The following is a 57671-nucleotide window of genomic DNA, read 5'->3' as shown; positions in this document are numbered from 1 at the left end:
GAACTGTGCAGGCGTATTTCCCCAAGCCTGAAACACAGCGTAAGCAAGCAAAGCATTCTGCACCACCCGCCGGCCCAGTGGCTTTCCCAGCACCCGGTAACACCACTCTCGATTCAAATAAAAATCGTCGCTAACATCATGGTCATCGCAAATCATATAAGTAGGAATATTCGCTAGCGCCCTCCTCACTCTCCACAAATTGCGAGCAAAACCGTCAAGTTCAACAACTTCTCTATCCCAGACTTTTGCCTGCTTAGAATTTGGGCAAATATCCTTACCCTTCGGAAAACTCGTACACCAGAGTACCGGCGACCAAACTAACAAATACATCGCATAATATTCGCCCAAGCTAAATAAGTGACTTTTAGCATTGGCGGGTTTATTTACCAACATCGCCGTAAAGCCGCCAAAATCTCTGGCAATATCGCTGCGAGTCCCCGGTTTTAACTCAATTGGTTTTTTGGACTCATATTCAGCATCAGATGGTTTCTGAATAGGGGACTCTCTAAAAATTTCCCTCTCTTGGCCACCTGCATTTTCGTTTGCCGAATTTTTAGGTATACTGATACACAAATTCTTTTTAATTTGGGCATCATCCATCAGGGGTAGACTCTCTTCCCAGCCCAACAGGGTATCGCCAGCATCCGTCAAAGCCCACAGCATCGCATCGGCCACGTCGTCGCCGTAAATTTGGTCGCCGGTTAAAAACAGTTGGTGGGGCCTGCTATTTGCCGTACCTGCAAACTGTTCGATCGAATTATCCAAGATTGGCAGCGCATCTCTGCCGTCTCCGTGGGGCTTGCGACAAGAACCGTGAACGATACGCAAATAGTTTAAATCCTGTGGCGGCAGGGCAAAAGTGGGCAACTGGTGAGCGAAATAACTAATCGTCTCCGGCCCCAAAGCCGATAAATCAGGAGTGGCAGGCCACAGGCAAGAAATGAGATTTTCTTTCTCATTTTCTGGGACTGCACCCGCCGACGGCGACTCGCTACTCCCCGCAAACTTGATGTCATAAGCATAAATTTCCCCAGATGTCAAGACATTGCTATTAATTGGTTTAGCAGTCACCGCGACTACGTGCAGGTATTTGCCGAGCTGTACGGTAGAGTTCGCACCTTGCAGCAATGGCCGATCGACAATTTCGCCGGTTCCGCCCTCCGTCGAATAAACCTTGAGTTCGACTTGGCGGGGTGCTTTCAGAGCCAGCCAAACTGTCACGGCCCGACTTTCAGTCCGGCGCAAAATCGGGCCCGCAAGGATCAGCGGCAAGTGATGAATTCGATGACTTAAGGGAGTCCACGACATAGGATTTAAAAAATAAAAATTAAATAAGAGTGTTCTAGCAATCAGATTTTAGGCGATCAAGCATCTGTCACTCGCTTAATTAATGCTAAGTCTGCCAACCCAAGTCTCCAAAATTGTAACAACTCATTAAGTAAAATTAATAATCATGCTACAAGAAGAACAATTACAACATTTCCGAGATTCAGCCCCGCACTTGTCGGTAATTACATCATCAGAACCCGCTGGACGGCCCAACAGCCGGCCAATCTACTCCTCGCCCTTAGATAGGGCGATCGACCGCCACCCCCTCACCGTGGCTCCAGAAACCCCGATCGCCCAGGTGTTGGCTCTCATGAACCCGATGCGCGTCTCCTGTCACCTTTGTGGCGAAAAACAAAACGCTGTTGCTAGCGCAGCCAAGCGCAGTTGCGTATTAGTCGTCGAAGATAATCGCCCGATCGGCATTTTTACAGAACGGGATATCGTCAAGCTAACTACCGTCGCAGCTTGTACAGTCGGACTGACAATTGCTGACGTAATGACTCGATCGCCCATTACCCTCAAACAATCCGAGTCTCAAGATATTTTCACAGCTATGTTCACGTTGCGCCAGCACTCCATCCGGCATTTGCCCGTAGTGGACGACGACTCGCGACTTGTCGGCATCATCACCCGCGAAGCCATTCACGAAGCTCTGCAACCGATTAACTTGCTAACCAATTTGCGCTGTGCAGCAGATGTGATGACGAAAGAAGTCATTTGGGCCCCAACAACTGCCTCAGCCCTCGATTTAGCCCAGCTCATGGTCAAGCATCGAGTTAGTTCCGTCGTCATTGTCCAAGAGCCAACTCAGCATCCTGATCGGGCGATCGCACCAACACAAAATTATCAAATTCCGATCGGCATTGTCACCGAGCGCGACATCGTGCAGTTTCACGCCCTCGAATTAAACCTCTCCGAAATCCCAGCAGCAAGGGCCATGAGTGCGCCTTTATTTTGCATATCTCCCGCCGATTCCCTCTGGAGTGTCCACCAGTCCATGCAGCGCCACTGCGTCCGTCGTTTGGTAGTAGTTGGCAACCAGGGAGAACTTTTGGGCGTTGTGTCTCAGACAAGTTTGCCGCAAGTTTTTAACCAATCTGAAATGTATGGGACGATCGAGCTGTTGCAACAAGCAGTGGACGATCGAGCCACCCAATTGCAGAAAGCCAACGAACTTTTGCAGCAAGAAATTTTAGAGCGGCAGCGGGCTCAAGAAGCTCTGCGCCAAGCTCACGACGACTTAAAACAACAAGTTGAAGAACGCACCGCTCAACTTTTAGAATCAAATGAATTGTTGAGACGGGATATTATCAAGCGCCAGCGAGTTGAAGAAGTCCTGCGGCGAAAGCAAACTTGCTTGAAAAATCAAGCGCAGCAATTAGAGGAAACTGTGCGAAAGTTGCAGCAAACTCAAACTCAATTGGTGCAAACCGAAAAAATGTCTTCTTTGGGACAAATGATTGCCGGTATCGCTCACGAAATTAACAACCCTGTTAATTTTATCTACGGCAACCTTTCCCACGCCAGCCACTACATCAAAGAATTGCTCCAACTGTTGCAACTTTACCAGCAGCACTATCCCGAACCCGTCTCGGAAATTCGGAAAGCAGCAGCAGATATGGAAGTCGATTTTTTGGTAGAAGACTTATCTAAGATCCTGTCTTCTATGCAAGTAGGAACCGAGCGCATCCGCCAAATAGTTGTGTCGATGCGTAATTTTTCGCGATCGGATCAATCTAACATCAAGCTCGTTGATATTCACGAGGGACTTGAAACCACTTTGTTGATTTTGCAGCACCGGCTCAAAGCCCACGGCGCACATCCAACTATTCACATTATTAAAGAATACGGCAATTTGCCCAACATCGAGTGCTGTGCCGGTCAGATCAATCAGGTGTTCATGAATATTATCGGCAATGCTATTGATGCTTTGGATGAAGAAATCCAGAAAGGGGAATGGGCGGCGAGAAATGCGAAAAATTCACCCCCGTCAAATCCTAATTCTCCATTGACTGTTCCCACAATTAAAATTCGTACTGAAGTTGTTGGCGGCGATTTTGTCGCGATCCGCATTTCCGACAACGGGCGGGGCATACCGGATGAGATTCGCCACCAATTATTTGACCCGTTTTTTACTACCAAACCAGTCGGCAAGGGCACTGGGTTGGGACTGTCGATTTCTTACCATTTAGTTGTCGAACAGCACGGGGGGCGACTCGATTGCGTTTCGGAAGCTGGACGGGGCACTGAATTTGCGATCGAGATTCCGATCGTCAGTGGTCATTAGTCAGCAGTCATAGGATTTTAGATTTTAGATTTAAGAATTGAAGAATTGAAGAATTGAAGAATTGGAAATGACTCATTAAGCTCGTGGTTTGGATCACGGGCCTACAGTTGCATTCTTTTTTTCAACTGGTATCAGTAGTCATGGGGAAGACATGATATTCTCCCAATCCCCCACTCTCCCCATCCACTCTCCCTCTTCCCGACTCACTCCCCCACTCTCCAACTCCCCACCATTTCCTAAAAATTCACAATTTTTTACAAAACACCCGAAACCCCAGCAAAGTCAATGTTTGCCAATCTAAAATCTAAAATCCCATAACTTTCTCCCTCTTCCCGACTCACTCCCCCACTCTCCGACTCCCCACCATTTCCTAAAAATTCACAATTTTTTACAAAACACCCGAAACCCCAGCAAAGTCAATGTTTGCCAATCTAAAATCTAAAATCTAAAATCTAAAATCCCATCACTTTGCTCTCCCCTGACCCAACTGATCCGAACTCACTTCGAGTTTGCCTCATCCACTAGCGCGTTTATGACCGTTCCACTTACCCGCACAAGCCATCAACTGCCTGCATCCTAGCCCCAAAGCCAAAAGCCCAGATTGTTTGAGAAGTTAATTTTTGTTTTGTTTTTGTACCTCTTTATATTAAGAAAGTATTCTAAAATTAATTTAAAATCTAAAAATAATCTAAAAATAGATTTTTATATCAAAAAACCAGTTAAGATTCCCAAAGATGCAAAATAAACAAATTTACTAGCATTTTCATTTAGACGCCCCCTTTCCTTTCATCGCAAGTTAGCTAATAATGCTTTCAACGAGGTGACTAAGGGCCGAGTCCAAAATTGGCCTAACCCAAAGACGGATACAAGCCCCAAACAAAAGTCGTCGAGATAGAAAATTTTAGTTAGAGAGAAGCCCCAGATTCATCTGTGGAGTCCATTCTTTAATCTCAAATTTGAAATCTCAAATCGACTGACAGTAAGGGAATTGCAATTGGGCTATTGCAATTGGGCTATAACAATTGGGCGATCAAAAAAAAGCATGAAAACCCAGCCCTCATCGTTTTGATAGAAACCTATAGGAGAACCAAGAGTGAAACTAGCAGTTTACGGAAAAGGTGGAATTGGTAAATCGACAACAAGCTGCAACATCTCCGTTGCCCTAGCCAAGCGCGGCAAAAAAGTTTTGCAAATCGGTTGCGATCCAAAGCACGACAGCACATTTACCCTCACTGGCTTCTTGATCCCCACAATTATTGACACCCTTCAGCAAAAGGACTATCACTACGAAGACGTTTGGCCTGAAGATGTCATCTACAAAGGCTACGGCGGCGTTGACTGCGTAGAAGCAGGCGGCCCTCCCGCAGGAGCTGGCTGCGGCGGCTATGTAGTCGGTGAAACCGTAAAACTGCTCAAAGAACTCAATGCCTTCGACGAATACGACATCATCCTGTTCGACGTACTCGGTGACGTAGTGTGCGGCGGTTTTGCAGCCCCCTTAAACTACGCGGATTACTGCATGATTGTTACCGACAACGGGTTCGACGCTTTATTTGCAGCCAACCGCATCGCCGCCTCAGTCCGCGAAAAAGCCCGCACTCACCCGTTGCGGCTCGCCGGTTTAATTGGCAACCGCACCTCAAAGCGCGACTTGATCGACAAGTACATTGACTCTGTACCGATGCCGGTGCTGGAAGTGCTGCCCCTGATTGAAGATATCCGCGTTTCTCGCGTCAAAGGCAAAACATTGTTTGAGATGGCCGAAAGCGATCCTTCCCTCAACTACGTCTGCGATTACTACCTCAACATCGCTGACCAGATTTTGGCAATGCCCGAAGGAGTAGTGCCCAACGACACGCCCGATCGCGAATTATTTGCCTTACTTTCAGATTTTTATCTAAATCCAGTGCAACCAGTGGTCAAGAAGGAGGAAGATGAGCTAGACCTGATGATGGTTTAATAGGTCTAGCGATCAGGATGAGGATAAAGAGGTTATGGCTTTTTTTGATACTTTTTCAGTTGCTCTCAAACAGAAGTGGTTGGACTACTACCAGGTAAATCGGGCTTGGCTGCTCCTGCACATGACGGCTGAGAACACGGTCGCCACACCCGACGGCGGGAAAAGGCCTGTTTCTTACCTCATCCTGGGAATTGCGGCTGCCCTGGAGCCGGAACTCCAGCAATTAATGCTGCCCTTCTCAAAACTCAAGCCGGATGCAGACAGCCTGATCGAAGTGTTGGGACTCAATTTTGACCCGGACATCGCGCTGGGTATGCCCTCAAATATCGCGCCGCAGACGGCCGGTAAATCTCCAACACCCACAGCAGCTCAAACTGCAACTGCAGCACCCGCCGCAGCTCGAACTGCCACTGCGGCACCCGCCGCAGCTCAAACTGCAACTGCAGCACCCGCCGCAGCCAAATCTAATAAATTGGGCGGTGCTGCCTTGGCAACAGCCGGAGTAGTCGCCGGAGTCGCCGGAGCAGCAGGTCTGGCAGCAGCGTCAGCACTGAGCTCAGAGGAGGAATCCTTCGATGAGTTTGAGGAAGAAGCGGTCTCCGACTTCGACATGGGCGATGACGAGGAAGAGACGGTCTCCGACTTTGACATGGACGATGACGAGGAAGAAACGGTCTCCGACTTCGACATGGACGATGACGAGGAAGAAGCGGTCTCCGACTTCGACATGGGCGATGACGAGGAAGAAGCCTCGGCTTTGGACGGTCTCGGTCTCGAAGACGATGAGGAAGACGCCGTATCTGACTTTGATATGGGCGACGATGAGGAAGACGCCGTATCTGACTTTGATATGGGCGACGATGAGGAAGAAGAAGCTTTGGCTTTGGGCGGTCTCGACCTCGGCGATGACGAGGAAGAAGAAGCCTCGGCTTTGGGCGGTCTCGACCTCGGCGATGACGAGGAAGAAGAAGCCTTGGCTTTGGGCGGTCTCGATCTCGGCGATGACGAGGAAGATGAAGCCTCACAATTTGGGACTTTGACCTCTGGAGATCTCGAAGCGGGGATTTCCGATCCGTTTGGGGAAGAAGATGCAGAGTTTGTCGCCGAAGAAATACCCGATCCTTTTGGGACAGCGACCTCAGATGACCTAGATATGGATCTGGGCGACTTGGACGATGACGGTATTGACGATTTCTCTGTATCTGATGAGGACGACCTCGACGATCTCGGACTTGACGATCTGGGGGAAGCAACTACCGGAGATCCTGACGAAGATGATTTAGATGCTCTAGGTCTCGGCGATTTGGATTCCGACGATGAGGATGAAGAAATTTCCGGCTTTTTATCTGATTTTAAGTGAGGTTGTTGCGATCGCCCGCATCTCTTCTAGTCTTGAAGTTTCCCGCTCTATTTGTGAGTTGTGAGTTGCGAGTTGTTAATTTTTAATGAGCTCCAACTCACAACTGCCAAAAGGCTTTTTGCCTTAGCAAGTTGAAGTAAACTAAATCCCTGCTGTGAGGGATTGTATGCCCTCGCGCAGAATTTTTTAGCCAGAATTTGGGATGCTGCGACTGCTGCGGAAATATTGAGTGGTTGCATCTATTTTTCACAGGAATTAGCCCAAAAATAGGTATTTCTATTTATTGTTCGCTGTGCGTCGCAATCGCGCTTTCACAGGTGTTTTCACGCCACTGCGCCTGTTCGTCATCGAGGGGAAAAACAACCTATTCCTCTCCTGGGCGATTGCACCAAGACGCTCGCAAAATCCAGGTGTTTCCTCGTTCCGCCGCAAGTCCTGTTCGAGAAGAAAAACAATTTAAAGGGAGAAGATTTGAGATATGACTGCTATTACTACTAATGAACCGGAAGCTTTAAACTTTGAATGCGAAACAGGCAATTATCACACTTTTTGTCCAATTAGCTGCGTAGCTTGGCTTTATCAAAAAATTGAAGATAGCTTTTTCTTGGTAATTGGTACTAAGACTTGCGGCTATTTCTTGCAAAACGCAATGGGCGTGATGATTTTTGCTGAGCCTCGCTATGCCATGGCTGAGTTGGAAGAAGGCGATATTTCCGCTCAGTTAAACGATTATGATGAGTTGAAGCGACTGTGCTTGCAAATTAAGCGCGATCGTAACCCCAGTGTAATTGTCTGGATCGGCACTTGCACCACCGAAATCATCAAAATGGATTTGGAAGGGTTAGCACCGAAACTCGAAGCAGAAATTGGCATTCCCATCGTCACAGCGCGCGCTAACGGCTTGGATTACGCTTTTACTCAAGGGGAAGATACCGTTTTAGCAGCGATGGCTGCTAAATGTCCTGAGAAAGCGCCCGTGATGGAATCTCAGAAACAAGAACGCAATGCTATCTCTCAACTGCTGAATTTCGGCAAGAAAAAAGAGGAAGTTGCAGCAGATGAATCGGAATATGTCAAGCACACACCGCTGGTACTTTTCGGTTCTTTGCCCGATCCGGTTGTTACTCAGCTAACCTTAGAATTGAAGAAGCAAGGAATTAAGGTTTCTGGTTGGCTTCCTTCCAAGCGCTACACTGAATTGCCAGTATTGGAAGAAGGCTATTATGTATCGGGCATGAATCCGTTCTTGTCGCGCACTGCTTCTACGTTGATGCGCCGCCGCAAGTGTAAGCTAATTGGTGCGCCATTCCCCATTGGCCCTGACGGAACTCGCGCTTGGATTGAAAAGATTTGCTCAGTGTTGGGAATTGAACCAAAAGGTTTGGACGAACGGGAAGCGCAAATTTGGGCTGGTTTGGAAGATTACCTGCAAATAATTCGCGGCAAATCTGTCTTCTTTATGGGCGACAATTTGCTAGAGATTTCTTTAGCACGTTTCTTGATTCGCTGCGGCATGACTTGCCCGGAAATCGGCATTCCTTACATGGACAAGCGCTATCAGGCGGCTGAATTGGCTTTGTTAGAAAAGACTTGTCACGAGATGGGAGTTCCTACTCCTCGGATTGTGGAAAAACCAGATAATTACAATCAGTTGCAGCGGATTTACGAGCAGAATATTGACTTGGTGATTACTGGTATGGCTCACGCTAATCCTTTGGAAGCGCGGGGAATTAATACTAAGTGGTCTGTTGAGTTTACTTTTGCTCAGATTCACGGCTTTGGTAATGCGCGGGATATTTTGGAGTTGGTGACTCGTCCGTTGCGCCGGAATAATTCGCTGAAGGATTTGGGTTGGGGTAATTTGGTGAAGAATGAAGCGAAGGTTTAATCGTTTTTAGTAAGATAGTAGGGTGGGCTTTGCTCACCTTATTTTTTTGGGAACCGCTGATGTAGGCGGATTGACGCAGATGAACGCGGATGAAGTGTGCGATCGTACTTTTGAATCAATTTCCTTTGGGCTAGCTTTGGTCACGTGCACTTTTCCCCAACTTTTCCAGAATCCCAGGCCACAGGCCCGTAACACGATCGCAAGTACGATCGCCTATAATCGAAACTAGCCCAACTCTCATCAGTTGAGAAACCGCCATGAGTCAAGACAAGGAAGAAATTAGCTATTCAGAGAAAACAGAACGTCTCAGAGTTATCGGTCAGTTTATCAAAACTGTGACACCGATGATTTGGACGATCGTAATTCTAGTAGTCATCATTCCCCTATTAGGTAACTTTCTAATTTCCCAGTCACTAACAAATACCGGAACCACAGCAGTTGTAGTCTCGCCTCCACACGATTTCAGCAAAGTCAACCAAGACATTAAAAACGCTATCCAACAATCCCATATAACTGCCGAAACTTTCGCATCAAAAGAGTTGGACAAATGGGAAAGCGAAGTAATTGCACGAGTAGACAATAGTTTCCTCGATTGGTACTTTGATTACTTCACTCAAAAAAAGATGGAGTTTACCGTACCTTTTAACTTCGTGAAATCTGCCGTACTCAACAGATTTGATATGACAGCAGCATCTCGTGTTGTTTCTGAAAAATTAACCGAAGACTTTCAAAGAGAATTTGCTAACCGCGTACTGGTACCCAAAAACGCTCAACTGCGATTTCAATTAATCACTCAAGATACTGCTAATTTGTATATATCCGAAGTTAGCAAGAATGTGAAAGTAGTTCAAAACAGTTATAATATACCGCAAGTACAGTGGGACAAATATCTGAACGATATTGCCACCACAATTAGCGACAAAGGAAACGTCTCGAATTTATCATTAAAAGTATTAGTTGGCGGTAGCGGTTACTTAATTGCTAAACCCTTAATTTTGGGAGTAGCAGCTAAAGTTGGCAGCAAAGTTACGGCAAAAGTTGCCAGCAAAGCTGCCGCCAAGGTAGCAACAAAAACAGGCGGTACAGTGGCTAGTCAATTGGGAGTAAGTTTAATCGACCCTATTGTCGGCATCGGGATTATCATCTGGGATTTGTGGGATTACAATCACACAGTTAAAGTAGAAAGACCGATTTTGCGGGAACACATTGTAGAATACTTGAAAGATGTCAAAAAGTCGCTGCTCACAAATCCTGAAAGCGGAATCATGGCAGCAATTTATCAGTTGGAAAGTGGTCTTCTCAAGTCACTTTAATCATTTAAATCGCGTCTGACTGATGTGTGTAAATCCCCGAAAAGTGGTAAGATCCACTGCAAGAAGGAAAGGGGATACACCAGTAGTTAGTGCCAGCAGCGGGCGCTCCGACTCGCTACTGTGGGCGCTCGAACACCAAACTGTGGGCGATCGCGCTCATGTAGCAAAAAAAGAAAAAAAAATGAATGTTAAACGAGGCAAAAAAAGAGAGGATGTTGGGACAAAAAGAAGAGTTAAATGACTTTATTTGCCCTAAAGAGATATCCCGTAATGGACTATAAAACAAGGTTTTCGACTCATATTACACGGATTAAGTTGTCGCCCTTTTTACAAAATTAGCTGTCGATTATGACTTGTGGCATTTACAGCATAAGAATTTAAAAGCTCCGATTGACAGAGGTAGAGTTCGGGGGCGAGTGCGTTTTGCCGATGAATCTCTACGGCGAGGTTTGTAGGGATTTTCTGAAGTATTTGACGGAGTTGTTTTAGTTCAAAAAGGCATAACTTCTCAGCCGGAAGTTTTGTCGGCTTGGTCGAAATTGCGACAAGAAATCGAACTGTTGATGAAATAGTCGAAAATCAAGGATCGAGTCGGCAGTTGCGATCGCCCCCTGAGACTAAAATCAAGTAAAATTGCCAGTATTAGTCGATCGACCCCCGTTGCTAGACTATATTTGCATTAAAGGTTTGCTATACTCCAGAAATAGACACATATTAACCTTTGGAAAATCAATAGGCCGGAGCTATGACATCCTATGCAACCTCTACAGCAAGAGCCGAGATGAGTGAGATCCGGCGCTTGAAAAACATACTGCCCCCAGAACTCCAAAGTTGGGTAACAGTAGAAAAAACAATAGAAGTTAATCCTACCCTGATCCGCAGCGAAGAAATAGGCAAAGACCAGGTAGAAATCCAAATAGACCTGATCCGCTGGGAACAGCTAGCAATGGATCAGCGCAACCTCCTATTTTGGCACGAAGTCGCCAGAATTCAAAACGACACCATCCCCAGAGACGGTTGGGAAATGGCAGCCCTCGCCATTGGTTTAGGCGGCGCCGTCGGCGAACTTTGGGTGCAAGACGGTTTGCTGCTGTTATTAGCCCTATCCCTGTGTGGCGTCTCCGGCTGGAGACTTTTCCAAAAAAACAACGGAGAGAAAAGTTTAAAAGAAGCAATAGACGCCGACGAAAAAGCCCTGGCCCTGGCCACCCGCTTCGGCTACACTCTCCCAAACGCCTACAAAAGCCTCGGCAGCGCCTTAAAAACCTTAATCGAGCAAACCTCCAAAAAACAGCAGCGGGCTAAATACGAAGCTCGTCTCCAGGCCCTCAAACGCAACGCAGCCAAAGCCAAAGCCAAAGTCAAACCCATCACCCGCGAAACCTCCCAGTCAGAAAACGTCTACAATTCTTAACCTCATCCCCCGACGCTTGTTACGGGGGTTTTCCAGTTAACCGTTAACTGTTGACTTCTGTGTTAGCTGTTAACTGTTAACTGCGATGGCTATCCGGTGCAAGACAGGCACGAAAATTATTAACGACAAGATTAATCGGCCTGAATCCACAAAAATCTTGATTCCGATGTTAAAGTTGGGCCGCGACTGCGTTCAAAAATCTTTGGGCCAAAACTGGCACTGGTAGACTTAAGTCTATTTTTGCCTTTGATATCATTCTCGGCGGGCGAGTTTGCAGGCGTTTTTGTAAAGTTTGTATAAAGCTAGCCTTTTGTTAACCATAATATTTGGTAAAGGTGGAGCTGCTAGGACAGAATAGGCTAAAGACATAAGCTTGAAATTTGAAACCAGGACTTCATGGTCAGTCAAACCCCAGAGGCAGATTTTCGGGTAACGTACTCGGACGAAATTCCCTCAGTTCACATACCCGTGCGCTTGAGCGTACTTGAAGCTGTAAACTTCAAGACAACCTGCCAGCAACTTTTTTCGGAAAGCACCACCGTTCCCAGCAAGATTGTCCTAGACTTCAGTCAGACGACATTCATCGACAGTAGCGGGATCGGTGCTTTAGTCAGCAATCTGAAATTTGCCAAACAGCGTGGTAGCGACTTGGTGCTCCGAAGCCTCAAGCCGCAGGTGATGGCAGTATTTGCTCTCACCAGCCTAGATCAAGTGCTGACGATCGAGCAGCCCTCTGCAACCTCAACTCCCACAGAGACCAAGCCCTCGGACAATCAGCTACCGATGACCCACCCCTCAGTGCAATCGTGGGTGAAGCGGCTGATAGACATTGTTGGGGCAATAGTCGGTTTGATAATTACAGGAATTTTGCTCGTACCCATAGCTGCAGCTATCACTATCAACGATCCAGGCCCGATATTTTTCGGTCAAACCCGCTGTGGCTGGATGGGCAGACAATTTCGGATTTGGAAATTTCGATCGATGTGTACCAACGCCGAAGCCATGAAAGCCCAAATCAAAAATCAGGCTTCTGGCGCATTTTTCAAAAATGACAACGACCCGCGGATTACCAAGGTCGGGCGCATCTTACGCAAAACCAGCCTTGATGAACTGCCGCAGTTTTGGAACGTGCTCAAAGGCGAAATGAGTCTAGTCGGCACTAGACCGCCTACCCCAGACGAAGTTGAGCGCTACGAAGTCCCTCAGTGGCAACGTTTGGATGTCAAACCTGGGATGACAGGGGAATGGCAAGTCAACGGTCGCTCTCAAGTCCGCGATTTTGAAGATGTCATCCGTTTAGATTTAAAATACCAACAAAACTGGAGCCTGGTGTATGACCTCAAACTAATTGTCAAAACTGTAACAGTCCTGTTTAACAAAAATAGTGGCGCTGTGTAGGAACCCTCAACAACCCACCACTGAACTTTGAGGTGCTGTTGCCAACGGGGGGCGGGAACTCGAACTCGATACTTAGTCAAGCAGACGATCACTAGCGATACCTACGTTAGCATTAAGTGTTAAAATTCACACGCCAAGAAAATACACAGCTAGTTGCCAGCTCTGCAATCAGAGCATTAATAATTAGCAATTGGCGAGTTCGAGGTCATACTCAAATGAGCCCAGCATAATTTTCGAGGACGAGAAGAACTCACCTGTGTTTAGAAAAGTAGCGACTCCTAACACGGTCGAAGCTTAAATCACTTCCTCGCAAGCTGACTCGGGAATTTTCCCTATTTAAACGCCCTACCGAGGCGGATTACAGTATCGGAAGTCTCTCATTTGCTGTGCGAGTAAATGGTGCGAAAGGAATGCTCACCTTGAGGCAAAACGGGCTTCTTCAACTCAAGCTTGACTTAACTAATATGTTGCCAAGACCTTGCCCTCCTTTTTCTCTCCCTCCGGCGCTGAGTACAGCGGTGGTGGGGGCCGACCAGGGGGAAGAAAGATGAAAGACAAGCAACCAAAGGCCGAGTGGCACCTGCAGGTTGAAACAGACCTGAATGCTTTAACATCCGTTTTGGAATGGTTGGAGAATATCGTTTTGCCCATGATACCAGCGGATTTCTGGTGGCAGTGTCGGCTGATAATCAACGAAGGCTTTACAAACGCTGTCCGCCACGCTCACCAGAACTTGCCCCCCACGACGCCCATCGACATTGAGGTAAAAGTGTTTGCCGATTATTTAGAAATTAGGATTTGGGACAGGGGTCAACCCTTCAACTTAGAAGCAAAGCTGCACTCAATCATGCAAGAGCAGCGCGATCCTTTGGACAGAGAGGGAGAAAGGGGACTGGTGTTCATGTACAAGCTCACAGACGACCTTCGGTATATCCGTACCGACGATCGCCGAAACTGCCTGGTAATGCGAAAAAACATTACCTGATGGCCCGATACCCGCCCGGTCAGGGCGGCTTCTTTCGCAAGGAGTGGAAGATCCCCTCGCTCCCCTATTGTCCTACCCGGAATCCAACCACATCCTCTGCAATTCTGCGGGTACAGGCTCGATGCACGCGGCTGGAGGACAATTTGCTTCAAAATAAATATTATGCGTATTCTAATTTATTCATATAACTACTATCCAGAGCCGATCGGCATTGCCCCCCTGATGACAGAACTAGCGCAAGGCTTAGTCAAGCGCGGCCACCAAGTCCGAGTCGTCACAGGAATGCCAAACTATCCGCAGCGCCGGATTTATCCGCAATATGAGGGCAAATTTTACCTCACAGAAGAACACAACGGTGTCACAATTCAGCGCAGCTATCTGCGCGTCAACGGCCCCCACCCCAGCCTCCTAGACCGACTTGTGCTAGACGGCAGTTTTGTTGTCTCCAGCGCCGTCCAAGCTTTCAGAGGCTGGCGTCCCGACGTGATTTTCTCGACAATGCCCCCTTTACCGATTTGCGTCCCAGTCGCCTTTTACGGCTGGATTCGCGCTTGCCCGATCGTCCTCAACGTTCAGGATATCGTCTCAGAAGCAGCCGTGCGCGTCGGCTTGGTCAAAAAAAACGGACTGCTAGTTCGCATTGCTGACGCTTTGGAAAAATTGGCCTACAGCACAGCCAGCCAAGTCAGCGTCATCGACAGCGGTTTTGTCAAAAAATTGCATTCTCAGGGAGTACCCCCCGAAAAAATAGTTTGCGTTCCCAATTGGGTTGATGTCAATTTCATTCGGCCCTTACCCAAGGAAAGTAACTCATTTCGAGAAACTCACAAACTCAAGGGCAAATTTGTCGTTCTCTATGCAGGCAATATTGCCCTAACTCAAGGCTTGCAAACAGTTGTCCAAGCAGCGGCTCGTTTGAAACACATACCCGAAATCGCTTTTGTAATTGTGGGGGAATCAACAGCCTTGGCGCGCTTGCAACAAGATTGCGAAACTTACAAAGCTAATAATGTAATGTTGCTACCATTTGAACCGCGAGAAAAATTGCCCGAATTGTTAGCTGCTGCTGATGTTAGTTTAGTAGTACAAAAGCGTCGCGTTACTAACTTCAATATGCCTTCAAAAATTCAAGTAATTCTCGCCAGCGGTCGGGCAATTTTGGCTTCGGTTCCTGAAACTGGTACGGCCCAAAAAGCAGTGCAGCAAAGCGGTGGCGGGGTGGTGGTAGCGCCGGAAGATCCGCAGGCTTTGGCTGAGGCGGTTGAGGATTTGTACTTGCACCCTGCTAAGGTGGATGCGTTGGGCGAGCAAGGCAGAAATTATGCTGTGGAGAATTACGGATTTGAGGAAGCTTTGAATCATTATGAAGCTTTATTTGCGGCGGTGGCAGCGAGTCATGCGGAGAAAATATTGGAGCCTTTGCCGAAATAAGATAAGCGCTTGAAACCGCCCGTGCTTACAGTGGCAAAAGATTTTCCGAGCACTACTGAACGAACGCTCGTTAAGATAAACCACCAAAAAATGAAAGACTGAGGATTGATCGATCGTCCTCAACTGTTACGATTTCTCCATCAAAAAGTAATGGAACGTCGATAAAGTCAATTCCATGTTTGCTAAGTTTGGTAAGACGTTTAGTCTCATCCCACTCAAATTCCATACCTTGATTGTCACTAGATATTGTAACTACAATTTGTCGTTACAGCCACTTACTTTAACACATCTTTGGATTGTTCAGGTAAAGCCGATCGCCCCCTTCACCCCCTTCGCCCCCTTCACCCCTCCCCATCCCATAAGTAACCACACCCCTGTGTGCCCGACACCGCAGCCGATCGAAACAAAACGCTAAAATAAAAGACACTATACAATTTCGGAGTTAATATTTGACACTTGCACCCGCGCGCGAAAACGTCCTAGCTTGGCTCTCTGAGCGCGTTCCTGCTGCCCGCATCAAACACATCCTCGGAGTCGAACAGGTAGCAGGTGACTTGGCTCGCCATTACGGCCTCGACGAAGCAAAAGCCCGATCGGCCGGTTTGTTGCACGATTTGGCAAAATACTTCAAACCTCAACTGCTGCTACAAATGGCCCAGAAGGAAGGTTTAGAGTTAGACTCAGTGTTGGAAGCACACCCGCATTTGCTGCACGCAGACGCCAGCGCGATCGTCGCCAGAGACGAATTCGGGGTGGTCGATCGAGAAATTTTGGACGCAATCGCCAATCACACCCTCGGCCGACCAAAAATGAGCCAGCTCAGTTGTACCGTATTCATAGCAGATACCATAGAGCCAAGCCGCGGCAACACAGCCCAACTAGAAGCACTGCGTGAGGCAAGCTGGCAAAATCTTTATGCAGCCGTGTGGCAAACTAGCGATTATTCTCTTAAATATTTGCTAGAAACTCGCTGCTACATCCACCCCCGCACCGTACTTACCCGCAATTGGGCGCTGCAAATGGCCCGCGAATCGCCGGAAACAGGAAATTCGACGAAGCAGTCGATCGAACAAATCACAAGTTAAAAGTAAAATTTACCAGAAATTCTGTCCTTACTTTTGGCTTCAACCTAACTCCTATTTCCCGTCTCAAACTGCCAACAATCGAAAGCGAATAGCGCACCGATTTCCCCTTACCCTATCAATTAGGAAATTAAACACTTAATGTCTGATTTAACCCAACTCGAATACTCCAGGGCCCAGTCTACAGCAACGGACGGCACCTCCTCAGAGGAAGCCCGTGGCCTGATCATGACCGTTGCCCAAGCAGCCGATGACCGCAAAGCAGTAGATATTGTATTGCTCCGGGTGGCAGAAGTATGCTATTTGGCAGACTACTTTGCGATCATCACCGGATTTTCCAACGTGCAGGTACGAGCCATCTCCCAAGCGATAGCAGACCAAGTGGAAGAAGAGTGGCAACGCTTGCCACTGCGTACACAAGGCCTATCAGATGCTAGTTGGGTCGTCATGGACTACGGCGACGCGATCATTCACATTTTGAAGCCTCAAGAGCGGGAGTTCTACAATTTAGAAGCGTTCTGGGGACACGCCGAACGCATTGACTTTTCCCCCACGCCGTGAGGATGGCTAATGTGAAAAACGTTTCTGCTTCTATTTGTCCCGTTCCGCAAGAACAGCGGCCGATCAATGAATACCAAGAACTTAAAGAATCCTGGTTTTTTAGCTGGGTAACACTCAATTGGCCCGGATACCTAGCCAAACTAGCTTGGGTGTGGGCTTGGAGTTGCTTGGTATCGGGGCCGATAGCTGCTTCTAGCTTTGCTCCTGTCAAGTATCCAGCTCAGTTTGTCCTCAGCGGTGCCGCAGGTGCCAGTTTTATTCTAGGATTAGCTTTGCTGCGGCTCTACTTGGGTTGGTTCTACGTGCGATCGCGCCTTTCAAATCCCACGGTCGTCTACGAAGAGTCTGGTTGGTACGATTGTCAATCTTGGCCTAAAACTCCCGAAGTTTTGCTTCAAGATCAGTTGATTGTCAACTACCAACTAGAACCAATTCTCAGGCGTCTGCGGCAGACATTTTATGGTTTGACAGTGTTGCTGGTTGCCGGGGGACTAACTTGGAGTTGTTTGTAATCGGGAATGGAAGGGAGTTTTGAGTTTTGAGATTGCCGCCCACAGCCAACAACGCACACGGAGTGCATGAGTGAGAAACGATCGCAGAAAGATTAACTTTATAACTCTTAACTGGCAGCTCGCAACTCATAACTTCCACCGGCCCCAATCTAAAATCTAAAATCTAAAATTGATATGACAAGGGGAAAACGAACCCAAGCTCCCGAACTGGAAGTCACACTGCTGCGCGAAGGTATTGTGGAATCGAGGCACCGCGCCCAGGCCGCTGTCTGCGACAACCGCGGGCGCGTTCTGTCCGTTGCTGGTAACTCGGAAACGGCCTCATTTGTCCGTTCTTCACTCAAGCCTTTTCAAGCTTTGGCGGTGACGGGGACTGGCACTTTAGAACGCTACGAATTGACCGATCGAGATTTAGCGATTATTTGCAGTTCCCATCAAGGTACGATCGAGCAATCGCGCCAGGTATTTAACGTCCTGTGGCGCTGCGACATTGACCCCTCTAAACTTCAATGCCCCATTCCCGAAGGCAAAAAGAGCGCCCTGCAATACAACTGTTCCGGCAAACACGCCGGAATGCTGGCTGTCTGCCAGCAACTGCACTGGCCATTGGACACTTATTTACGCCGCAAACATCCTGTCCAGCAGCTTATTTTGGGCAAAGTGGCTGAGTTGCTGGCAATGCCTGCCGAAGAGTTTATCAGCGCTCGTGACGACTGTGGCGCTCCTACCTATCTGTTGCAGTTGGGGCAAATGGCCTCTTTGTACGCTAAATTGGCTTCCGGCGACAATGTGGAGATGGAGCGGATTGTCCGCGCTATGACTCATCACCCGATGATGGTTGCCGGTGAGGGCAAATTTGACACGGAACTGATGCGCTTGACTCAAGGGGAATTGGTGAGCAAGTCCGGCGCCGAAGGGGTGCAGTGCATTGGCCGCGTTGGCGAAGGCATGGGCTTGGCAATTAAGGTGACGGATGGAGGAAAGCGCGCTCAATTTGCTGTGGCGATTCACTTGCTCAAGCAGTTGGGGTGGATTACTCCGACAATTGCCGAAACTCTTTCGGAAACTTACCTGACTCTCAGCGAGTTCAAGCGCTTGGAGGTGATCGGGGAAGTTTCGATGCTTTAGGGCGATCGAGACTCGCTCGCCGATTTCAGCAACCCCTCCCACAATCTAAAAAGTTTTTTTGATTGTGGGGTTGCTATTTTCGGAAAGATATGTTTATATTAGAAAGAGAGATAAAGCGACGCGGGATAGAGCAGCCTGGTAGCTCGTCGGGCTCATAACCCGAAGGTCAGTGGTTCAAATCCACTTCCCGCCACCAAATTCAAGCGAACCCTGTAATCGTTAAGGTTTCAGGGTTTTGTTTTTGGAAACCACTAAAGAGAGATAAAGCGACGCGGGATAGAGCAGCCTGGTAGCTCGTCGGGCTCATAACCCGAAGGTCAGTGGTTCAAATCCACTTCCCGCCACCAAATTAAACAAGACAAGCCCCGGCAGCCTAAAAGTTGCTGGGGTTTGTTTTATAGCTTCTATTTGATGCCGAGTGCGATCGCATCTTCGACAAATTGATCCCACTTTCCGCACCCTCCACTGTCACAATCGGTTTTTGCGGAATTTTGTGAACCAAAATAGTCACTTTTTATACACACAAGTGGGAAATAGGACTGGCGATCGCCAGTTCAATTTCGCCAAACTCCGAAAATTCGTAGTGTGACAGTTCAGGGTGCGGAATGTGGGATTGATATCGTTTCCGGTTGCACGAGCGACATGGTATGGAGGACACGGCACTGCCGTCTCGAAAGCTGTGGGTAATATTAATACCGAGGCTGCCAGATTTGATATGAAAGCAGTTTATTTTAAGCGACAATAAAAATGAGGACACAGCAGTGCTGTGTCCCTACTGTATATTTGTATTTTTCTAATTGGGACAAAATAAGACCCACCCTCAACCTAAACACTCAACCCTATACTTTTCGACGACCGTTTGTCCAAGCTTTATTTGTTAAAAAATTGCAATCCGATATCCATATTTTTTAACTCAGGATTTTAAATTGCTAAGTCGGCTGAGCTTCCATCCAATCAAAAATCAGGTTTAATTGTTCGAGTGTTACTAACCCGTACTGCCACAGAACCATGGGCAGTTCGCTGGCATCTTGTTCACCGTGTCGGAGAGCAACGGCGATCGCAGAATTCGATATTGCCAACTCTCCCCGCAAATAATCGATCAGTTGAGCCTTTCTCATCACCTTCACCGCCAGTTTTATGCGATATTGTAAAGATATGTAGCTAATTGGTCTTTATCGGAAGTTTAATTGGTCTAATTTTAGGTTCACAATAGAGAACCTTGTGTGATCGAAACCGCACAAAACTTGTGATAAAACTCAGATCAAAAAGCGATCGCAGTCACAAGAACTGAGATAATCAAAAATTGGGTTCCGCCATCGCTCGCTTCAAATGAATTCATTTAAAATTGCTAAAGTCCTAGCTGAAGCTGAACTCCCGCTTCTGTACCGCTGTCGGTTTGTTTTGGAGGTAAAGGATTTCCTTGACGCTGGGCGTCCGAAGGAGTAGTAATAAATTCCAATGGGCCCTCGATTTTGAGGCGAAATCTGTCGCCCAAGCTTCTTTCCCCTCTAGCAGAATTAGCCGCCGTTTCTGGTTCACCAATCAAGTTTTGGTAGTCCGAGTCTAAGGTTCTGTCCTCCACAGTCCTCAACGAGTCCCCAGATAAAGTCGTTTCCGAATATTGGGGCGTTGGTTGCAGTCTTTGTTGGGCGAGAACCGCCGGGGTCAAACCGATAAAAATTGAGCTCAGTCCGAGAGCAGTGCCAAGAGTAGCAATAACTGCGTTCATCATCCATCCCTCCGCTAGTTGCATCCTACTATGCTTATTTTACCTACTCGCAATTAAGTTGCACTCTATCAAAAGTAGCTGCTTGTGGAGATATCAATTGCAGTTGCTGTGAAAACTTATAATTTTCGATCGCGCTATCGGTCATTCGATTTTAGATTTTAGATTTTAGATTTGGGAGGCGACCCCACGGATAAATTCGGGGGCTTGAGGATTTTAGATTTTAGATTTGGGAGGCGACCCCACGGATAAATTCGGGGGCTTGAGGATTTTAGATTTTAGATTGGGGAGGCGACCCCACGGATAAATCACGTGGCGGGTACCATCAAGAAATTCGCTTGTCAGGATGGGAAAAAAAGTTAGTGCTGGACGCACGGGCGGCTATCCATGGGTTGTTTTTCACGAAAATAGTTCGTTGCAGCCCGCCACCACGCTAAAAACACCAGGTTTTAGATACCAGTCTAAAAAAAGAATGGAACAGCAGGCAAGTTCTCAACCCTTACAGAATCTCTTTTTCCCAATTATTTAATTCTTTAATCTCAAAATCTATAATAATATGAGCGTGTAGAGTACGTCCAAGATTGATACTGCATTCATCTCGATGCCAATGTTCCCAAAGCTCGCGATCGCGCTAAGATGGCGGTGGCAGTCGTTAAAAATTCAGTTGCCAGCGGCAGATTCCGAGTTATTAACAGCACTTCGCCTACTAAAACCATCTCAACTTCAAAACCTGCGCTCATCAATTTGTACTTGACCGGAATGTTGTGGGTTAATAATAGTTCTGCTTTACCATGCCAATCAAATATCTAACCGACTCGATTTTAAAAATGTCGGGCAAAGTGCCAATTCGCATCGTCCTTGTTGTGCCTTTTGCCCTTCAGACTTTCGCTGCGGTAGGGTTGACGGGGTGGCTGTCGCTGCGGAACGGGCGCATAGCCGTCAACGATGTTGCCGCACAACTGCGGACAGAAGTCACATCGCGTATCCAGCAACATATTAATAGTTATATTGAAACGCCACACCAAATCAATCAGCTCAATCTCGATGCCATCCGTCTCGGTCTTGTGAACGTGCGGGATAGTGATAGTTTGCAACGCTACTTCTACAAACAAATCCAAATTTTTGATAAAATTAGCTACATTCAATTCGCATCCGAAGAAAAAGATTTTATTGGAGTTGAACGTCTCGACGACGGCAAGTTGCAAATTCAGATTTCTAATCAATCTACTGGCTATAATTTGCAGGGCTACGGGCTGTCCGAGTTGGAGGAACCAACCAAGCTATTAAAAACTACTCTCAACTACGACCCCCGTGTCCGACCTTGGTACATAGCTCCGGTGCGCGCAGGTCAACCGACTTGGAGTAAAATCTATAATTATTTTGACGCTCCCAAACTAGCGATTACGGCTGCTCAACCAGTTTATGGCGAGGATGGTAAACTGATTGGCATCCTGGGTTCTGACTTGGCACTTTCCAAGCTCAATCAATTCTTGGAAACTCTAAAAATTGGCAAATCAGGACAGACTTTTATTGTAGAAAGGTCTGGGCAATTGGTGGCAAATTCTACTCTGGAACCGCCATTTATTGTTAGCAATGGTGTTGCGAAACGGATTGTGGCAACCAGCAGCAAGAATGTTCTAATTCGATCGACAGCCCGCTATTTGACTGAACGCTTCGGGGATTTGCACAAAATTGACAGATCTCGCCAGTTAGATTTTACGATCGACGGTCAACGGCAATTTCTACAGGTGACGCCACTCTCAGACAGCAGGGGTCTCGACTGGTTGATTGTGGTGACGGTTCCTGAAGCCGATTTTATGGAAAGGATTAATGCCAACACTCGGTATACTGTGGTGATGTGTCTGGGTGCTTTGGTGCTGGCAACGGCGATTGGCGCTCTAACTTCTAGGTGGATTGTTGTACCGATTCGGCGTTTGAGCAAGGCTGCGGAGGCTCTGTCACGGGGAGAATGGGACGGGATGGCGATAGATTCCCGCTTGATGGCGTCTGTAGATCGGGAGGATGAGGTGGGTGTCCTGGCTCGCTCTTTTAATATGATGGCCCATCAATTGGAAGAGTCGTTTACTACTCTCGAAGATCGGGTAGAATCTGCGATCACCGACAAAAATCAATTAATTATTTCTCTGAAAAACTCGCAGCAAAAACTGGCTCTCCATCTTCACCAAACTCCATTGGGAGCGATTGAATGGGATCTAAACTTTGAAGTAGCGGAATGGAATTTGTCAGCGGAAAGAATTTTTGGATACAACCGCTTGGAAGCTATGGGACGCCACGGAGTCGATCTCATAGTTCCTGAAAGTGCTAAGGAATATGTCAGGCAACTATCTATAACTTTGCTTACTAATAAAGGAGGAGTTACCAGTCTTAACGAAAACCTCAGAAAAGACGGAAAAATTATTCTTTGCGAGTGGTACAATACGACTTTGGTCGATCCTGACGGCAGCATCATTGGGGTGGCATCGCTGATTCAGGATGTGACTGAATTTCACAGTGCTGTTGAGAAGTTACGGGCTAGCGAGGAGCGGTTTCGCCAGTTGGCAGAAAATATTCATGAGGTATTTTGGATTAGAGAACCCAATCAAAAGCAGCTAGTTTATGTGAGCCCTGCTTGCGAAAAAATATGGAATTTGAGCTGTCAGAGTTTGCAGTCAGAACCGGAGGCTTTTTGGGATGCTATTCACCCGGAGGATCTCGATCGCGTCAAGGCTGCTTTTGCGAAACAGGTGCGGGGCGATTATGATGAGGAGTATCGGGTAGTGCGATCTGACTGTTCAGTTTGCTGGGTGCGCGATCGGGCTTTTCCAGTCCGCAGCCAAACCGGAGAAATTTACCGCATCGTCGGTATTGCCGAAGATATTACCCAGCGCAAATTAGCAGAAGAATTCCAAAAAGTCGCTCAAACAGCTCAAGCAGCAAACCAAGCCAAAAGCGCTTTTTTAGCTAATATGAGCCACGAATTGCGAACTCCCCTCAACGCGATTATTGGTTACAGCGATATGCTCAAAGAAGACGCTGAGGATTTAGGCTGCGAAGATTTTATCCCCGACTTGCAAAAAATTCAAACAGCGGGCAAACACTTGCTATCTTTAATTAGCGACATTCTAGATATTTCTAAGATTGAAGCGGGTCGGATGGAACTTTACTTAGAAACTTTCAACCCGGTTAATTTAATTGACGAGGTAGTTTCTACTGTCAAACCCTTGGTAGATAAAAATTCTAATAAGTTTGAAGTTGATTGTGGGAGCGACTTGGGAATGATGTATGCTGACATTACCAAAACTCGTCAAATATTGCTCAACCTGCTGAGCAATGCAGCCAAATTTACGGAACAGGGGACTATTAGTCTCTGCATTGAAAGAGTTAAACATGACAGCTTAACAACTCAAGAAATAGCAGAACCTTCCGACTCAATAATTTTTCGCGTAGCTGATACGGGCATTGGGATTCCCCCCGAACAATTGCAGCATTTATTTCAAGCTTTTATGCAGGGTGACGCCTCAACTACGCGCAAGTATGGTGGCACGGGTTTGGGATTGACTATTAGCCGTCACTTTTGCGTGATGATGGGGGGCGATATGCACGTTGAAAGCGAGTTAGGTTGCGGTTCGGTTTTTACTGTGTGCTTACCGGCCCGCGTTGAATTATTGGTCAGCAGTTAGTCTTGCTATGCGATACGCACTTGTTACCAGAAAGAATTGGTTTAAAGCCGGAACCATAAGCGGGAGAAATTAAAAGAAGACTATTCATTCCTCCAATCCTCTTCCTTCCAGGTAGAGGTCGCTATAAAGCGGTCAATCGATTTTAGATTTTAGATTTTAGAGGCGACCCCACGGATAAATGCGGGGGCTTGAGGATTTTTGATTTTTGATTTTGGATTGATTCCACGGATAAATCACGTGGCGGGTACTATCAAGAAATTCGCTTGTCAACTGTCAACTGAAACAAGAAATCAGGTTTATTGACAAAAAACCTACGCTTTCAGATAAGTTCGGGGCAATAAACCAAGGTGATGATACTATGCACCATAAGTCCTAATCCTAGCTAATTTGCCGTTTCTGCCGTCCCAAAAGTTGAGCTGTTAATACGCCACCGACAAAGCCAAAGAAATGCGCTTGCCAGGAAACTCCCGGCTGCGAGGGCAAAACTCCCCAAATTAAACTGCCGTAGAAGAAACCGACAATTAAAGATACCAAAATAGATGTAAAGCTGCGTTCAAAATAGCCCCGCAGCAGCAAGAAGCCGAAGTAACCAAAGATTAATCCGCTGGCACCAATGTGAACGGAATAGGGCGCGCCGGTCAGCCAAACTCCGAATCCGCTGACTAGCACAGTGACGGCACTCACGATAAAAAAGTCGCTGATTTCTCGCAGCATTATCAACCAACCCAATGTCACTAAAGGGAGGGTATTGGCGGCTAAGTGAGCAAAACTGCCGTGCAGAAAAGGCATCAACAGGATGCCTTGAAGTCCGTCGATGCTGCGGGGGCGGACTCCGTAGACATCCAGCCTGCCTCCGAACAGGAAGGCATCGACAATTTCGATAATCCAGAGGAGGGAGACGAAGCCACCGAGAATGGCGGCGTGGCTTTGCAATTCGCGGGTGATAGCTTTGGTTTCTGGGTTACTCATGGGTTGTGAGGGCGGTGATACCGATTATTTCTCATTGTAGAAGTTTCTGAGCGATCGCGAGCAAAGATTGTGGGGTCGAGGTTTCACTGTTTTTTGCAGCAGAGCTTATTTAGAAATATTATAAGTTTTATTAAAAGTTCCGCATTTTCACGTATAGGATAATTCACCTGGATGCGTCACAATTGTAATTGAACTACAAAAGGAGAGTCAACCGAAGGTTGAAGCTAAAACGTAGAAGACAGAATTTTTACCCTATCAATCAATTGTTGGGCTTGAAATGAGGACAGTTTTTAGAGCGCACACCGTCTTTAAAGAAATCAGGAACTACTTTTCTCGCCTTAAGTCATTAATTTAAGAAGTTCAATCCGGTAAAGCAAAACGAGATGCTGTAGATACTGATTGTAGATAATATCGCACAAGCTCTACAGAGAGTTCTTGGCACCTCGTTATAAAAGAGGAAGAGAGCAAAATGAACGTATTTGAGCATCCAGTCTCCTACCGAACTCTGCCAAATTGGGTAGGATTTGGCAAACAAGAAACCGCCGTTAATGTCGCTACAATTTCTCAACCTTACGGTCAAAAGCCACACTTTGACCCCTTGCATCCGCTGAAACAATGGCTTGATAACACTGCAATTAAAAGTCAAAAGTTGGCTCGGTTGCTGTGTAAGTTTATTCCCAGCCAGTGTCCGTTTGAGCGAGAAGTCAAAATTGGCGATCGCACTTTATTATCCATTCCGCCGCTGTGCAAGTTAAATCCGCTTTACGAGCAAGTGGTAGGGCTGCGCTTTCGTGCTTTGTGTTATTTGGCTGACGAGTGTGGCGAAGATGTAACTCCTTATTGTTAATTCTGCAAAAACTTAAATTTCTCACTGTCTTTTCACCCTCCCTTCTCCTTGTTGGGGAGGGTTTTTTTATTTTGAGATTATTCGGCGGTTGAAACCTGTTAACCTCAAACTCAAATGTGGCGAAGCGCCGGTCATTCGATTTTAGATTTTAGATTTTAGATTTTAGATTTTGGATTGACTTGCGCGAGATAAATTCGGGGGCTTGAGGATTTTAGATTTTAGATTTTGGATTGATTCCACGGATAAATCACGTGGCGGGCACCATCAAGAAATTCTTGGTCATTTGAGTTCGAGGTTAAATTACACAAACTTTCGTCTGCCTCAGCAGAAAAGCCAGATATTCTGTTAGATCCCCGGCTTTTTGAAGAAGTCGGGGATTGAAAGAGCGATCGCATTTAAATACTAAAGGGAGCGAATCACTCGTTGTTCGAGAATGCGTTTGCCTTTGTTATAAATACTAAGGCTGGCTCCTGTAACAATGTAATCGTAGGTGCCATTTTTTGCCACGTAACCAGTCCCCTCTTCAGTTCGAGCACGCAAGGCGATCGTGCTGCCGTTACTCTTTTTAACCCCGTAGTAATATAGTTGATGAGCGTGGTTGTAGCACAGATAAATCCGAAAGTTGCTGGTCTCGAAATAGTTTGCCAGTGTCTGTCTTTTGCGAACACAAAAATCTCTCACCTGTTTTTGGGGAGTGGATACATTAGCTATTTGTATGGTTTCAATCGGAGACTGAGTGCGAGACGCTGTTGGTGCAGTGCTTGTGTTCGATTGTCCTAGAGCCAAGGTTGCCGCTGGATTGCTGGCAAATAGCATTAAACCGAGTAAGCTGGTTTGTGTGAGTCTTGCTGTGAAGTTCATAAGTCATTCCTTTAACAGATGTTGATGCGTCTAATCTAGGTAAGTGGGATTGATTAGGGCGATCGAACAGTACAGTTTTCACAATTGGCCTCAAGCAGGAAATCCTGGGATGCAATTTCCGTTTCCCCTGATATCTGGCACTATTCTCAATAAGCTTTTAGGGGCAGGCTAGAAGCCCGCCCCACAAGAGGATTGGATGTATAGTCGAAAGCTCGTTACTGAGAATGATATTTTTTGTGAGTTTCCCTACAACTGACTAGCCGACGGACAATTAACTAACTGGCACTTTCGATTGCTGATAGGACTTATGCACTAACAGGCGATCGCGAGGACAAAGCACAGAATGATTTTAAAGATTGGGTGCAAAGTGCGGGCGCTGATGCTAGTTTTCATCAATTTTGATAAGTGCGATCGCGCGACACGCCCCCGTAACCCACGAGGGAAGTCTTTACGTGTCGCTTTTGGGCTTTTCCGGTTCAGAAGGTAAATCTCCCTTTTTTTTCGCTTCCAAAACCGCCGTTTCAACGATAAAAGCGATCAAACTAGCTGTGGGTCTACCTTGCCGGTCGGCCCACAGTTCTAAGGATTCATAGATGTAGTCGGGGAGTGTGATGTGAACGCGCTTGCTCACTGTCAATATTTACTGTTTGTGAACGCTCCCAATCATACAAGTTTACGCCGATCGCGGTGTTATAACGCTATTTTAGTAATTTTCTGCTACCAATGAGGGCCTTTTGTGCAATAATTTGTACAGCACACCACAGGTGCAAAGTCAAAAGCCAGTCCCCCGCCGTGGAAAGCAAGGACTGGCTATGGCTCCAATTAACAAGGAGATACACCTATTATGCCGTATGAGAAACGTCTCAGACCGTGGATCGTGGTTCGTTTGCTTCCAAATCTACAAAGGGTCGTTGTCGGTCGGTTTCGCAGTTGGTCTGATGCAGAGGGTCATTTGCGAGTTCTCAAACAACTGCTTCCTGCTGCTCAATTGACCCTAGTTTTCGATCCGATCAATTAATTTTGGTTGCGAGTTGATTAAGTGCGATCGCCCTTAGTTGAAAGAGGGCGATCGTAGATGTTGGAATCTTATCAAAAACAGGCAAGATGCCTGTTCCACAAAGAATGGTTTTTGTTGTGGGGAGTAGGGGTTTGGCATCTTACCCGCCCCTACTTTCGGGCAATGTTAAACTGGACGCAAAATATCAATTGAGTTGGGGAAAAAACCGTGACAGCTATTCTACAAGCAACAGAACAGCCAACTGCACAGCGCTACTTCACTCCCGAAGAATATCTAGCCCTAGAAGAAGCAGCAGAGTATAAAAGTGAATATCGCGACGGAGTAATTATTCCAATCACAGGTGGAACTACAAATCACAATCGCATTGCCCTGAACATGAGCATAGCATTACGTCTTGCTCTTAAGGGACTTGACTATGATGTTTTCATGGGCGACGTGCGTCTGTGGCTGCCGAAAAAGCGAACTTATACTTATCCCGATGTGATGGTAATTCCGGGGACACCTGAGTATTTCAATAATCGCCAGGATACGGTGATGAATCCTCAAGTGATTGTGGAAGTTTTATCGAAATCTACCAAAGCTTACGATCGCAGTGATAAGTTTAAGTTTTATCAAACGCTGCCAACATTTCAAGAGTATATTCTGATCGATCAATCTCAGGTTTATGTAGAACAGTATTGTAAGTTGGCAAACAAGCGGTGGTCGTATAGTCAGTATGATGAGGAGGATGCGGCGCTAGTTTTTAATTTCTTTCAAGTTGAAGTGCCGCTGGCAGATGTCTATGAAAAGGTAGATTTTGAGGAGGAAAGTGAGCCAGAAGAAAGCGGGGAGGAATAAGGGCGATCGCTTTTTTGGAAATGCAGGTTATCATTTAAGTGAGCGATTCCCTTCGGGATAGCTTCGCTTCACGCACTCAGAAGAAATATTTGTTCAACATCATTGTGGGAGAACATCAAGATGACAGGCACTTTGCAAACAACCGAGCAACGTTACTGCACAGAAGAGCAATATTTAGCACTGGAAGAAACAGCAGAGTACAAAAGCGAATATCTCGACGGGGAAATTATTCCTATGACAGGCGGATCTACCAATCACAATCAAATCGCTGGCAATTTGTACATTGCTTTAAGTCTTGCTCTCAAAAAACGGAATTACCGCATCTTCATCGGTGACGTGCGTCTGTGGATACCAAAAGTGCGACTGTACACTTATCCCGACGTAATGGTAATTTTTGGGCTACCTGAGTACCGCAACAATCGCACTGACACGATTACCAACCCTCAAGTTATTGTGGAAGTTTTATCAAAGTCTACTAAAAACTACGATCGAGTTGACAAGTTTACATATTACAAAACTCTTCCTACTTTTCGAGAATACATTACGATCGATCAAACAAAAATTAAAGTCGAGCAGTATTCAAAAACCGAGAATAAAAGATGGTTGTATTGTGAGTATGACGAGGAAGATACGGCATTAATGTTTAATTCCTTTCAGCTTGAAGTTCCTCTATCTGATGTTTACGAACAAGTTAATTTTGAGCAAGTTGAGCAAGAAGATAGTCAAAATGAGGAGTGAGGGCGATCGCACGCTTGTTGGAAAAGGGCGATCCTTACTTAATATACTTCATCATGCGTCCCAATATCAATCAAGACGATCAATTCCTCTTGCGTTTCATTATCTTGCTCAAAAGTATAGATAATTTGGCAATCGGACTCAACCCAACAAGCCCAAAGTCATTCTAATTGCCCCCGCAGTTTATGTGACTTCAATGGAGGATAAAATGGATCGTTCACTAACAACTCCAAAACCGAAAAGATTTTCTCACCTAATTGCGGATTTCTCTTGATAACCCGTTTAAAAGCCCGTTTAAAACTGTTGTTCCAAACTAGAGTTTTCATTCTTCATCCAGTAAATCAGCTTTTAACTGTGCAAGGTTGCCTCGCTTTGCTGTGCCGGCTTTTAAAGCACTCAAAACCTCTCTTGCATTGCTAGCAATTTCCAGTCGCCGATTTTCAATTCGCCGTTTCTGAATTAATTCAATTAACAAATCTTGCTCTTCAATTGCCAGAGATTCTACATATTCGATCGCGGTCTGGAAAGCAATAGAATTAGCCATAAAGAACTTTTCTATGTTTGAAAAGTGACAGTGCATTTCTATTTTACTAAGTGAGGTGGGCAAATGCCCACCCTACCAACTAACTACGCGCCGACAGATTCCTTCGCTGCGTAAAGCACCTCAACGGTAATCTTATCAATCCCCCGATCGCGCGCGAACTTCTCAGTATTCCGCTTCACCTTACCCCGCACAAAGCCAGGGATTTTATTCAACTCAGCTTGTCCATCCTTTGTCCAACCCATATCAGAATCAGCCGAAATACCCTTCGTAATCACTTCCTTGGTATCGTGGCCGCCGAAGATTTCCAGCAAGTGGTCTTCCATTCCCAAAGTAAAGGAATTGTAGACCAAATCTACGCACTGATTCGTGCCTTCATAACCCAAAAATGGCTTGTAGCCGATCGGGAAATTTTGGACGTGAATCGGTGCAGCAATTACGCCGCAAGGAATATCCAACCGCTTACCCACGTGGCGTTCCATTTGGGTGCCGAAAATTGCCGAAGGTTCCGCTTTGGCGATCGCATCCCCGATCGCCCCGTGATCATCCGTCACCAGCACTTCATCACAATACTCGCTTACCTGTTCCCGGAACCAGTCAGCATCGTGTTTGCAGTAGGTTCCTGCCCACACAACGTGGATTCCCATCTCGCGAGCCAAAATCTTCGTCATCGCCGCAGCGTGCGTATTATCGCCAAATACGACGGCTTTTTTGCCAGTTAAGTTTTGGCAGTCGATCGATCGCGAAAACCAAGCAGCCTGAGACACAAATCGAGTTTGTTGGTCAATAAAATTTTCGTAATCAACATCCGCACCTTGAGCATTCAACACTTGCTGAATCTTGCGGATACAGCGCGCAGTTTCCACCACACCCATCGGCGTAATATCGACCATCGGCGTACCGAATTCTTTTTGCAAATACTCCCCGGCCATCATCCCCAATTCCCGATAAGGAACCAAGTTAAACCAGGCGCGCGGCAGTCTTTTTAAGTTATGAACCGAAGCACCTTCGGGAATAACTTCGTTGACTTCAATGCCCAAATCTGCCATCAAACGTTTCAACTCGGTGCAGTCGTGCTGGTTGTGGAAACCCAGCGTAGACATACCGATAATGTTGACAGATGGTTTTTCGCTTTTGGCTTCTACTAAATCGCCTTTTTTGCGGGCTTTGTTAATGTAAAATTGGACGATTTGATCCAAAGTGCGATCGGCAGCTTGCAGTTCGTTTACCCGATAATGGTTAACATCCGCCAGCAATACATCGCCTTTGGCATCCAATTGAGCTCGTTCCACGAAGTTTTCCAAGTCTTCTTGCAGAATGCTGGAGGTGCAAGTCGGGGTGAGCACGATTAAATCTGGGTGTTCTTCTCTGTCTTTGCGGGTGATGTTGTCCACCACCCGTTCCTGCGAACCCCGCGCCAGTACGTGTCTGTCAACGACGCTGGTAGTCACTGGGGTGAAATCCCGTTCCCTCTCCAGCATGGAACGCATGACGTTGAAATAGTCGTCTCCAATCGGTGCGTGCATGATCGCATGGACGTTTTTGAAGGAAGTGGCGACGCGCAGAGTGCCGATGTGGGCTGGCCCTGCGTACATCCAATAAGCCAATTTCATAGGTATTTTTCCTGGTGCTGGTTGAGAATTGCCCGATCGGGCGATTACTGCTAAATTTTAAGGTTGTTTCTGATTTTCTCACCGGATGAATCCTTGAGAAATACTAACTTTCTGAGGATTTACAGATTTGGGAAATGCTCAAACGCTTTGTCTGCTTGGCATTTGAGTCGTAATTCAAACAACTTTACCTGGGTTTTATGGCAATAATTCTTAATCTTTCCTCAAATTTTCTTAAGACTTAGGCAAATTTGATTAATGTAGGGTTCGCTGCCGCGCACCAGACAAGGTGCAATAATTCTGCATTTTTTGTCAAATTTACTCTGGTCAAACGGTCAATCGATTTTAGATTTTAGATTTTAGATTTTAGATTTTAGAATTGAAGCATTGACCCCACGGATAAATCGGGGGCAAGTTTCATCGGATACAGGTTTTTTATTTCTGGACGGATGAATCCGGGGGCTTGTCTCCTGGATGTTTTCGGTCAGTTAGTATTGTTAATCGATCGGTCAAAATAGATAGAACTGAAGGAAATTTCAGATTCCGAAGCAACACTTACTTCCCTCAGCGCCTCGGTCGCGAATTATAGTTAAGATTTGCATCGGCCGGTTTTTTTGAAGCACAGCAAATTCGTACCCGAACACCGGAAAAAATAAATCTTTAAGCACTTGCGTATTTTCACGAGATGTGGTGACGCTCCACTAAAGTCAAGCGATTGCTGCGAATCTAAGATGATTTAGTTGTCAGCATGGCGATCGAGCATTAGAGTAAATCTTTGCACAAATCCTGTATTTGTGATCTTGTTTACCTAACTGCTGAGGTGACGAAAGCCCCAGCGTGCTTTTGTCAGCAGTAGCTCTTTGCTGTCAAGGCCTGCCTACCCACACATCCCAAAAGATAGCTCTTGAGCGATAATGAAGAATAACATAGGATTTACGAAAAGAAACCCGATTTACACGATAAAATCTTGGGTTTGTCAACGACTAGCAACGAAGAAACCCGGTTTCTAGCCCGCCGCGCGTCAGTCCTGTAACATTGACCAAGCACACCTAATTTGAGAGAACCCAACTATGATGGCAATTCCCGGCGTTGCAGTTCTCGCTCTCATTTATGAAAGCAGCACTTCCCTGGTTTACCGCGGCCACAACGAGCAGAACAACCAACCTGTTATTATCAAACTTATCAAAGAAGACTATCCGACTCCTGAAGAACTGAATAGATACAAGCGCGAATATGAGATCACTGCCAACTTAAGCCTGTTGGACGGAGTTGTGAAAGTGTATAAGTTGCAACAGGTTAGAAATAGTCTGGCAATGATCTTAGAAGATTTTGGCGGGGAATCTTTAAAAATATTTATGGGTTCCCAAAAATTTACCCTTTTAGGATTTCTGACTACCGCCATCAAAGTTGCTGAAACTTTGGGAGAGATTCACGGGAAAAATGTAATTCATAAAGATATAAATCCCTCTAATATAGTTTTTAATCCTGCTACCGGACAAGTGAAACTAATAGATTTCAGCATTTCAACAGCATCCAACCTGGAAAATATTCCCAATAAAAATCCCAATTTTTTAGAAGGCACTTTAGCCTATATGTCGCCCGAACAAACCGGCAGAATGAACCGGGTAGTCGATTACCGCACCGACTTTTATTCTCTCGGCGTGACCTTTTATGAAATCCTGGCAGGACAACTCCCATTTCCCACTACAGATCCCATGGAGTTAGTTCACTGTCACATAGCCAAACAGCCAGTACCTCTCGCGGAAATAGCCCCAGAAATTCCTAAAGCTGTTTCAGATATTGTGATGAAATTGTTAGCAAAAACCGCTGAGGAGCGTTATCAAAGTGCTTGGGGACTAAAAGCCGATTTGGAATCCTGCCTGTTTCAGTGGCAAACATCTGGGGTTGTTTCTGAGTTTCCTCTCGGCAGCCAAGATATTTCTGACAAATTTCAAATACCTCAAAAACTTTACGGCAGACAGCGAGAAGTTGAAACTCTCTTAGCGGCATTTGAACGGGTGGCAGCAACAAATAATCGAGGCTACCGTAGCGACGATTCTCAAATTTCTGTCATCAAGAAAGAGAGCAAATCGAAAAAAGAAATCCCCTTGTCAGTCATGGCGAGAGGACAACATAAATCCCGCAGCGAGATGATGCTGATTGCCGGTTATTCCGGCATTGGCAAATCTGCAATGGTGAAGATTTTAGACAAACCTATTACCCGCCGACGTGGATATTTTATTTGGGGAAAGTTTGACCAGTACAAGCGGACTATTCCTTACTCTGCCGTTGTCAGCGCTTTTTCGGAATTGGTGCGACAACTGTTAACTGAAAGTGAGGCTCAATTAGCAGTTTGGCGCGAAAAACTCCGCAGTTCCTTCGGTCAAAACGGACAAATTATTATTGATGTCATTCCCGAAGTTGAACTAATTGTCGGTGCTCAGTCTCCTGTAGCTGAATTGGGGCCGACGGAATCTCTGAACCGCTTTAATTTAGTCTTTCAAAATTTCATTCGGGTATTTTGCCAGCCAGAACATCCGCTGGTCATTTTTCTCGACGATTTGCAGTGGGCTGATTCGGCTACTCTCAAGCTGATCGAATTGATGATGACAGATGAAGCTACGCAATATCTGTTTTTAATTGGCGCTTATCGGGATAATGAAGTTAGTCCTACTCATCCTTTAATGATGACTTTGGAGACGCTCCGAAATCAGGAAGCTATCATTAATCAGATTGCTTTGTCACCGCTGGGGGTGGAAAACATAACTCATTTGATTGCGGAGACTTTGCACAGCGATCGAGAATCTGTCAAACCGTTAGCTGAATTAGTAATCAGCAAAACAGACGGCAATCCTTTTTTTGTAAATCAATTCCTGCAAACATTGTATCAGGAAAACCTGCTAGTTTTTCACCCCCCACAGTCGGGGAGCAAGGGCGGCTGGCATTGGGATATGACTCAAATTGAGCAGTGCGCTATCACTGACAATGTAGTAGATTTGATGGTACAAAAACTGAGAAAACTGCCAAGCTCAACCCAGCAAGTTTTGCGTTTAGTGGCTTGTTTGGGCAACGAATTTGATTTAAATACTCTTTCTTTAATTCATGAGAAAGAAGCATCGGAAACTTTTTCTCACCTGTTGCCAGCTATTAAGTCGGGACTGATTCTGCCAACTTCGGAATTGGAAAGCAAGTCATTAGATTACGTGCTGTTTCCGCTATTAATTCTGAATTATAAATTTTTGCACGATCGCGTACAACAAGCAGCTTACGCTCTGATCGACGACTCGCAAAAAAAGGCAGTTCACCTGAAAATAGGCAGGCAAATCCTAGAAAACACCCCGGCTGAATATCGCGCTGACAGAATCTTTGAATTAGTCGATCACTTGAATGTGGCTCGATCGCTAATTAATGAAGATCGAGAATTAATTGAACTGGCAACGCTGAATTTAGACGCCGCCCGCAGAGCCAAAGATGCCACTGCTTATGTTGCTGCCTTGCAGTATTTGACCGCAGGCATGGACGGTTTGAGCGCCGATATTTGGGATGCCCACTACGACTTAGCCTTTGCCTTGCACATGGAGCGGGCAAATGTTGAGTATTTAAACGGTTTTTTCGAGAAGTCTGAAGAATTTATTAATATAACTCTGGAAAAAGCGCGATCGGCCTTAGAAAAGGTAGAAATTTACAACCTGCTGATCGTGCAGTACACCCTGCGCGCGAAGTACGAAGAAGCCGTTAAAGCTGGAATCCAAGCTTTGGACTTGCTAGGCATTGACTTGCCGCTAGACGGGCTACAAAAAGTCATATCCGAAGAATTTGCAGCAGCTACAAATATTTTAGCAGGTAGAGAAATAGCTTCCCTAATTGACGCCCCAGAAATGACTGTACCCGACAAAAAAGTTGCAGTCAAATTAATTACAAACTTGCTGACATCGGCGTACCTCAAAAATCCAGACTTGTGGAAAGTCAGCGTTTTAAAAGGAGTCAATCTTTCTCTACAATACGGTTTAGTACCCGAAGCCTCTCTTTGCTATGCTGGCTACGGTATGTTCTTAAACGCAGTTTCGGGAGATTACAAAGCTGCGTATCAATTCGGCTTGCTCTCGCTGAATCTTAGCGAAAAATCTGGCAATATTGGCTTGAAGTGCAGAGCTTGTTCGTCCCTGGTTAGTATTTTTTATTACTGGTTCAATCACATCAAAGATTCCCACGCAATCAGCAATGAAGGATATCAAGCAGCTTTAGAATCAGGAGATTTAGAGTATGCGGGTTATATCCTGTCCAACCGCATAGCTAACTCATTTTTTCAAGGTAAAGAAATCTCGCAAATTCTGGCAGACACGAGCAGGTATTTACAGTTCAGCCAAAAGACCAAAAATCAGCTCGTAACCGATATATTATTAGGGGTAGAGTTAATCCTGCGTAACTTGAGCAAACTAACTCCTGAAAAGTTTGTATTTGAAAGCGAAGATATCAGCGAAGCTGAATACGTACACAACTGTCAAGCTCATCAAAATTTGTACTCGCTCTGCCTTTATCAGATTCGCAAATGCCAGGTAATGTACTGGTACGGCAACTTCAACGAAGCGCTACAACTAGCTTTTGAAGTAGAAAAACAGCTATCTTTTATTACCGGAGCAATACCCGCTACCGAATGGAATTTTTTCTTTTCTCTAACTTTAGCGGCCGTTTTCCCAAATGTTTCAGAAGAGAAGCAAAAGGAATACTTGGAAAAGTTAGAGGAAAACCAAAAACAGATGAAAATTTGGGCAGACAACTGTGCCGAAAATTTTCTGCACAAGTACCTTTTAGTACAAGCAGAAATAGCCAGAATTTCCAAGAAAGATTCAGAAGCTGTAGAACTGTACGATTTCTCTATAAATTTAGCCCAAGACAATGAGTTTGTCCAAAATGAAGCGCTAGCTAATGAACTAGCAGCTAAGTTTTGGTTGAGTAAAGGCAAGTATCAATATGCCAAAATCCACTTGCGTGAAGCTCACTCGTGCTACTTGCGCTGGGGTGCAGTTCGCAAAGTAGAAGATTTAGAACAGAAGTATCCGCAGTTGCGAGAAATGACGCCGCTCAATGGAAGTTTTAACAACAGTCAAACTACTACAACTATTCATACTTCTACTGGCAGCGATGCGAGAGTGCTGGATTTGGCAACGGTAATGAAAGCATCTCTGGCGATTTCTAGCGAAATTGTCCTCGATAAGTTGCTGGCTTCTTTAATGAGAATATCCTTAGAAAATGCGGGTGCTCAATTAGGTTTTCTGATTTTAGTTAGAGATGGTCAACTGTTGATTTCTGCTAAAGCCTCAGTATTTGCTGAAGATGTAGCTGTTCTGCAATTTACACCTGTTGCAGAATATCATGATTTACCTGTGACGGTGATTAATTATGTGGAAAGGACTCGCTCGGATTTGGTGTTGAGCAATGCGGCGGCTGAGGGACTCTTCACAGCAGATCCTTACATTGCTAAACACCAACTGCAATCTATTTTGTGTACTCCAATCATCAACCAAGGCAAACTGATCGGCATTCTTTATTTAGAAAATAATTTGACTGTCGGAGCATTTACTCCCCACAGATTGGAAGTTTTAAGGTTGCTTTCTTCCCAAGTTGCTATTTCTTTGGAGAATGCTTTGCTTTACAATTCTGTGGAACAGAAAGTGCAAGAACGGACGCAGGAGTTAAATGAAAAAAACGAGCGTTTAGAACACACTTTGCGGGAACTTAAACTAACTCAAGCTCAATTAATCCAAACGGAAAAAATGTCTAGTTTGGGGCAAATGGTGGCTGGTGTAGCTCACGAAATTAATAATCCTGTAAGCTTCATCTACGGAAATCTTAATCCGGCTAGCGAATACGTTAAAGACTTGCTAAAATTGATTGACCTTTACCAGCAGCACTATCCAGAACCTGCTGATGAAATTCTAGAAGAAATAGAAACAATTGAGCTGGAATTCTTGAGCGAGGATTTGCAAAAGCTGCTGGATTCCATGAAAGTAGGAGCGGAAAGAATCCGGGATATTGTGCTAAGCTTGCGGAATTTCTCGCGCCTCGACGAAGCGCAAATGAAGTCGGTAGATATCCATCAAGGCATCGACAGTACGGTGATGTTGCTGCAACCGCGCCTGAGAAAAGAGGGCGGGCGTTTGGGAATTGAGGTGATTAAAAATTACAGCACGCTACCCCTAATTACTTGTTATGCGTCTCAGTTGAATCAGGTGTTTATGAATATTTTGACAAATGCGATCGATGCTCTCCTCGTCGCAAGAGATGCCCCGGAAAACTCTCATCAACAGCCTACGATTACAATTTCTACAGAGGTGACAGACAGGAATTCTGTCATAATTAGAATTGCCGACAGCGGGCCGGGGATGAGCACTGAGGTGCTGCACAAGATATTCGATCCCTTTTTTACAACTAAACCCGTGGGTTCGGGAACGGGTTTGGGATTGTCTATTTCTCACTCGATTGTTGTCAGTTCTCATGGCGGAACATTGACTTGCGTTTCTGCACCCGGAGAGGGGAGTGAGTTTATTATTGAAATTCCGATCGCGCCCAGGCAAGTTTTGTAATCGGCCATACTATCAACCAACATCCCCAAATCAATTCCAGTTAGCAACCCTTAACAATCCGGCCACGCATTGCGTTTACTAAACTTTGAATTCGCAATTCAAGCTCGGAAAAGACTCTGCATTAAAGTCGAGCGCTCTGGTTTCGACAAAAGCGCGATCGCCCTTTTGCAGCCGCACTGAGGACTTTTCATCACGACGAGGTGGCAATGCTCCGGTAAAGCATAAAAAGTGTCAGATTTTTAATTAAAAAAGTAGACATTCTGTGTATTTTCATGATCGAACTGTAGATAGTAGATCATAGTAAAATAAAAGTAAATTCCGATCATGAAGATACGTAACTTCGGCAAAACTCAGGCGATCCCATTGCAGCTCATACTAATGGTGCCATTTGTTTTGCAAATTTTTGGAGCGGTCGGTCTGGTTGGATATTTGTCGTTCAAAAATGGACAAAAAGCCGTAAACGACCTGGCGGATCGGTTGATGGATCGAACCAGCATTTCGGTGAATCAACATCTGGAGGCTTATTTATCTATTCCGCATCAAGTGATTCAGGTTAACGCCGATGCGATTCGGATGGGGTTGCTAGATGTGCGCGATCGCCAAACCCTCGGTAAGTATTTCTGGCACCAAATGCAGGCTTATGACCTGAATTACATCGGCATTGGACTGATCACGGGTGAGGGAGTAGGGGCCGCACGCTACGACCCCAAAGCCGTCGTGATTGATGATTGGACTCCCAAACCGCCGAATAATGTGATCAACTATGCCACAGACAACAAAGGCGATCGCACTCACGTCGTGACTATTTATGATTGGGACAACTTGCAAGAACCCTGGTACACCGAACCCATGAAAGCAGGTAAACCCATCTGGTCGCGGATCGTCACCGTAAATTATCCCAATCATCCCTACATCGCTGCCTCTGCCGGTCGCCCCATTTATGACGCAAATAATCGCTTGCTAGGAATGGTTGGAGTCGATATCCATCTGTTGAAACTGAGCGATTTCTTACGGAATATAGATATCAGTAGCTCAGGGCAGGTTTTCATCATGGAACGAAATGGGCTGTTGATCGCAAACTCTGCGAAAGAACAACCATTTATCACCGTCAAAGACGAGATTCGGCGTTTGAAGGCGATCGACAGTCCCAATCCCATAGTGCAGGGAATTGCCAAACAAATCCAGCAACGCTTCAAAGGGTTTCAATCCATTTCTAAAGACACGGATCTCCGACTTGATTTTCAGGGAGAACTCTACTATGTGCAACTCACTCCCTGGCGCGACCAATATGGATTGGATTGGTTAGTGGTGGTGAGTGTGCCAGAAAGCGAATTCATGGCACAGATTGATGCCAACACCCGCACCACAATCTTGCTCTGCTTAGCAGCATTGGGGGTAGCTTGTGGGATGGGCGTTCTCACCTCCGGCTGGATTGCGCGTCCGATTCTGCGACTGAATCGGGCGAGTGAGGCAATAACATCTGGCAACTTCGACCAAGCTGTAGAAGACAGCCGTATTCAAGAACTCAACGCCCTTGCCAACTCCTTTAACCAGATGGCAAGACAACTGCGCGAATCGTTTACCGCCTTAGAAAAAAGTAATGCAGAATTAGAAGATCGGGTGGAATACCGCACCGGTGAACTCAAAAACGCCCTAAGTGAGTTGCAACGCAGCCAATCACAGATAATTCAGAGCGAAAAAATGTCTAGTTTGGGGCAAATGGTTGGTGGAGTCGCCCACGAAATTAACAACCCGGTCAACTTCATTCACGGCAACCTCGTCCATACACAGCAATACACCCAAGATTTGTTAAAGTTCGTGCAGCTTTATCAACAGCACTATCCTAACCCTGCTGACGAAATTCAAATCGCAGCCGAAGAAATCGACCTGGAGTTCTTGCAAGAAGACCTGCCTAAAATGCTGTCTTCGATGAAAATGGGTACCGATCGCATCCGCCAAATTGTCCTGTCGTTGCGGAACTTTTCACGGATGGACGAAGCAGATTTTAAAGCAGTGGATATCCATGAGGGTATTAACAGCACCTTACTGATTTTGCAACACCGCCTCAAACATAGACCGGAACGACCGTCTATTGAGGTGATTCAAAACTACGGTTCTCTACCCCTGGTGGAATGCTACGCCGGACAACTCAATCAGGTGTTTATGAATATTCTCACCAATGCGATCGATGCTCTCCTCGTAGCAAGAGATTACCCGCAAAACTCTCATCAACAGCCTACGATTACAATTTCTACAGAGGTGACAGACAGGAATTCTGTCATAATTAGAATTGCCGACAGCGGGCCGGGGATGAGCACTGAGGTGCTGCACAAGATATTCGATCCCTTTTTTACAACTAAACCCGTGGGTTCGGGAACGGGTTTGGGATTGTCTATTTCTCACTCGATTGTTGTCAGTTCTCATGGCGGAACATTGACTTGCGTTTCTGCACCCGGAGAGGGGAGCGAGTTTATTATTGAAATTCCGATCGCCCTACGGCAAGTTTTGTAACCGTTTCTGGATCATTACCAACCCTGGCAGTATTCCAATCATGTCATATCAAATCTGTTAGCCTCGGAATTATTCATATCTCTATTCTCGACCTCTGCGTGAATCAGCGTCAATCCTTTGTCATCTGCGGTTAATAAATTATCTTTTTTTTACCGCAGATTAGGGCAGAGAAACACAGATTAACGCAGATGAATTAGATCTATTACTGTGGCGCCGAGCGTGATTTTTGACCGAAAGCATCCAGGATACAAGCCCCCGGATTCATTCCGAAAGCAGACTCAGGACGGATAAATAAAAAACCTGTATCCGATAAACAAGCGCCCGAATTGATCTGTGGGGCCAATGCTTCAATTCTTTAATCTAAAATCTAAAATCTAAAATCTAAAATCGATTGACACTTCTGCGAAGCTGATTGGGCATCGCTGTTGCAGGAATTCATAAAATAAATTAGTGATAAAGTTTCCAGCATTCTCGCGCAATTTCCCAATCTTCCTGTGTGTGAATTACCAAAATTCTCACTGCTGAATCCAGTGCCGCAATATCTTGATCGATTGGTGACAGTTGATTTTTATCCCCATCCAATTTTAACCCGATAAATCCAAAAGCTTCGCAAGCTGCCGATCTCACAACAGCAGCATTTTCCCCGACTCCCGCCGTAAAAATTAAAGCATCCAACCCTCCCAAACTCGCCAGCATGGCACCAATTCCGGCACGCAAACGGTGGATGTAAATATCCAAAGCAAGTTGAGCTCTCTGATTACCTTGGACGATCGCATCTCCAATCTGCCGCAGATCGCTAGACACCCCTGAAATCCCTTTTAAACCTGAATTTCGATTGAGAATACCATCAAGTTTCTCAGCAGTAAAATCGGATTGTTTTAACAGATGAATGAGGATGCCTGGATCGATCGAACCCGATCGACTTCCCATCATCAAACCTTCCAAAGGCGTAAATCCCATCGTCGTGTCAACACTCCAGCCACCGCGAATGGCGGCCAGAGAACATCCGTTGCCCAAATGACAGCTAATCAACCGCAAATCTGCCAAATTTTTACCCAGAATGTCGGCGGCCCGACGCGCGCAATATTGATGGCTAATCCCGTGAAAACCGTAACGGCGAATCCCATTTTCCAGCCATTCATAGGGGCCTGGATAAACAAAGGCTGCGGGCGGCAATTGTGCGTGAAAAGCTGTATCAAATACTGCTACTTGCGGCAGATTTGGGAGGAGTTTTTCAATCGCTTCGATGCCTTCGAGGTTAACCGGATTGTGAACCGGGGCGAAAACAGATAAACGGGCGATCGCCTTTTTAACATCCGGCGAAATTAACGTACTTTGCTGATAATCTTGTCCGCCGTGTACGACGCGGTGGCCGACCATATCAATTTCTTTTAAATCATTAATTGTTTGAGTTCTTCCCCTCCAAAGACTCTGCAGCATTCGAGAAATAGCATCTTTGCGAGAGTCTGAGGCAAACTCCTCTTCAAGCCGATCGCCTTTTGCTGTTTTGACTTTCAACTCTGCTATACCCTGCTGGTGAGTCCAGTCTATTTGAGCCTCCCAGAGGGGTTGCAAAGGTCGATCGGGGAGGACATCATTTAACTCGTAAAGACAGCTCTTTTGACTGCTAGACCCTGCATTTAACACCAGTATTTTCATGCTTTATTATTTCCTGTTGATTCGTTCTTTCGATCGCTAGGCGATTGCAATCGTGTGTTGTCAAACTTTCGTCCGCCTGCACAGGCTAAGAAATCTTGAGATCCTGGGAAAAATATTAAGAAAAATGTCGAAAAATTAACTCTTAATGCAATGTGTAGCTAACAGTTGCATTTTTTTGATATATCTTCTATGCACATTTTCGTTTACTAAAGTTTAAGGAGCCGATCGATGTTTACACCAATTTTACTTGCCGTTGCCCCCAGAACCGTAGAGTGGAGCCCTACAATCGGTTTGATTATGATTCTTTGCAATATTTTAGCTATTGCGATCGGCAAATCAACCATCCAGAAGCCTACCACAGGCCCAGCAATGCCCTCATCCAGTATGTTCGGCGGTTTGAGTTTGGGTGCAGTTTTGGGAACTACTGCTTTTGGTCATATTTTGGGAGCAGGTACTATTTTAGGATTGTCTTACATAGGCGCGATTTAGTTTCAGACGCTCCGGGTAGGCAGTGCGCGCACCCTACCCGTAATTTCAAGTACCGGGCAAATTGCGGAGAGTTTCATCCATGTACGATCGATCGCCCAAAACCTCCAACAACGGGCCGCGAACATCAAACTTGACAATACTGACAGAAGCTGCTAAAGCGGCAATTCGATAGCGATAACGTCCCAAATCAATCCCCAAGAGACTGCACAGAATAATTCTAATAGTCGCCTTGTGCGAGACAACCAAAACATTACCGCTCTTGTACTTTTCTTGAATTTCTGCGATAACTAAGGACGATCGGCTAGCAATTTCCACGGAAGTCTCGCCGCCATTCGGTGCATTCCAAGCAGGTTCAGTCAGCCAATTAATATAATCTTCTTCGTATTTTTTTTTGACCTCTTCTACTGTTTTGCCCTCCCACTCACCGTAATTAATTTCCCTCAGTCCGTCGCGAAGCTGCATTTCAATCCCCACAGCATCGCACAAAGGTTTTGCAGTAGCAATTGTGCGTTTCATCGGACTGACATAAACAGCCTCCCAGGGCAATTTTGCGTAAGTAGCGGCAAACTGTTCTGCCATTTTAGAACCTGCGGGCGTTAATTCTGGATCTATAGCGCCGCAGAAGCCACCTGTTTGGCTGTAAGTCGTTTCACCGTGTCGTACAAAGTAGATTTTTAAGCTCATATTTACCACTTTTATTTGATTGTTGAAAGAGACTTTTATTGAACGAACCGCAGAGGAAGATCGTCTGTAGGGACACGGCAATGCCGTGTCCTAATCCCCGATCCTGTGCCGGACACGGCATTACCGTGTCCCTAGCCAGAATATCGCTAGCCCGGTGCACCCGATCGCACGGTTTGATCTCCAGTCGTTGTCGGATCTTTCGTTTCCTTCGGCGCTTCCGGCGAAACCGGGCCCGCGTGCGGCCACTGCCAATCGCGGATTTCCGGCATATCATCGCCGTGTTCGTTGATATACTGCCTGTGTTCGATCAGCTTGTCACGGATAGCTTGTTTGCCGTAAGCTGCGACAGAACTCAGTTTCGGAACGCGATCGAGTACATCTCCAACTAAATGGAATCGATCGAGGTCATTAATCACCACCATATCAAACGGCGTCGTAGTCGTTCCCTCTTCCTTGTAACCCCGAACGTGAATATTCGGGTGATTTGTCCGGCGATAAGTCAAGCGGTGAATCAGCCAAGGATAGCCGTGAAAAGCAAAAATCACCGGCTTATCTTTCGTGAACAAAGTATCAAAATCCTTGTCAGACAAACCGTGGGGATGTTCGCTAGCAGGTTGCAGCGTCATCAAATCCACCACATTAACCACCCGCACTTTTAAATCGGGATAATCTCGGCGGAGAATGTCAACAGCAGCCAAAGTTTCCAGCGTCGGAACATCACCCGCACAAGCCATCACCACATCTGGTTCGCCGCCTTTATCGTTACTAGCCCACTCCCAAATGCCGATGCCGACGGTACAGTGTTTAATCGCAGAATCCATATCCAAATACTGCAATGCCGGCTGCTTCCCTGCAATAATCACGTTGACATAGTTGCGACTGCGGAGACAGTGATCCGTTACGGACAGCAAAGTATTCGCATCTGGTGGCAAATAAATCCGCACCACTTCCGCTTTCTTGTTAATTACGTGGTCGATAAAACCCGGATCTTGGTGAGAAAAACCGTTGTGGTCTTGTCGCCAAACGTGAGAAGTTAGTAAGTAATTCAGAGATGCGATCGGCCGGCGCCAAGGAATGTGACGAGTAGTTTTCAACCACTTGGCGTGTTGGTTGAACATCGAATCGATGATGTGAATAAACGCCTCGTAACAAGAGAAAAAGCCGTGGCGTCCCGTCAGCAAATAGCCTTCCAGCCATCCCTGACATAGATGTTCGCTGAGGACTTCCATCACCCGGCCGTCTGGGGAGATGTGGTCGTCTTCGGGCAAAATTTCTCCCGCCCACATCCGGTTCGTCAGTTCAAACACCGGATCGAGGCGGTTTGAGGCCGTCTCGTCGGGCCCGACAATGCGGAAATTGGCGTTTTCCTGATTTAGTTTCATCACGTCTCGCAGGAAGCGGCCAGAAACGCGAGTTGCTTCTGCCATTACAGTGCCCGGTTTTTGCACGTCAACGGCGTAGTCTTCAAATTTCGGCATTTTCAAGTCTCGCAGCAGCAGGCCGCCGTTAGCGTGGGGATTTGCCCCCATGCGTCGAGATCCCTTGGGTGCGAGTTCTGCTAATTCGGGAATTAACTTGCCCTTTTCGTCGAAGAGTTCTTCCGGCTTATAGCTTTTCATCCAATCTTCCAGGAGTTGGACGTGTCCCGGCTTAGAAGCCATTTCCGAAAGTGGGACTTGGTGCGATCGCCAATAATCCTCAGTTTTCTTACCGTCAACCTCCTTCGGCCCCGTCCAGCCTTTGGGAGTTTTCATCACAATCATCGGCCACTGGGGACGGCCGGAATAGCCCTCTGTCCGGGCTTTTTCCTGAATCGCCTTAATTTCGCCGATCGCGGTATCGAGAGTTGCAGCCATCAACTGGTGCATGGTTTCCGGGTCTGAACCTTCCACCCAATAAGGTTTGTAGCCGTAACCGACCATCAAACTTTCCAATTCCTCCTGCGGAATGCGGGCCAACAGAGTGGGATTGGCAATTTTGTAGCCGTTCAAGTGCAAAATCGGCAACACAGCGCCGTCGCGAACCGGGTTGAGAAACTTGTTAGAGTGCCAGCTAGCAGCCAAGGGGCCGCTTTCGGCTTCCCCGTCACCGACAACGGCCGCCACAATCAAATCGGGATTGTCGAAGACTGCGCCGTAAGCGTGGACGAGGGCGTAGCCGAGTTCGCCACCTTCGTGAATCGAACCGGGGGTTTCCGGGGCGACGTGGCTGGGGATACCGCCGGGAAAGGAGAACTGTTTGAATAGCCGTTTGATACCCTCTTCATCTTCGGAAATATTCGAGTAATATTCGCTGTAAGTGCCTTCGAGATAGGTGTTGGCGACCAAGCCCGGCCCGCCGTGTCCAGGGCCTGCGATGTAGATGGTGTTGAGGTCTTGGGCTTTGATGATGCGGTTGAGGTGAACGTAGATGAAGTTTAAACCTGGAGTAGTGCCCCAATGTCCGAGGAGTCTCGGTTTGACGTGTTCGATTTTGAGGGGCTCTTTGAGTAGGGGGTTGTCGAGGAGATAGATTTGTCCGACGGATAGGTAGTTTGCCGCCCGCCAGTAGGCGTTCATTTTGTGTAGTTCTGAGTCGGAAAGCGGCTTTAATTGCGGGATCTCGGTTGTTCCTAGCATCATCAGCTATTGACTCCTAAGTTGTGGTTGTTTTGTAAAGTGCGATCGTGAAGTGCGATCGATATTAATTTGTTATCCGTGACATTTTGTATTTAAACTCCATGTCTTCCACGAAAACTATTGAATTATAGCTCGTTTATGTCTCCATCAAAGTTTAAATTAATGTTAATTTATAGCTAAACATCGCACAATTTCGAGGATAGAAAGGGGGATTTTTTTGGGGATCAAGGAATTCAGCAATATAAAATAGGATTTACACAAGATTTTTTGTATAGTGTGTACTTTGCACCTGATGCGTATGTGCTGCGGGTCGCCGGAGGTGCTGTGCAAGTCCCGAAAAATATGCTTCTCAAGGTACAAATCATCATGATTTATACCTGAAGTTGATTTTACTTTGTGCCTGCTGATGGCTGATACCAGTTATTCACAAAAATGCAACTGTAGGCAAAATCCAAAGTTTTATGTCCTCTGTCATTCCCAATCTCAAATCTCAAATCTCAAATGGTATGACTCCTTTTTTGTTAAAGTTTTTTTATATTGTTTAAGCTCAGGGTAAAAGGGTGAGCAATTTTTATAATTTAGAGATTTATCAAGAAGTTAAAAAGATATATAGCCTTTTTCAGTAACATGAGGTGCTGTCGCGGGCATAGGCCTCCGTGGCCTCCGTGGCCTCCGTGGGCATCAGTTGCGAGCGGTGTGTACCTCATTTTATTGAAAAAGGCTATAGCAAGGCTATTTCATTTGTAAACGGGCTTTTTTTTATGAATCGCAGAGGCGCAGAGCGCGTATAGGAAGAGATCCGAGAGAAAGGAATTGCGTATAACAACCAATAGATATTATCTAATTATTAACCCAAAATTTAGCTAAGCTGAGGCGCATCTAAATTTGACAATCAAATTCGAGCAAATTCTTGTGGGGATTAGGGGCCCTAGCGTTCCGCCCGCCCAAAAATACAATTTAGATGCGTAAAAGCTTAACACCTGGCAATGAATTAGCCAAACTCCCGGTGCCTGTGGCGGTGATGCTTGTAGGAGAAATACTCGCATTCTTGTTTGGGTACTGGAAAGTTTTCGTCGTTTGGGTATGAACAAGTCTCGACTCCTGGCGATCGCACTATAATAGCAAATACATACATATAGCCTTTCTCATTAACATGAGGTGCTCATAGGGCATAGGGCATGGGCATAGGAAGGATCCCGCATACCTCACCACGCTTGAGAACCGCTATATTTCATAAGTACCAAAATTTCTATGACTATCAAAGAATTAGAAGCGCAACTTCTGGCTTTAACGCCAACCGAGAAAGCTCAAATCATCCAATTATTAACCCAGAACTTAGCCAACACCTGGCAAGGAATTAGCAAGACTCCCGGTGTCTGCGGCGGTGATGCTTGTATCAGAAACACTCGCATTCCTGTTTGGGTACTGGAAAGTTTTCGTCGCTTGGGTATGAACGAGTCTCGACTCTTAGATAACTATCCCACACTAACCGCTACTGATTTAGCAAATGCCTGGACTTATGCGGCAGCTTTTCCCGATGAAATTGAAATAGCTATCCGCGAAAATGACGAGGATTGAAATGATGGCGCGTCTTTATGGTGACGAACAATTTCCCCGAGAGGTTGTAGAATTGCTGCGCCAGATGGGGCACAATATTCTGACAGTGCAAGAAGCCGGAAAAGATAACCAAAAAATTCCTGACGAAGAAGTGTTAGCTTTTGCAGTCAATGAAAATCGAGCTGTTTTAACTCTCAATCGCCGTCATTTTATTAGACTGCACAGCTCACAGCCTGACCATGCTGGTATTATTGTCTGTAAGGCAGATGATGACTTAGCAAGAATGGCGACTAACATTAATGAAGCTATTTCCTCACTTGCAACATTAACAGGTCAATTGATTCGCGTCTATCGTTCTGGGTCGCCATCTATATCTTAAGCGATCGCCACAAAGTACACTCAAGCAATCTCAATCCGAAAATCACTGCATCGGTTTGATTGCTGGCTAGATGCCATCGCCGATATTTCCGGCTGAAAAAACTTAGGAGGCGACTAAAACAGGGCACTCTGAAATCCGGCAAACATTGGACACAGTTGGCTGGTGGGAAACGACTCGCAGTTCGTGAGGATAGCGGGGACGGGGGTCATTTTCTAACCAGATGGGCGGTACCATCATCACTTCATAGTAAGCGATCGTATCGAAAACACCTGGCTGGGACTTCAACTCTACTGTTAAGCCCGCTCGGTACTCAAATGCTTCTTCCCAGTCTAGATTTTCATTGATACCCATAGCGATCGCGCCTCTTAATATTGTTTCTTTTGTCCATTGTAGAGCGCTACATAAAAGATTGGGTACTTTCTGTTGCTTACGATACAATTTTTAACTTTATATGTTCGATTCATGACAATTTAACAGAGAGGAGCAATTGTCAATAAGTAAATAGGATGATTTTGCTGACGGGTGACAAGTAAGCAGAAAAGCTAGGCTTGACAAGAGTTGGAGTTGATATGTCTCAAAAAAAATAAGGGCGATGGAACCCCGCAGACGTTTATGACACAAAGGAAGATAAGATAATTTTAAGGATTAAAGTACAAACCTATTTTTGCCATCTTGTCTAGTGTTTTACAAATCAAGAAACCCGGTTTCTTAAAGAAACCGGGTTTCTGGGATGAGTGAAAGCTAAACTAATTTCACTTGGTTTTCTTCTTTGTCGCTGTCGCCGTATTTTTAGAAAGCGAGATCCTTCTTCATTTCTTTTGGGCAGATGTCTAATACTCAAAGTAAAATATGGCATAATATAAATATTAGTTTCATAGCTTTGCACCTATGACCGCCCAAATCACCCTAAATCTGCCAGATGAAGTCTATCACCAAGCAGAATTGCTAGCGCTGCAACGCCACCGCACCGTGAGTGAGATTCTAGTAGAAACTCTGGAAAATTTTCTCTTACCAACCGCTAAACCAGTATCAGCACTGTCTGATTCAGAAGTAATCACTCTGACTCAACTCCGGCTGCAACCACTCCAAGAACAACGATTGAGTGAATTGCTAGACCGCCAACAATCCGGTACGATCGCATCTGTAGAACTGGCTGAATTGCAGGCCTTAATCCACATATATGAAACTCGACTATTGCGACAAGCTCAAGCCTTAAATGAAGCTGTGCGGCGCGGCTTGCTGGAACCATTAAAAGGATAAGCAAAATGGCGATTTCCGAACAAGTTCGAGCCAGAGTTCGCGCACAAGCTCAAAACCGATGCGGTTATTGTCGCAGTTTACAAATGTATGTTTTGGGAATACTGGAAATTGACCATATTATTCCTAAAGCGATTGGCGGTACTGACGAGGAAGAAAATCTCTGGCTGGCTTGTAGTCTATGCAATAATTACAAAGGAACCCAAACTGACGCATTAGATCCGGTCACGCAAAAGCACGTTAAGTTGTTTAATCCGCGCACTCAACAATGGTCACAAAATTTTGCTTGGAGTGAAGACGCTACAGAAATTATTGGACTTACAGATTGCGGCCGCGCAACAGTCACAACACTACAACTAAACAATCATATTGCTGTTACTGTCAGGCGTCAGTGGGTTAGTGCTGGATGGCATCCGCCCACAGAATCAAGTATTTCATAACAGAGCCCATTAGCTTAGCGCCTCAATAAGAGCATCTTTCTTCATCTTAGTTATCCCAGCAATTCCTCTTTTCTTGGCTATTGCTTTTAATTCAACAGTAGTCATTGTTCTGAGAATAGTCACGTCGTTTATCGTATCTGGCATTGATTGGGGAGTCAGATAAAATACACTCTTAATTGCGTCAAGTTTTTTGCCTTTGGTAATACCGCATTTCAAGCTTGTGATTGGCTCAAAATTTTTCCAATACAGACGAGGAGCCTCATCAATTCGATTTGTCGCTACAGCAAGTTTAACGGATTTTAGCTCGCTGTTCGGCTGTTCAATCAAATATTGCAATGCTGCCATAATTTCATCTCTGGATGCTGTGGAAAGATTAATTTTAGGCTTTTCCTCACCTGCAAGGATTTTAGTGAGTGTAATAGTATCATCACTATCATCAGCAATAATGCACCAGACTCTTTCTAGCCCAGCTTCCTCCGCTACAGCATAAACAAAGGAATTACTAATAACTTGATACTTGTCTTCACCAGTTTCTTTCACGATAACTGGGAGCCAGTTTCGTCCACCCTTTTGTTTAAGTATATTTGCAGTAGCTTTGATCAAAAACTCAGGGGCATCAGTACCCTCTCCGGGCTCGATTTCATCTATGTATAGATGCATCAAACTGCCAATAATGTTAGAAATTTTCATTGTAAAAAGTATTCCTTCGCTAAATCTTTGTAGTATTCATGGGCAGAACGATCTCGATAAACAGCAGGAATGCGTGAGAACGCAGCATTAGCTATGTTAGCGTAACTTGGTACTTGATGAATATGTAAGTCTTTTTTCGCACTGGTGTACTTAGGGTAGAAGTAGGGCAGTAGATCGAATTTGTCTTTTTTAGCATTTTTCAGAATATTGTTAATTTCTTGTTGAGCAACTTGTAGTTGTGGCTGTGTAATTTTTTCTCCATTAAAAAAGATTGGTAAGGCAATGGGATTTGCCTCACCTTTAGCGGCTTGTATTTCAGGGATGAATTTCTTAATAGCGGTTGCCGCATTCTCTAGAGAAAAGAGGTTGTTGTGTTTTGTAGGAATGAGGATAACATCAGCCGCATATACCGCAAGTTGACTAATGAAACGCCAATTCGGGGATGAATCTATCAAAATATAATCATAGTCCTGCCTTGCAAATTCGAGCTTCTTGTACAGTACACGCAGTTGCATTAACGTGCGAAGTTTATCGTCAGACTCGTTACCCAGGTCATTGTCAGCAGGAATAATATCAAAACTGAGCTGTAATTTTTTAGTAGAGAACTTATATGAATTCACCGCTGATTTGATACCTACGTTTTTGCCTGTAAGGGCTGCTTTAAGAACCCCATCACTGACAGGAATACCCAAAGCACTTGTTAAATCTTGTTGATTAAAATCAAAATCTATTACTAAAACTTTCTTGCCCAAAAAAGTTGAAATGCCTGCAAGGTTAACTGTTGTAGTTGTTTTTCCAACACCCCCTTTGTTATTATAGATTGTTACTGTCAAGGCTCTACTTGGTGCTTGAATCTTCTTTCTTATATCCGCAACAACTTGATCGACGTTATTCAAGTCCAGAGCCAAGCATTGAGTAGCTGGGAAGATTACTTTACCATGCTTTCTAAACAGTTGGACATGGGATGAGTTGGTAATAAGTCCCCATTCGGCTGACTTGCAATTAGAACCAAGTAACTGTCGCTTAAGTTGATTAACTGTTTTTAAGTACCCGGGTGTACCTTCCGTAAGATTGATGTCTTTTCCTTTTAGCTCTAAAAGGAGATAGGGATTAGATTTTGTGTGTAAAAATATATCATTTTCAATAGTTTTTCTAGCTGCTTTATCAACTATTCCACCACCATTAGTATCATATTCAGGAACAACCTCATCAGATTCAAATCCCAATGCTTGCAAAAACCAAGGTGAAAAGTGAGCACTGACAATAGCTTCTGAAGCGCCTTGAGGAAGACTTTGTAATGCAGCTTGAAGGGTAGTGGCTGGGGCATTCATCAGGAGGGAAATTCAGTAATAATTTGAACTGACTATATTATAATACTACATTATTATGAATTTTGGCAAGGATCGCCAGAGGGAGGATGCCACCCTGCCCTAATCCATAAACGACGAGCTCGGATAATCGCTCCTTCATTATGATATAGATCGTTAAGGTCTAACCGATCGCAGGTTCCCCTACCTGTTGGAGTAATACCCATTATTTCTAAACCATCCGCAGACCAGTTAAAATGCTCAGACCATTGCTGTTGACGGGGGTTAAACAAAGTTACTTCTTGTTCAGTTTCTGGGTCAGTACCCGTGACAAAATTATAGCGATTATTATTACAGCGATGACAAGCTAAAGCTAAGTTTTCAAGCTCATCGCTACCACCAATCGAGCGAGGTAAAATATGATCTATCGTAAATAGAGTAGAGCTACTTTCTTCCGCTGAATGGCAATATTCACAAAGAAAATTAGCTCTACTTCTTACTAAATTTCTAGTAGCGCGGTTTACGGACATGAGGCTGCTATAACTTTAGCGTTAATTAAGGTAAAAATCCGATCTAGTTCTAGTAAGCTTGCTAATTCTACAACCTCTTCTGAAGTTAAAAGATTAGCCTTTTTTCTGTCGGCTAGTTCTTCTAATCTAGTTTGCAGGTTTTCCGTAAATTTGAATAAGTAAAGATTTCTGACTTTCTCAATCGAAATCTCACGATCGATCCAGTAGGAAGGTTGTACCATAAGTTCAGCTATCATGGCGATTCAATTACTCCAATTACTACATGGATAGTTTTGATTATATCATGAGAACGAAAGGATTACTTTAGAAAGAGCAGACCTACTTACGCACGGCGCGATCGAAGAAACCGGGTTTTTTACCGAATCTGTCTGCTAAAACAAATTATTGCAAAAAACCCGGTTTCTGACCGTACAGTGCGTAAATCCTGCTAACTTGACTTAGTTGTTTTCTTGGCTGTTGTCGCAGTCGCCGTCTTTTTAGCAGTGGTTTTCTTCGCCGCAGTCTCCGTCTTTTTAGCAGTGGTTTTCTTTGCCGCAGTCTTCTTCGTTGCAGTCTCCGACTTCGCCGCCGCAGTCTTAGTAGACTTCTTCGACTTGCTGCTAGATTTACTGCCTCCCGCTGCTTCCTTGGTTGCTAACAATTCCAGTGCTCTTTGCAAGGTGAAATTCTCCACAGATTCATCCTTCGACAAAGAAGCATTGATATCGCCGTGTTTCACGTAGGGGCCGTAGCGGCCATCGTAAACATTGATCAATTCTCCCGACTCTGGATGCGCGCCTAATTCCTTTAAAGGTGTGGCTGATTTGCTGCGACCGCGGGCAGCTTTCGGCTGCGATAATAACTCTAAAGCCCGATCGAGCTCGATCGTCAAAACATCATCCGGCGGTTTGATCGATCGATAATCTTTCCCCACCTTACCCTGGTCATGCACCACATAAGGCCCGTACATCCCCAAATTAGCTTGCACCTTCGCCCCCGTCTCCGGGTGAGTGCCCAACAAGCGAGGTAAAGTCAACAAACTCACCGCCATATCCAGCGTCACGCTATCCTTATCCGTCCCCTTCGGTAAAGAAGCCCGCTTCGGTTTCTTGTTCGTTTCCGAAACTTCCCCTAACTGAACGTATGGCCCATAACTGCCAATCAGCACATAAATTGGTTCCCCGGTTTCCGGGTGGAGTCCCAATTTTTCCGGGCCTTCGGTTTTTTGCTTTAACAGAAACTCCACTTGTTCCGGATCTAAATCTGCCGGCGTCAAATCTTGGGGAATCGATGCTTTTACCAGGCCTTCTTCGCTTTCAGATTCCAGGTATGCGCCAAATTTGCCGATGCAGACTTTAGCAGAAATATTCTCCAATACCACAGTTCGGGCAACTTTCGCGTCAATCTGACTTTCCTGTTCTTTAACTTGGGTTGCGAGTCCCGTTTCCCCTGTATAAAACTTTTGCAAATACGGCAGCCATTTCGCCTCGCCCGTGGCAATTTCATCGAGGGTTTGTTCCATTCGGGAAGTAAAACCGGTGTCTACTAAATCGGGAAAATGTGTTTCCAATAAAGTCGTGACGGCGAAAGCGGTGAATGTCGGAATTAGGGCGTTAGCTATTAATTTCGCATATCCCCGATCGACAATTGTACCGATAATACTCGCGTAGGTACTCGGACGGCCCACACCTTCGCTTTCCAGCATTTTCACCAGAGAAGCTTCCGTGTAGCGGGCGGGAGGTTGAGTTTCGTGCCCGATCGCCCCTAAATCCTTACAATTAGGTTTATCCTCCACCTTCAGCGCCGGCAAAATCACCTCCTGGTCTTCCAACGCCGCATTCGGATCGTCGGAACCTTCCACGTAGGCGCGCAAAAAGCCTGGAAAATCAATGCGTTTGCCGCTGGAACGGAAACCGGCATCTTCTACCTGAGTTAATACAGTGACGTGAGTTTGGCGGGAATCGGCCATTTGAGAGGCCACAGTCCGCTTCCAAATCAAATCATAGAGGCGGAAATCAATCCCATCCAATCCCGTTTGCTGCGGAGTCCGAAAAGTGCTGCCGGCAGGACGGATAGCTTCGTGGGCTTCCTGGGCGCCTTTGCTTTTCGTGGTGTATTTGCGCGGTTGGGGGCTGAGGTATTCGCTGCCGTAAAGTTCTTGCACGCAACTGCGCGCCGCTGTGATCGCCTGTTCGGACAAATGCACCGAATCCGTCCGCATATAGGTGATAAAACCGCGTTCGTAGAGACTTTGGGCAATTCGCATTGTTTCCCGCGCACCCAGCCTCAGTTTGCGGTTAGCTTCCTGCTGCAAAGTCGAGGTCGTAAACGGCGGCGAGGGTTTCCGGGTGACTGGCCGTTCTTCAATATTCCCGACAGTCCAAGGTTTGTTTTGGATGCGTGAGAGTAAAGCCCGCGCCTGTTCTTCGTTGAGCAAAAGTACACGCCGGCCTGCGATAATTTGCCCGGTATTTTCATCAAAATCGCTGCCATTTGCAACTTTTATATTGCCGACAGTCACGAGTTTGGCATCAAAGGAAATCTTGCCCTTTTCCAAAAGGGCTTTTAAATCCCAGTAACTACCTTGGCGGAAAGCGCGGCGTTCCCGTTCCCGGCGCACCAACAGGCGTACAGCGACTGACTGCACTCTACCAGCGGACAAACCCCAAGCGATTTTTTTCCACAGTAGCGGAGAGAGTGTGTAACCGACGAGTCTGTCGAGAATCCGGCGAGTTTCTTGGGCTTGTACAACTCGATTGTCGATATCGCGGCAGTGAGTTAAGGCGTCGCGGATAGCTTCGCGGGTGATTTCGTGAAACACCATCCGCTTGATGGGCACTTTGGGTTTGAGGATTTGCAGCAAATGCCAGGAAATGCTTTCGCCTTCCCGGTCTTCGTCAGTGGCTAGAATCAGTTCTGTGGCGTCTTTGAGGGCGTCTTTGAGTTCTTTAACAATTTTCTTTTTATCTTTCGGGATGACGTAGAGGGGTTCAAAGTCTGCTTCCACGTTTACGCCCAGTTGCGCCCATTTTTCTCCTTTAACGGCTTCTGGTATTTCTTCGGCGGAGGATGGTAGGTCGCGGACATGACCCATCGATGCCTCTACACGGTAGGTGGAGGGCAGGAAGTTGCGGATGGTGCGGGCTTTGGTCGGAGATTCGACGATGACTAAGGTTGACATGGCATCTTTTAAATATGGATGGCAGCGCAGCTAGAGGGTCTAAGTTAGAGAGTTTAGGTCAGATGTCAAGGCTTCTTTCAACTTTGGGCGATTATTTTCAAACTACCTTAATTTTTAAGTTACTGCCGATCGGGTGGCAGGTGACAATGTGATGGGATTTTACTGCTTTGGGGGCAGAGGCTGCGAATCGCGTCTCTACAAGATGCACGGGATGATGACCTGACTTTAGCAGAATTGTCGCTAACTGGATGTTGAGACTGCCGGATGCGGGCGGATGGTTCCTCAATCTGGTTGTAACTTGAAGGTTGGGGCGATCGATTGCGCGATTTTAGATTTTAGATTTTAGATTTTAGATTGGGAAAAATTTACTGAATAGAGGTTTTGGACTTTGGTACAGTACGCTGTGCAGCATCAGCGTGGCGATCGGAAGGAAAGCCATCACAGAAGGTTAAAATTATTTGAGCGATCGATCGAGTCTATCAACAATGCTATGACATTTGAATTCGACCATCTTTTCATCCTTACTGATATTGGTGCTTCGGAAGCTAATCGTTTATCATCCTTCGGTTTAGTTGAGGGTGCATCTCGCATTCATCGCGGACAAGGTACAGCCAATCGCTGTTTCTTTTTCCATAACGCCATGTTGGAATTGTTATGGATTCACGATCCAGAAGAGGCGAAGTCTGAGCCAATTCATCGGACTCGTCTTTGGGAGCGATCGACAAATCGGAATAATGGTGCCTGTCCATTTGGCATCTGTTTGCGTCCAGCCAAAGGTGCTGAGGACACAGTTGCATTTTCAAGTTGGGCCTATCGTCCACCTTATTTATCTGAAACGATGAGTATCGCAGTAGGAACAAATAGTGATGTTTTGACTGAGCCCATGCTTGTCCAAATTTCCTTTGGTAAACGTCCCGATCAATACTCTGGTGATAAGTCACAGCCTTTGGATCATGGTGTGGGTTTCCGGGAAATTACTCGCGTAGAATTAGTCAGTCCTGCTGCCAATAATCCGTCACCTGAACTTCAAGCAGTGCTTGAGACAAATCAGCTAAACTTACGGATAGGAACCGAGTATTTTGTCGAGCTTGGTTTTGATGGAGAAGTGCAGGGACAACAGGTAGATTTTCGACCGGGATTGCCGCTTATTATCAGTTGGTAACCTCATCAAGCCGTAAAACAATTAATAATATGGCTCCAGTATCGAACGATCTGCGATCGTTCGTACAGAACGCGGACTGACAAGTGCAGGAACATTAGAGGCCATTGAGAATTTACCAAGTTTGCTGAGTAAACTAGAGATATAGTAACCCCGAATTTATTGAGGACTGGAAAATGGAGACAATTACTGACCTGCCGGGGTATCGCATAACAGAACAACTCTATGCAGGCGATCGCACTTTAGTTTATCGAGGTGTTCGGGAGAGCGATCGTACTCCAGTCGTCATCAAACTGCTGAGAAACGAATACCCGAGCTTCAGCGAACTGCTGCAATTCCGCAACCAATATACCATCGCCAAAAATCTACGTCTGCCTGGAGTGGTTGAACCCCTCGATTTAGCACCTTACAAAAACGCCTATGCTTTGATAATGGAGGACTTTGGAGGAGTTTCCCTGTCTACGTATCTCCCGGCAGCAACTGATAAAAACCAACCCGATAAATCTCTATCTTTAGAAAACTTTCTCATCCTAGCCAGGGAACTAGCAAATATTCTCCACTCTCTATACCAAAACCGAGTTATTCATAAAGATATCAAACCCGCCAATATTCTGATTAACCCACATAGCAAACAAATTAAACTCATTGACTTCAGTATTTCTTCCCTGCTGCCGAGAGAAACCCAAGAAATCCAGAATCCCAACACCATCGAAGGAACCTTAGCTTATCTCTCCCCAGAAAAGACAGGAAGAATGAATCGAGGCATTGACTATCGGAGTGACTTTTATTCCCTGGGTGTGACCTTCTATGAATTGTTGACCACACAGTTACCCTTCGACTCAGACGACCCAATGGAGTTAGTGCATTGTCATCTCGCCAAACAGCCGATTCCGGTACATCAAATCAAGCCAGAAGTTCCCCTAATTTTATCCCAAATTGTTAGTAAACTGATGGCAAAGAATGCGGAAAATCGCTATCAGAGTGCATTAGGACTGAAACACGATTTAGAGATTTGTCTGGCTCAATTACAAAACACGGGTAACATTGAGACGTTTGCATTGGGAACGCGGGATATTACAGACAATTTCCTCATCCCCGAAAAACTCTACGGCAGAGAAACAGAAGTTGAAACCTTATTAGCAGCCTTTGAGCGAGTCAGCAGAGGCAGCACCGAA

At 45.8% G+C, this 57671-nt stretch carries 47 protein-coding genes and 2 tRNA genes (1 of these 49 running past the window's edge); 30 read left to right on the top strand and 19 right to left on the bottom strand.

Annotation, left to right across the window (positions count from 1 at the left end; translation table 11 throughout):
* A protein-coding gene (locus tag Q5691_RS03210; protein WP_333211910.1) for a PhoD-like phosphatase crosses the window boundary here: on the bottom strand, window positions 1–1308 show its 5' portion. The gene continues 1251 nt to the left of window position 1, outside the view; only the first 1308 of its 2559 coding nucleotides appear in the window; its start codon is at window positions 1306–1308; its stop codon lies off the left edge, out of view.
* 145 nt (window positions 1309–1453) lie between these two features.
* Between Q5691_RS03210 and Q5691_RS03205 the strand changes: the two genes are divergently transcribed.
* The 3 genes from Q5691_RS03205 to Q5691_RS03195 all read left to right on the top strand — a co-directional run bounded on the left by Q5691_RS03205 (window position 1454) and on the right by Q5691_RS03195 (window position 6936).
* Entirely contained in the window at window positions 1454–3616 is a 2163-nt protein-coding gene (locus Q5691_RS03205) for a CBS domain-containing protein (protein WP_333211911.1), read from the top strand.
* Window positions 3617–4709: 1093 nt separating this feature from the next.
* Window positions 4710–5576 carry a ferredoxin:protochlorophyllide reductase (ATP-dependent) iron-sulfur ATP-binding protein gene (gene bchL / locus Q5691_RS03200; protein WP_006634709.1) on the top strand — a complete coding sequence of 289 codons (867 nt, stop codon included), beginning with the start codon at window positions 4710–4712 and terminating at the stop codon, window positions 5574–5576.
* Window positions 5577–5610: 34 nt separating this feature from the next.
* Window positions 5611–6936, top strand: coding sequence for a DUF5331 domain-containing protein (locus Q5691_RS03195; RefSeq protein WP_333343893.1), 1326 nt, complete (start codon window positions 5611–5613; stop codon window positions 6934–6936).
* A gap of 47 nt (window positions 6937–6983) precedes the next feature.
* Here the strand turns inward: Q5691_RS03195 and Q5691_RS03190 are convergent, their stop codons facing one another.
* Complete coding sequence (locus Q5691_RS03190) at window positions 6984–7175, bottom strand: hypothetical protein (protein ID WP_333215563.1); 192 nt, start codon at window positions 7173–7175, stop codon at window positions 6984–6986.
* 239 nt (window positions 7176–7414) lie between these two features.
* On the opposite strand from Q5691_RS03190, the gene Q5691_RS03185 reads away from it, so the two are divergent.
* The 13 genes from Q5691_RS03185 to Q5691_RS03125 all read left to right on the top strand — a co-directional run bounded on the left by Q5691_RS03185 (window position 7415) and on the right by Q5691_RS03125 (window position 18995).
* Window positions 7415–8824 (top strand): ferredoxin:protochlorophyllide reductase (ATP-dependent) subunit N, encoded by a 1410-nt coding sequence (locus tag Q5691_RS03185; protein WP_199292772.1) that lies wholly within the window; start codon window positions 7415–7417, stop codon window positions 8822–8824.
* Window positions 8825–9081: 257 nt separating this feature from the next.
* A complete protein-coding gene (locus tag Q5691_RS03180; RefSeq protein WP_333343892.1) occupies window positions 9082–10137 on the top strand; it encodes a hypothetical protein in 1056 nt (351 codons plus the stop codon).
* A 43-nt stretch (window positions 10138–10180) separates the two neighbouring features.
* Window positions 10181–10378, top strand: a complete 198-nt coding sequence (locus tag Q5691_RS03175; protein ID WP_333311348.1) for a hypothetical protein — start codon at window positions 10181–10183, stop codon at window positions 10376–10378.
* A 504-nt stretch (window positions 10379–10882) separates the two neighbouring features.
* Window positions 10883–11551 (top strand): DUF3318 domain-containing protein, encoded by a 669-nt coding sequence (locus Q5691_RS03170; RefSeq protein ID WP_333109239.1) that lies wholly within the window; start codon window positions 10883–10885, stop codon window positions 11549–11551.
* Between the two features lie 396 nt (window positions 11552–11947).
* Entirely contained in the window at window positions 11948–12949 is a 1002-nt protein-coding gene (locus Q5691_RS03165) for a sugar transferase (protein WP_333084651.1), read from the top strand.
* 547 nt (window positions 12950–13496) lie between these two features.
* Window positions 13497–13934 carry an ATP-binding protein gene (locus tag Q5691_RS03160; protein ID WP_015178537.1) on the top strand — a complete coding sequence of 146 codons (438 nt, stop codon included), beginning with the start codon at window positions 13497–13499 and terminating at the stop codon, window positions 13932–13934.
* Window positions 13935–14096: 162 nt separating this feature from the next.
* The gene (locus Q5691_RS03155) at window positions 14097–15365 is read left to right on the top strand and encodes a WcaI family glycosyltransferase (protein WP_333215553.1); all 1269 of its coding nucleotides are present in this window, start codon (window positions 14097–14099) and stop codon (window positions 15363–15365) included.
* 449 nt (window positions 15366–15814) lie between these two features.
* Complete coding sequence (gene yqeK / locus Q5691_RS03150) at window positions 15815–16450, top strand: bis(5'-nucleosyl)-tetraphosphatase (symmetrical) YqeK (protein ID WP_333343891.1); 636 nt, start codon at window positions 15815–15817, stop codon at window positions 16448–16450.
* Between the two features lie 138 nt (window positions 16451–16588).
* On the top strand, window positions 16589–17008 hold the full coding sequence (rsfS, locus tag Q5691_RS03145) for a ribosome silencing factor (protein ID WP_333343890.1): 420 nt from the start codon (window positions 16589–16591) through the stop codon (window positions 17006–17008).
* Between the two features lie 2 nt (window positions 17009–17010).
* A complete protein-coding gene (locus Q5691_RS03140; RefSeq protein WP_333040353.1) occupies window positions 17011–17520 on the top strand; it encodes a CGLD27 family protein in 510 nt (169 codons plus the stop codon).
* 174 nt (window positions 17521–17694) lie between these two features.
* Entirely contained in the window at window positions 17695–18648 is a 954-nt protein-coding gene (locus Q5691_RS03135; RefSeq protein ID WP_333215548.1) for an asparaginase, read from the top strand.
* 119 nt (window positions 18649–18767) lie between these two features.
* A tRNA-Met gene (locus Q5691_RS03130) sits at window positions 18768–18844 on the top strand.
* 74 nt (window positions 18845–18918) lie between these two features.
* A tRNA-Met gene (locus Q5691_RS03125) sits at window positions 18919–18995 on the top strand.
* A gap of 582 nt (window positions 18996–19577) precedes the next feature.
* Here the strand turns inward: Q5691_RS03125 and Q5691_RS03120 are convergent.
* The 3 genes from Q5691_RS03120 to Q5691_RS03110 all read right to left on the bottom strand — a co-directional run bounded on the left by Q5691_RS03120 (window position 19578) and on the right by Q5691_RS03110 (window position 21114).
* Entirely contained in the window at window positions 19578–19766 is a 189-nt protein-coding gene (locus Q5691_RS03120; protein ID WP_333056627.1) for a DUF2949 domain-containing protein, read from the bottom strand.
* 230 nt (window positions 19767–19996) lie between these two features.
* Complete coding sequence (locus Q5691_RS03115; protein WP_333215546.1) at window positions 19997–20380, bottom strand: hypothetical protein; 384 nt, start codon at window positions 20378–20380, stop codon at window positions 19997–19999.
* Window positions 20381–20967: 587 nt separating this feature from the next.
* The gene (locus Q5691_RS03110) at window positions 20968–21114 is read right to left on the bottom strand and encodes a hypothetical protein (protein WP_333215544.1); all 147 of its coding nucleotides are present in this window, start codon (window positions 21112–21114) and stop codon (window positions 20968–20970) included.
* A 51-nt stretch (window positions 21115–21165) separates the two neighbouring features.
* On the opposite strand from Q5691_RS03110, the gene Q5691_RS03105 reads away from it, so the two are divergent.
* Window positions 21166–24054, top strand: a complete 2889-nt coding sequence (locus Q5691_RS03105) for a PAS domain S-box protein (RefSeq protein WP_333343889.1) — start codon at window positions 21166–21168, stop codon at window positions 24052–24054.
* A 378-nt stretch (window positions 24055–24432) separates the two neighbouring features.
* Here the strand turns inward: Q5691_RS03105 and Q5691_RS03100 are convergent, their stop codons facing one another.
* Window positions 24433–25023: a rhomboid family intramembrane serine protease gene (locus tag Q5691_RS03100; RefSeq protein ID WP_333215541.1), complete on the bottom strand. Its 591-nt coding sequence runs from the start codon at window positions 25021–25023 to the stop codon at window positions 24433–24435.
* Window positions 25024–25492: 469 nt separating this feature from the next.
* Here Q5691_RS03100 and Q5691_RS03095 point away from each other — a divergent pair, with 469 nt between their 5' ends.
* A complete protein-coding gene (locus tag Q5691_RS03095) occupies window positions 25493–25870 on the top strand; it encodes a Mo-dependent nitrogenase C-terminal domain-containing protein (RefSeq protein WP_333215540.1) in 378 nt (125 codons plus the stop codon).
* 402 nt (window positions 25871–26272) lie between these two features.
* Here Q5691_RS03095 and Q5691_RS03090 read toward each other — a convergent pair whose 3' ends face one another.
* Entirely contained in the window at window positions 26273–26731 is a 459-nt protein-coding gene (locus Q5691_RS03090; protein ID WP_333311345.1) for a hypothetical protein, read from the bottom strand.
* Between the two features lie 448 nt (window positions 26732–27179).
* On the bottom strand, window positions 27180–27362 hold the full coding sequence (locus tag Q5691_RS03085) for a ribbon-helix-helix domain-containing protein (RefSeq protein WP_015178554.1): 183 nt from the start codon (window positions 27360–27362) through the stop codon (window positions 27180–27182).
* A 594-nt stretch (window positions 27363–27956) separates the two neighbouring features.
* On the opposite strand from Q5691_RS03085, the gene Q5691_RS03080 reads away from it, so the two are divergent.
* Both Q5691_RS03080 and Q5691_RS03075 read left to right on the top strand, forming a co-directional pair.
* Window positions 27957–28586 (top strand): Uma2 family endonuclease, encoded by a 630-nt coding sequence (locus Q5691_RS03080; protein ID WP_333343888.1) that lies wholly within the window; start codon window positions 27957–27959, stop codon window positions 28584–28586.
* Between the two features lie 120 nt (window positions 28587–28706).
* Window positions 28707–29324, top strand: a complete 618-nt coding sequence (locus Q5691_RS03075; protein ID WP_333214731.1) for a Uma2 family endonuclease — start codon at window positions 28707–28709, stop codon at window positions 29322–29324.
* Between the two features lie 319 nt (window positions 29325–29643).
* Here the strand turns inward: Q5691_RS03075 and Q5691_RS03070 are convergent, their stop codons facing one another.
* Both Q5691_RS03070 and bchB read right to left on the bottom strand, forming a co-directional pair.
* Entirely contained in the window at window positions 29644–29865 is a 222-nt protein-coding gene (locus Q5691_RS03070) for a hypothetical protein (RefSeq protein ID WP_333343887.1), read from the bottom strand.
* Window positions 29866–29948: 83 nt separating this feature from the next.
* Entirely contained in the window at window positions 29949–31475 is a 1527-nt protein-coding gene (bchB, locus tag Q5691_RS03065) for a ferredoxin:protochlorophyllide reductase (ATP-dependent) subunit B (RefSeq protein WP_190659189.1), read from the bottom strand.
* A 1067-nt stretch (window positions 31476–32542) separates the two neighbouring features.
* On the opposite strand from bchB, the gene Q5691_RS03060 reads away from it, so the two are divergent.
* Together Q5691_RS03060 and Q5691_RS03055 are read left to right on the top strand one after the other, a co-directional pair.
* On the top strand, window positions 32543–38056 hold the full coding sequence (locus tag Q5691_RS03060) for an AAA family ATPase (RefSeq protein ID WP_333214728.1): 5514 nt from the start codon (window positions 32543–32545) through the stop codon (window positions 38054–38056).
* Window positions 38057–38380: 324 nt separating this feature from the next.
* Complete coding sequence (locus Q5691_RS03055) at window positions 38381–40567, top strand: ATP-binding protein (protein WP_333343886.1); 2187 nt, start codon at window positions 38381–38383, stop codon at window positions 40565–40567.
* A 447-nt stretch (window positions 40568–41014) separates the two neighbouring features.
* Here the strand turns inward: Q5691_RS03055 and Q5691_RS03050 are convergent, their stop codons facing one another.
* On the bottom strand, window positions 41015–42226 hold the full coding sequence (locus tag Q5691_RS03050) for an acetate kinase (RefSeq protein WP_333312355.1): 1212 nt from the start codon (window positions 42224–42226) through the stop codon (window positions 41015–41017).
* Between the two features lie 228 nt (window positions 42227–42454).
* Here Q5691_RS03050 and psaK point away from each other — a divergent pair, with 228 nt between their 5' ends.
* Window positions 42455–42715 carry a photosystem I reaction center subunit PsaK gene (psaK, locus tag Q5691_RS03045; protein ID WP_333214723.1) on the top strand — a complete coding sequence of 87 codons (261 nt, stop codon included), beginning with the start codon at window positions 42455–42457 and terminating at the stop codon, window positions 42713–42715.
* 45 nt (window positions 42716–42760) lie between these two features.
* Here the strand turns inward: psaK and Q5691_RS03040 are convergent, their stop codons facing one another.
* Together Q5691_RS03040 and Q5691_RS03035 are read right to left on the bottom strand one after the other, a co-directional pair.
* Complete coding sequence (locus Q5691_RS03040) at window positions 42761–43399, bottom strand: histidine phosphatase family protein (RefSeq protein WP_333343885.1); 639 nt, start codon at window positions 43397–43399, stop codon at window positions 42761–42763.
* A 146-nt stretch (window positions 43400–43545) separates the two neighbouring features.
* On the bottom strand, window positions 43546–46020 hold the full coding sequence (locus Q5691_RS03035) for a phosphoketolase family protein (protein WP_333214719.1): 2475 nt from the start codon (window positions 46018–46020) through the stop codon (window positions 43546–43548).
* 987 nt (window positions 46021–47007) lie between these two features.
* On the opposite strand from Q5691_RS03035, the gene Q5691_RS03030 reads away from it, so the two are divergent.
* The 3 genes from Q5691_RS03030 to Q5691_RS03020 all read left to right on the top strand — a co-directional run bounded on the left by Q5691_RS03030 (window position 47008) and on the right by Q5691_RS03020 (window position 47953).
* The gene (locus Q5691_RS03030) at window positions 47008–47136 is read left to right on the top strand and encodes a DUF433 domain-containing protein (RefSeq protein WP_333308398.1); all 129 of its coding nucleotides are present in this window, start codon (window positions 47008–47010) and stop codon (window positions 47134–47136) included.
* 132 nt (window positions 47137–47268) lie between these two features.
* Window positions 47269–47595: a DUF433 domain-containing protein gene (locus Q5691_RS03025; RefSeq protein WP_333144268.1), complete on the top strand. Its 327-nt coding sequence runs from the start codon at window positions 47269–47271 to the stop codon at window positions 47593–47595.
* Between the two features lie 4 nt (window positions 47596–47599).
* Complete coding sequence (locus tag Q5691_RS03020) at window positions 47600–47953, top strand: DUF5615 family PIN-like protein (RefSeq protein ID WP_333025693.1); 354 nt, start codon at window positions 47600–47602, stop codon at window positions 47951–47953.
* A 102-nt stretch (window positions 47954–48055) separates the two neighbouring features.
* Here Q5691_RS03020 and Q5691_RS03015 read toward each other — a convergent pair whose 3' ends face one another.
* Window positions 48056–48304, bottom strand: coding sequence for a hypothetical protein (locus tag Q5691_RS03015; RefSeq protein WP_333056597.1), 249 nt, complete (start codon window positions 48302–48304; stop codon window positions 48056–48058).
* A gap of 537 nt (window positions 48305–48841) precedes the next feature.
* On the opposite strand from Q5691_RS03015, the gene Q5691_RS03010 reads away from it, so the two are divergent.
* Together Q5691_RS03010 and Q5691_RS03005 are read left to right on the top strand one after the other, a co-directional pair.
* Window positions 48842–49213 (top strand): hypothetical protein, encoded by a 372-nt coding sequence (locus Q5691_RS03010; protein WP_333263688.1) that lies wholly within the window; start codon window positions 48842–48844, stop codon window positions 49211–49213.
* A gap of 5 nt (window positions 49214–49218) precedes the next feature.
* On the top strand, window positions 49219–49650 hold the full coding sequence (locus tag Q5691_RS03005) for an HNH endonuclease signature motif containing protein (RefSeq protein ID WP_333343884.1): 432 nt from the start codon (window positions 49219–49221) through the stop codon (window positions 49648–49650).
* A gap of 9 nt (window positions 49651–49659) precedes the next feature.
* Here Q5691_RS03005 and Q5691_RS03000 read toward each other — a convergent pair whose 3' ends face one another.
* From Q5691_RS03000 to topA, 5 genes are all read right to left on the bottom strand, one after another.
* Window positions 49660–50340 (bottom strand): Rho termination factor N-terminal domain-containing protein, encoded by a 681-nt coding sequence (locus Q5691_RS03000; protein WP_333343883.1) that lies wholly within the window; start codon window positions 50338–50340, stop codon window positions 49660–49662.
* On the bottom strand, window positions 50337–51671 hold the full coding sequence (locus Q5691_RS02995) for a ParA family protein (RefSeq protein WP_333343882.1): 1335 nt from the start codon (window positions 51669–51671) through the stop codon (window positions 50337–50339). The genes Q5691_RS03000 and Q5691_RS02995 overlap by 4 nt, the downstream gene beginning before the upstream one ends.
* Window positions 51672–51724: 53 nt before the next feature.
* Window positions 51725–52177, bottom strand: a complete 453-nt coding sequence (locus Q5691_RS02990) for an HNH endonuclease signature motif containing protein (protein ID WP_333343881.1) — start codon at window positions 52175–52177, stop codon at window positions 51725–51727.
* Complete coding sequence (locus tag Q5691_RS02985; RefSeq protein WP_333214705.1) at window positions 52168–52413, bottom strand: hypothetical protein; 246 nt, start codon at window positions 52411–52413, stop codon at window positions 52168–52170. Before Q5691_RS02985 ends, Q5691_RS02990 begins: the two co-directional genes overlap by 10 nt.
* A gap of 191 nt (window positions 52414–52604) precedes the next feature.
* Complete coding sequence (gene topA, locus Q5691_RS02980) at window positions 52605–55337, bottom strand: type I DNA topoisomerase (RefSeq protein ID WP_333343880.1); 2733 nt, start codon at window positions 55335–55337, stop codon at window positions 52605–52607.
* Between the two features lie 388 nt (window positions 55338–55725).
* On the opposite strand from topA, the gene Q5691_RS02975 reads away from it, so the two are divergent.
* Both Q5691_RS02975 and Q5691_RS02970 read left to right on the top strand, forming a co-directional pair.
* On the top strand, window positions 55726–56499 hold the full coding sequence (locus Q5691_RS02975; protein WP_333343879.1) for a VOC family protein: 774 nt from the start codon (window positions 55726–55728) through the stop codon (window positions 56497–56499).
* Window positions 56500–56672: 173 nt separating this feature from the next.
* Window positions 56673–57671: protein kinase domain-containing protein (locus tag Q5691_RS02970; protein ID WP_333214699.1), on the top strand; the 999-nt coding region annotated here is incomplete at its 3' end.

The sequence above is a fragment of the Microcoleus sp. w1-18aA5 genome (assembly GCF_036701705.1).
Taxonomy (GTDB): domain Bacteria; phylum Cyanobacteriota; class Cyanobacteriia; order Cyanobacteriales; family Microcoleaceae; genus Microcoleus.
This window is presented reverse-complemented; position numbering and strand designations above follow the sequence as displayed.

What these genes read in the sequence shown, in the direction of transcription:
- Q5691_RS03180 (WP_333343892.1), top strand. Translation starts at nt 9,082, where the DNA reads ATGAGTCAAGACAAGGAAGAAATTAGCTATTCAGAGAAAACAGAACGT.
- Q5691_RS03120 (WP_333056627.1), bottom strand. Translation starts at nt 19,766, where the DNA reads ATGAGAAAGGCTCAACTGATCGATTATTTGCGGGGAGAGTTGGCAATA.
- Q5691_RS03060 (WP_333214728.1), top strand. Translation starts at nt 32,543, where the DNA reads ATGATGGCAATTCCCGGCGTTGCAGTTCTCGCTCTCATTTATGAAAGC.
- Q5691_RS03025 (WP_333144268.1), top strand. Translation starts at nt 47,269, where the DNA reads ATGACTATCAAAGAATTAGAAGCGCAACTTCTGGCTTTAACGCCAACC.
- Q5691_RS03105 (WP_333343889.1), top strand. Translation starts at nt 21,166, where the DNA reads ATGCCAATCAAATATCTAACCGACTCGATTTTAAAAATGTCGGGCAAA.
- Q5691_RS03075 (WP_333214731.1), top strand. Translation starts at nt 28,707, where the DNA reads ATGACAGGCACTTTGCAAACAACCGAGCAACGTTACTGCACAGAAGAG.
- Q5691_RS03135 (WP_333215548.1), top strand. Translation starts at nt 17,695, where the DNA reads ATGACAAGGGGAAAACGAACCCAAGCTCCCGAACTGGAAGTCACACTG.
- Q5691_RS03055 (WP_333343886.1), top strand. Translation starts at nt 38,381, where the DNA reads ATGAAGATACGTAACTTCGGCAAAACTCAGGCGATCCCATTGCAGCTC.
- Q5691_RS03095 (WP_333215540.1), top strand. Translation starts at nt 25,493, where the DNA reads ATGAACGTATTTGAGCATCCAGTCTCCTACCGAACTCTGCCAAATTGG.
- Q5691_RS03015 (WP_333056597.1), bottom strand. Translation starts at nt 48,304, where the DNA reads ATGGGTATCAATGAAAATCTAGACTGGGAAGAAGCATTTGAGTACCGA.
- rsfS (WP_333343890.1), top strand. Translation starts at nt 16,589, where the DNA reads ATGTCTGATTTAACCCAACTCGAATACTCCAGGGCCCAGTCTACAGCA.
- Q5691_RS02990 (WP_333343881.1), bottom strand. Translation starts at nt 52,177, where the DNA reads ATGTCCGTAAACCGCGCTACTAGAAATTTAGTAAGAAGTAGAGCTAAT.
- topA (WP_333343880.1), bottom strand. Translation starts at nt 55,337, where the DNA reads ATGTCAACCTTAGTCATCGTCGAATCTCCGACCAAAGCCCGCACCATC.
- Q5691_RS02995 (WP_333343882.1), bottom strand. Translation starts at nt 51,671, where the DNA reads ATGAATGCCCCAGCCACTACCCTTCAAGCTGCATTACAAAGTCTTCCT.
- Q5691_RS03195 (WP_333343893.1), top strand. Translation starts at nt 5,611, where the DNA reads ATGGCTTTTTTTGATACTTTTTCAGTTGCTCTCAAACAGAAGTGGTTG.
- Q5691_RS03000 (WP_333343883.1), bottom strand. Translation starts at nt 50,340, where the DNA reads ATGAAAATTTCTAACATTATTGGCAGTTTGATGCATCTATACATAGAT.
- Q5691_RS03040 (WP_333343885.1), bottom strand. Translation starts at nt 43,399, where the DNA reads ATGAGCTTAAAAATCTACTTTGTACGACACGGTGAAACGACTTACAGC.
- Q5691_RS02985 (WP_333214705.1), bottom strand. Translation starts at nt 52,413, where the DNA reads ATGATAGCTGAACTTATGGTACAACCTTCCTACTGGATCGATCGTGAG.
- Q5691_RS03110 (WP_333215544.1), bottom strand. Translation starts at nt 21,114, where the DNA reads ATGAGCGCAGGTTTTGAAGTTGAGATGGTTTTAGTAGGCGAAGTGCTG.
- Q5691_RS03165 (WP_333084651.1), top strand. Translation starts at nt 11,948, where the DNA reads ATGGTCAGTCAAACCCCAGAGGCAGATTTTCGGGTAACGTACTCGGAC.
- Q5691_RS03160 (WP_015178537.1), top strand. Translation starts at nt 13,497, where the DNA reads ATGAAAGACAAGCAACCAAAGGCCGAGTGGCACCTGCAGGTTGAAACA.
- Q5691_RS03185 (WP_199292772.1), top strand. Translation starts at nt 7,415, where the DNA reads ATGACTGCTATTACTACTAATGAACCGGAAGCTTTAAACTTTGAATGC.
- Q5691_RS03020 (WP_333025693.1), top strand. Translation starts at nt 47,600, where the DNA reads ATGGCGCGTCTTTATGGTGACGAACAATTTCCCCGAGAGGTTGTAGAA.
- psaK (WP_333214723.1), top strand. Translation starts at nt 42,455, where the DNA reads ATGTTTACACCAATTTTACTTGCCGTTGCCCCCAGAACCGTAGAGTGG.
- Q5691_RS03115 (WP_333215546.1), bottom strand. Translation starts at nt 20,380, where the DNA reads ATGATGAACGCAGTTATTGCTACTCTTGGCACTGCTCTCGGACTGAGC.
- Q5691_RS03035 (WP_333214719.1), bottom strand. Translation starts at nt 46,020, where the DNA reads ATGATGCTAGGAACAACCGAGATCCCGCAATTAAAGCCGCTTTCCGAC.
- Q5691_RS03010 (WP_333263688.1), top strand. Translation starts at nt 48,842, where the DNA reads ATGACCGCCCAAATCACCCTAAATCTGCCAGATGAAGTCTATCACCAA.
- Q5691_RS03190 (WP_333215563.1), bottom strand. Translation starts at nt 7,175, where the DNA reads ATGCAACCACTCAATATTTCCGCAGCAGTCGCAGCATCCCAAATTCTG.
- Q5691_RS03050 (WP_333312355.1), bottom strand. Translation starts at nt 42,226, where the DNA reads ATGAAAATACTGGTGTTAAATGCAGGGTCTAGCAGTCAAAAGAGCTGT.
- Q5691_RS03170 (WP_333109239.1), top strand. Translation starts at nt 10,883, where the DNA reads ATGACATCCTATGCAACCTCTACAGCAAGAGCCGAGATGAGTGAGATC.
- Q5691_RS03140 (WP_333040353.1), top strand. Translation starts at nt 17,011, where the DNA reads ATGGCTAATGTGAAAAACGTTTCTGCTTCTATTTGTCCCGTTCCGCAA.
- bchB (WP_190659189.1), bottom strand. Translation starts at nt 31,475, where the DNA reads ATGAAATTGGCTTATTGGATGTACGCAGGGCCAGCCCACATCGGCACT.
- Q5691_RS03205 (WP_333211911.1), top strand. Translation starts at nt 1,454, where the DNA reads ATGCTACAAGAAGAACAATTACAACATTTCCGAGATTCAGCCCCGCAC.
- Q5691_RS03155 (WP_333215553.1), top strand. Translation starts at nt 14,097, where the DNA reads ATGCGTATTCTAATTTATTCATATAACTACTATCCAGAGCCGATCGGC.
- Q5691_RS03005 (WP_333343884.1), top strand. Translation starts at nt 49,219, where the DNA reads ATGGCGATTTCCGAACAAGTTCGAGCCAGAGTTCGCGCACAAGCTCAA.
- Q5691_RS03070 (WP_333343887.1), bottom strand. Translation starts at nt 29,865, where the DNA reads ATGGCTAATTCTATTGCTTTCCAGACCGCGATCGAATATGTAGAATCT.
- Q5691_RS03100 (WP_333215541.1), bottom strand. Translation starts at nt 25,023, where the DNA reads ATGAGTAACCCAGAAACCAAAGCTATCACCCGCGAATTGCAAAGCCAC.
- Q5691_RS03090 (WP_333311345.1), bottom strand. Translation starts at nt 26,731, where the DNA reads ATGAACTTCACAGCAAGACTCACACAAACCAGCTTACTCGGTTTAATG.